Consider the following 57,671-nt stretch of genomic DNA (forward strand, 5'->3'; position numbering starts at 1 on the left):
CGGGCGGGGCTGCCGGATTATATGGTGCCTTCGGCCTTTGTGGTGTTGGAGTCTTTTCCGTTGACGGCCAACGGCACAGTTGACCGTAAGGCGCTGCCGGCGCCGGAGAATATATTATTAAGAGATGAGCATGTCGCACCAAGTACAGAGACAGAAAAAACCTTATGCCGGATCTGGCAAGAAGTGTTGGGGCTTGAAGAGCTTGGTATCACGGATAACTTCTTTAGCTTAGGGGGGGATTCCATGAGGGTCGTGCAATTAGTGCATGCCGCGGCCAAAGTGGATATGCATTTTAGTGCCCAAGATGTTTTCCGCCATCAAACCGTTGGCGGACTTGCGCAACACCTGCAAACGTATGTGACTGATCGGGGGAAAAAGGGCGATGCGGCGCCACTTGCTCTGTTAGGAAAAATATCGGACTATCTGGCAGATTGCCCATCAGAGATAGAAGATGTTTATCCAGCTACGCAAATGCAGTCTTTGATGATAGAGAAGCATATTGAAGGGGTAAAATATGGTGGCGTATATGCCCCCCAGCAGCTTTTTTCTTTTAGTGATCCTGAGTTTAACCCTGAGGCGCTTGCAATCTCATTGACGTTTCTGATGCAGAAGCATCCAATATTAAGAACTACTTTTAGCTATTGTGAAGATAGTAGGCAATACCTACAATTTGTTCATCGTGATGTCGAACTTCCCCTCGAAAAATTCGATTTAACATCAAAAAATCAAGATGAGCATAAAGCGTTTTTGAATGACTTTATTGCCGAAGATGCTAAACGTCCTTACACCTTTGACGGTAAAGGTTTGATGGTACGCTATCGACTCTTTAAAGTGAGTAACAGTGACTGGAAGTTCTTAATTTCAACACATCATGCGATTGATGATGGCTGGGGCTTTGTCAGTTTTATCAATGAGATGTTTGAGTGTTATGAAAGGGTAAAAACCGGTGACAAGCTGCAACTACAGCATGCTGCTGTCAACGTTTTCAAAGAGCGTGTGGCTCTGGAGGTCGAAGCGTCACAATCAAAAGCGAAACAAGAGTTTTGGCGAGGTCAACATGAACAAGCCGAAACTATGCCTAGAGTAACATTTGGGAGAGAGCCTCTGGTCTATTGCTCGAAACGCTTAGTTATCGATAGTCCATTATTCAGTAAACTAAAATCTTTCGCGCAAGCTAATAACAAACAGCTCAAAACTCTGTTCTTATTCTCTTATTACAAAGCCTTAAGCGCTTTGTTAAAGCAAAATCTCATCACCATAGATGTCGTTACCTCAGGCCGCTCGGAAAGACTATCTGATCCTGTACATGCATTAGGGTTGTTTTGGAATTTTGTACCTATGCACTGCGCTATGGGGAAAGAAGAACTTTTGCCTGCCTTGGAGTTATTGCAAACGAAGTTAATTGATGTTGAGAGCAATGGCAATGCCTTGTTTCCTTTAAACAGTATCAGAGATAGAAGTGCATACGCATGTTTTAACTATGTACAATTTCACCATTCCAAAATGGGTGATAAGAATCATAAAAGGAATCATGTAAATGTCGAGTACGCAAGTGACAAATTTCATCATGCTATAGATTTTTTTACTTCTGTAAATGTTGATGGTTCAAAAGCTATTTCTGAAGTGAATTACTGGGATGGATTAATCGATGTCCGGAAGATTGATTTGCTGATGGAGTTGTATATCGAAGCTTTAGAAAACCTGGTTGATTTAGCCGATGTATTTGTAGCTGACAAACTTGGAATAATGGATTAATAATATGTACAAAGAAGAAATGGTTAAAGTTGTGACTTTAACAAATAGTGAAATAGATACTATTGAGACCTTGCTTTATCAAATTGAAAATTTATATGAGAATGAAAGCGACCCGAGATTTCTTGAGCAATCACAGCAGTTGGCGACAAAATTGCCGGGAAGGGTGCTGGAAGCATTAATCCCTTTTAAGCAAAGGACAGGTGAGGAGATTTTTGTAATTTCCGGCTTTCCCATTGATCAGGAAAAGGTAGGACTCACCCCCCTAGATCTTGAAACCAACCCTAACGTCTCGACTAAAAAAGAGTGCTTTCTTTTTTGTTTATTAAGCGCTGCGATTGGGGATGTTTTTGGTTGGGCAACTCAGCAAGATGGCAGGTTTGTTCATGATATTTTTCCGATAAAGGGACATGAGCAGGAACAGATCAGCTCAGGATCTGACGAAGTCATTACTTTGCATATAGAAGATGCCTTTCATGAACATAGAGCTGATTTTATCGGATTAATGTGTATTCGTAATCCTAAAGAAATAAATACGACCTTCTCAAAACCTAAGTTGGATGCACTTTCGGCTGAGCATAGGGAGTTGTTGTTTCATCAGGAATATATCATTCGTCCTGATAACTCACATTTAGAAAAATATAACAACGGTCTTTTTGATGACGGTGAAATACAGGCAGCCCGGGAAAAAGTTAACGAAGAAATGAGCAAAGGGATCAAGTTTGCTCCTTTCTTTGGTGATAAGAGCAGACCATTCCTCAGACTTGATCGCTATTTTATGGATGAAGCTCAAGGTGAGTATGCCAGTGCTCTTAACTCCCTTTGTGACAACCTAGAGGTTAATACTTTTGGACTAGCACTTAAGGCGGGCGATATTGCCTTTGTCGATAATTACAGAATATTACATGGCCGGTGCAGCTTTAATGCCTTGTATGACGGTAATGATCGATGGTTAAAACGTGTTAATATTAAAAAAGAGTTGACTAGTTTAAAGAAAGGCAGTGTTTTTCTTAAACAAAGGATAATATAGAAGTAAGCATCACCCAAACCACACCTAGTGCTGAAGCTTCAGGCTCATAAAGTAACGCTCTAATCTCAATTTGGAGCTTACAATGCCTAAACCAAAACCGTCAAGCAGAGCAGCTGCTAATAGAGCTACAAGCAGAAAGCACACTATCCGTCACCGAATTTCTCCTGCAGCACGAGATCAACGCCAAGACATTTTATAATCAACGTACTAAGTTGCGTGCGTAGCAAGCAACAGCCACCTTTGTTGGTTGTTGGTTGTTGGTTGTTGGTTGTTGGTTGTTGGTTGTTGGTTGTTGGTTGTTGGTCACACGTGAGAAAGCAGTCGCAGATATGCAGGCTAAGGGGTAAAACCGGAAAAGCAGGTTGGACGCTTAATCATACTCAAAAGCTATACCGAGTTGAAAACGCAACAAAGGCCGTGAGCCTGCAAGAAAAGCCGGTGGCGAGAGAGCAACAAAATGCACCGCTACTGGCACAGTTTAAAGCTTGGTTAGAAAAATCATCGTATGGAGATTTTATAAACTAGCATAATCACGGATGAATAAATGGCGTAAAGAGGAGAAGTATTTTCTATTTTCATTAGACTAAGGTCGTAGTGAGTTGCGTTGTACGAAATTTGTCCATGCTGGTAGGCTAAGAATCGCAAGTTAACATTTATTTAAACTCGGCACGACTTGCTTTAGCCGACATACAACATGGAAAAAGGTAATGAAATATACAAATTTATTAATTGCACTTCCGCTCTTGGGCGCGATGGAAGTTGCACTGGCGGTTGACTGTAGCAACTTAACACAATGGCAATCACAGCAGGTATATACAGGTGGCGACGCGGTCACTTATCAATCAACTAAATACACCGCGAAATGGTGGACGCAAAACCAAAATCCTGCGCAAAATTCCAATAGTTATGATGTCTGGCAAGCCAATGGCAGTTGTGATCCGGTAACGCCATTGCCTTTAGTTTCGGTCACTTCCCCAAGCAGTAACGCACGAGTGTTAGTGGGCTCATCAGTTAGCCTAGCGGCGGCAGTAAGCCATCCGCAAGACACGGCAATCGACAGTGTTGAATTCTATCTCGATGGCACGCTTGTCGCCTCTGACAACAGTGCACCTTATGAGGTGATGTGGCAAGCGCAGGGACTAGGTAATCGCGCATTAACTGTCTATGCAACTGATGTGTCTGGGGCACGAGGTGAATCGAGTGCGGTGAACTTCAGTGTCGTGTCTGACGAGGTTCCTCCTGGCGATCCTAATTTTAAAATTGTCGGCTACTTCCCAAGTTGGCAAGGTGCAGTGAGTGATATTCAGTTTGATAAACTCACTCATATCAATTACTCATTTTTACTACCCAATGCAGATGGCACACTGAGACCGCTTGAAAATTTAAGCAAAATGACAGCGCTAGTAAATTCGGCTCATGCCAACAATGTGAAAGTGGGGATCGCGATTGGTGGCTGGAACGGGGGCGACGATAGTGCATTTGAGACATTCGCTAGTTCACAGCAAGGCAGAGCCCGTTTCGTGCAAGAGGTCATTGCGTTTGTAGAGCAGCATAATCTAGATGGCGTTGATATGGATTGGGAATATCCAGATCCCGGTGCTTCGGCAAATAACTATGCATTACTGATGAAGGAACTAAGCGTTGAGTTACGCGCCAGAGGTAAATTCTTGACGGCAGCTGTGGTGGCGCTTGGCTATACCGGTGGTGGCGTGTTGGAATCTGTATTCCAAGATATCGACTTTTTAAATTTGATGGCGTACGACGCGAACAATACTGATCATGCTTCTATGCAATACGCCAAAGACTCAATAGCTTACTGGCAAGGTCGTGGGCTCAGTAAAGAAAAAACCGTATTAGGCGTACCATTTTATGCAAGACCTACTTGGAAAGCGTATCGCACCTTACTACAAGAGAACCCTGCCAATGCCTGTCGCGATAGTGATGGTAGCAGCTACTACAATGGTATCCCGACGATCCGCGCAAAAACGCAGTACGCTAAGCTCAATGCCGGAGGCATTATGAATTGGGAGCTATCCCATGACAGTAATGGCCCTGCGTCGCTATTAACGGCGAAATGGGAAGTTGCTAATGGTGTAACACCAAGCTATCAATGTCAGTAAATTATTACGTATAACTCAGCTCGGCGGCGAGTGAAAGCTGGCTGTTGAGCATATAGAGAGTTTGACTGAGAAATAGGCTAACTACATATTTTTATAATATCTAGCCTATATATGGTGGGAAATGCTTATAAACAGCGCTCCATTACGCTGCAGGTAACAGCCGGTGAACTTGGACGTTGACACCAGTAATCGTTATTAGTCGTTTCGCACATAACGCCGGTTTCTGGTCCTCTACCACCGGCTGCTTGCGGTGTGAGTTTTACGGCAAGTTGACTTTGTTGATAGTCTAATTGTTTTAGTTTTTTCTTTGCTAGGGTAAGTTTCATATTATTTTCCTTTGAAATAAGAATGTCTTAATAGACTATTTTACCCTACTGTATAGTTTACTAAATGTACAGCCTAAAGCGGTGACTACCCAGCTGCTGGGTAGTCACTTTATGTTTAAAGCGCTTTAAAACGAATCGCAACGCCGCCGCCGGCAGCCAGTTTTAACGTGAGCTTGTCATTACTTGTGACCTTTTTGCGGTAAATATTCATTTCATACGGGTTTTGTTTCCATTCGGCTTTATTACTGTCCGCGTAGATTTGCGCTTCAAAGGTTTTACCTGACTCAAGGAAATCTAAAGTAATAGGAATTTCTCTCGCTTCCTCATCAGTTACAGCGCCCAAGAACCAATCGTTACCACTATATTGTTTATGCTTGCGCTCCTTTCTGGCAAAGACAACATAATCACCCACTTCTCCTGCAAGTGCGATACTGTGCTCCCAGTCGGTGGGTACGTCTTTGATAAATTGGAAGGCGTCTGGCTTAGCGAGGTAATTTTCTGGCAAATCGGCCGCCATTTGAATTGGACTATAAAGCACAACATAAAGCGCTAATTGTTTGGCGAGAGTGGTTTGTGGGCGGTTGGTTTTATCGCCAAGGCCGTTAAAGCCCATGTCAAAAATACCCGGAGTAAAGTCCATAGGGCCTGCTAACATGCGGGTAAAGGCGAGCATTGGCACATGCTCTGGTGGGTTTGGTGGCGTGCCCCATGCGTTGAACTCTTGCCCTCTTGCCCCTTCTCTCGCAATCCAGTTTGGATAGGTACGACGCAGGCCGGTATCTTTGATTGGTTCATGCGTGTTAATACTGATCTTGTGTTTAGCCGCGAGTTTGACGTTGTCTAAGTACTCATTTGCCATAAATTGACCGTCGTGCCATTCGAATCTGGCATTGCCCTTGGCATCAATGCGTTTAATGTTGCCGCCATCGGCTACGTAACCGGTTTTAACTTGGCGAACGCCTGCTTTTTCGTAGAGTGCGAAAGCCGCCTCCATTTGATTGCGATAGTTGCTGACGTTACCAGACGTCTCGTGATGACCTATTAAGCGTGCACCTACTTTTTCTCCGTGCTTGGCTATTTCATCAATATTAAAGTCAGCATAGGCCTCGGTAAAGCTAAAGACATCACCGTTGAAGAACCAGTCGCCATCCCAGCCTATGTTCCAACCTTCAACTAACACGCCATCAAAGCCATTGTCAGCGGCAAAGCTCAAATATTCTTTAGTACGCGCCGTAGTCGCTCCATGCTTCTCGCCGCTGCCCCAGGTATTTTTGTTGATGTGCATGCCCCACCAAATGCCGATGTATTTACCCGGCTCAACCCAAGATACATCACCGAGCTTATTTGGTTCGTTGAGGTTTAAAATAAGGTGAGAGTTCAACAAGTCGGTGGCTTCATCGCCTATTTGCAGGGTGCGCCAAGGTGTATTGAACTTACCATTGGTTTTGACAGCAACGCCGTCTGACCAAGGTGTTAGATCGGCAACAAATGTTCCCGGGCGACGCTGGTTTAAGGTCATGCCCGCATAGTCAATTAGGGCCGCTTCATGCACACTGATATGAACCCCGTCTTGATTCTTTAAAGTAAATGGGGTGTGCACATGTGGGGCATCGTGCAGTGGTGTGGTGTTGTATACATATTCATAGCGATTCCAGCCACGAGCAGGGATCCACCACGCGGTACTTTTATCACTTTGTGCAAAGGCGAATTCGGTTAATTCTCTGGTGATATAAAGCGCTTGATTTTGAGCAACCTCATAGCGAAAGCCGACACCGTCATCAAATACTTTTACACGCACAGTATATTGCGGCGACTTGTCTGTCTGCTTAGCAAAGGTGACAGCAAGCTCATTGTGCTTATCTTGGATCACTCGGGCTTCGCCCCAAGGCTGTTGCCAACTGCTATCGACGCTATTACGCTGATGTGTGGTGATACTTAAGCCATCGCGCATCGATGCAGCTGTTGCGAAATCAAAACCAAGTTTAGACGGGTGAATAATGGTTTTGTCGTTAAAGCTGACATGGTAGGTCGGCTGGCTATTATCATCACTCAAGGTAAAAGTGATTTTGCCATCTGGTGAACTCACAGCTAAAGATGCGGCAAAGCTCGTAGTCGTAAACAAGCTTAATCCGATCAGGGAAAGTGACATGGGGCGCATAGTTTTTCCTTTTTGTTGTCGGCACGAAAATTCGTGTTCTTTTGCACATAAGCTAAGCTTACTGTTGTATGCTAACGTTCACGTAAAAGTTGCATACGTATTCATGCTGTAAATGCGATGAATGTAATAATTATTCCGCTCGGTCTAGTGTAGACAAGCTAAGAAAAATAATAAGGATAGGTTGAACTGCTTATGCTAAACCTAACAATTTTTGGGCGTATTGCTGTTGTGATAGCAATGCTACAAGCCGGTCTAGTCAATGCCCTTGAAGTGCAAATTGTCGATGCTGATAAACAGCCACTCGCGAATGCCGCGGTGTGGTTGCAAGGAGAAGGCTTTGATAACAAAAGAACGACGCTAGATTATAAAATGGAGCAAAAGGATAAGGCGTTTGTGCCCCATATTTTGATGGTGCAAGCAGGCACACAAGTCTCGTTTCCAAATTTAGATCCCATTCTGCACCACGTCTATTCGTTCTCTGCTGCAAAGCCGTTCGAGCTTAAGTTGTATCGCGATGACCCGAAACAAGTATTATTTGATCAAACCGGTGTGGTTGAGCTTGGCTGCAATATTCACGATTGGATGCTGGGTTATATCGTGGTTGTAGATAGCCCATTATTTGCGGTAACGGATAGCAGCGGCCAAGTATCAATCGACCTAGGTGCTCAGCAAGCCAGCGCACTAAAGCTGAATGTATGGCATGAAAGATTTGAAAATATAGACAAAATAGAACAGCATCCGCTCTCCATCGTGAATAACACTCAAGCAATTACCTATCAAATTAAGCAAACACTGGTTGCTCCACTTCAGGATTTCTCCGATGGCTTCGATGATTACTAAGCTAAGCGCCGCTCTGGCATTATTCGCCATAGGGCAAGCAGGTGCCGTTGAGATTTCTGGACAAGGGCAACTGCAAACGACCTGGCAGCATGATGATAATCGTAAAGCTTGGTATCAGCCTGGATGGGGCGTTACGCGTTTTGGGAAAGGGGAGTCAGATATTACGCTTAGCCGTGGCGCTATTGATTGGCGTGTAGATTTTGCTAGCGCTTGGTCTTTGCACGGGGTAACACAGTATGTGCCAGACCCAGATGACAAGCTCGGCTTTACAGAACTGTATTTGCAATATCGAACACTACCTAAAAATGGTCGCCGCTTGATTGTTCGAGCTGGCGGCTTTTATCCGAAGTTCTCTATTGAGAACCCAGATATTGGCTGGTCATCACCCTATACATACCAGTATTCGGCCATCAATGCTTGGATAGGGGAGGAAGTGCGGGTATTTGGCGCTGAAGTCGCGATTGAGCAGCCGCAGACTCGTCGTAGCCGAGGTCAGGGATTCAAAGGTGTGTTTGGTGTTTTTAAGGGTAATGATCCGGCTGGCACTTTACTCGCATGGCGAGGCTTTACTGTGCATGATAGGCAGTCGGTGTTTAACGAAAGTCTCCCCTTTGCTGCGGTAGAGTCGTTGAACACACCGCAGCTACAACATCAAGCACAGCATGTTGAACCGTTTTCGGAAGTAGATGGCCGATTTGGTTATTATGTTGGGTATCATCACGACTTTTCAAACCGTAGTGAGATCAATGTCTATTGGTACGATAATAATGGCGATCCAAGTAAGATCAATTACCGAACTGGGCAGTATGCGTGGGACACTAAATTTATTAGTGCAGCTTGGCGTTACAAGTTAACCCCGCAGACGCACATACTCGCACAAGGCATGCTGGGTAATACCGCTATGGGGGTCAAGCGAGGCGTTGATAATGACTTTAATAGTTGGTTTTTGCTACTCACACATCAGCGCGATGAGTGGCGCTTTTCCATGCGGGGGGAGCAGTTCAAAGTCATCGACAAAGATGATTGGCAGTTCGACCCAAACCAAAGTGATGGCCATGCACTGACCGCTACAGTGAAGTATCGAATTAATAGCAATTGGCTGGTGGGCGGTGAGTTTTTGAGTCTGACAACCACAGTTGCAAGCCGCGAGGCCTTTAACGGCAAGCCTAAGCAAAGCGATAATGTGTGGCGACTCAGTGCGGAGTATCGTTTTAATTTATAACAATAAACGTGACGCCCAAGGTGTCACGCTTATTCATGCCATACGATACGTTAGTCCAGTAGACGATTAATGCCGTTTAAGGCTGCAACGCGATAGGCTTCGGCCATTGTTGGGTAGTTAAAGGTAGTATTGATAAAGTACTCGATATTATTACCCGTTCCTTTTTGTTCCATAATGGCTTGGCCGATATGGATGATCTCGGATGCACGTTCACCAAAGCAGTGAATACCTAATATCTCTTTGGTTTCTGCATGGAACAAAATTTTCAAGCTGCCGACTTCAGTGCCTGTGATCTGTGCACGAGCCAAATGTTTAAACTGGGCACGGCCCACTTCATAGGGAATGCGTGCAGCGGTGAGTTCTTGCTCAGTTTTACCAACAGAGCTCATTTCTGGAATGGTATAAATGCCGGTAGGGATGTCAGTGATCAAACGATCATCACAGGCACCATGCACAATTGCATTGGCCGCAATACGCCCTTGATCGAACGCTGCACTGGCTAGGCTTGGATAGCCAATCACATCTCCTACTGCGAAAATATTATCCACTTCAGTTTGGTAGTGTTCGTTGACTTTAAGCTGGCCGCGGCTATCAGCTTTTAGACCTACGCTTGCAAGGTTGAGTGTTTCGGTATTACCGGAGCGGCCATTGGCCCATAAAATGCAGTCAGCACGTACTTTTTTGCCAGACTGTAGATGCACAATAACCCCTTTGTCATGGGTCTCTACTTTCGCAAACTCTTCGTTATGGCGAATAACAATACCATTATTCCAAAAATGGTAACTGAGTGCGTCAGAGATCTCGGCATCCATAAAGGCCAATAAGCGGTCGCGGGTGTTGATGAGGTCTACCTTTGCGCCCAGTCCTTTAAAGATTGAGGCATATTCACAGCCTATGACCCCCGCGCCGTATATCAATACGCGCTGAGGATTATGCTCAAGGCTTAAAATAGTGTCGCTGTCGTAGACGCGAGGGTGGTTAAAATCAACGCCTGGTGGGCGGTATGGGCGCGAGCCTGTGGCTATTACAATGGTTTTAGCGGTGAGTAACTCTTGCGAACCATCTTGGTGAATGACTTGTACTGTATGCGCGTCAACAAAGCTGGCATCGCCTTGAAATAAGTGAATGCGGTTACGACCATAAAAGCTAGAACGCAATGTTGACTGTTTTGAGATCACATCACTGGCATGGTGCAAAATATCTTGAAAGGTATGGCGCTGCGGGCGCTCAGTAAAACGATAAAGTGGATTCGCTTTATACTCAATTAAACGACTGACAGAATGGCGAAGCGCTTTTGAGGGAATGGTGCCCCAGTGAACGCAGCCACCGCCAACCGCATGTTGGCGTTCGATAACCGCGACTTTTTTACCACTTTTAGAGAGGTTCATGGCGGCGCCTTCGCCGCCAGGTCCGGTGCCTATAATAATGGCATCGTATTGATAGGATTGTGGAACAGTTCCGGTTTTTTCTGCAGCTTTTTTGCTCACGGCCTCACCCCTTTAGTTATTGAGGCCGCTGAACATTATGCCGTTTTCAGTAGCCTCGAATTTAGTGCAATCCAAGCTTGTTTTTGGCTTTCCCAAGCTTGTTCTAGCTCTTTATATTGTTGCATCAGTGCGGAATGTTCGCACTGTGCAAGTACTGCTTCTTTCTTCGCTTCGAGTACCTGTTTTTGCACAGTACAGTAGTTTTGAAGCTTTTTAAGAAGTAAATCATACTCTTGTTGTAACAATGTAAGCTTATCTTGCGCCAAAGGCAATTTTGCGAGACTGACTTTAGTCTTATTCAACAAGGTCTCCGCCTTGGCTTTTTCAATGCGTTCAACCGGAGTGCGTTTTAGCTTACTGGCAAGGCCTAGTGCTGCAAAAGTACGGATCAGCCATTTAGTTGGGTCATAGTGATACCAGCGAATGCCATTACGGTAGTCGCTGGCAAAAATATGATGAAAGTTATGGTAGCCTTCACCATAAGTGAATAAAGCTAGCAAACCATTGTCTCGCGCGGTATTTTTTTCGGTATAAGGACGACTACCCCAAATGTGCGCCAGTGAATTGATAAAGAAAGTAAAATGTTGACTGAGTACGAGTCTGAGTACACCCGCAAGTAACAACATGCCAAACACATTACCGAGTAATAAACCTAGCACTAACGGGATGCCGATATTCGTAAGTAACACCAATTTCATATAGTGCTTGTGTTGCCACATCACGATAGGGTTACGTTGTAAGTCTCTGGCGTTATTATAATCACCGTAAGTCTCGCCTTGATAATCTCTCAGCATCCAACCGATATGGCTATACCAGAAGCCTCGTGTTGCGGCGTACGGATCTTTTACTGGGTCGTCGACTTGGCCGTGGTGCACACGGTGATCGCTACTCCAATGTAATATACTGTTTTGTAACGCGAATGCGCCACCCAACGCAAAAATAACTTGAATCACAGGATGGGCGTCATAGGCTTTATGTGCCCATAAGCGGTGATACCCAGCGGTGATCGACAGACCGGCGTAAAACATACAGGCAACAAAAGCTACCCAATGGCTGGTGGTATAGCCGTATTCAAAGCCATACCAAGGCACCAAAGTGATCGCAGCTAAAAACGATAAGCTAAAGAACAGCACATTGGTCCATAAAATGGGTGGTTTTTTCATCAATTAATCTCAAAATCTAATTTCAGCGTACAACTGTACGCTAAAATAGTATTTCATTCTTGCTGCGTCAAGGTTTAGACTGCGGTTTATTGTTCTTATTTTTCGAAGCGAATTGGGGAAAGTCCATGGCTGGTGTACGCGCCCAACAAAAACAGAAGACCCGTCAAGCGCTTATCGAAGCGGCATTTAATCAACTAAGTGCTGAGCATAGTTTCTCGAATTTAAGCCTGCGTGAAGTCGCACGAGAGGCGGGTATCGCACCTACTTCGTTTTATCGTCATTTTAAGGATATGAACGAGCTCGGGCTGACTATGGTAGATGAAGCGGGTTTAACCTTGCGACAATTAATGCGCCAAGCAAGGCGTCGCATCGCTAAAGGTGGTAGCGTGATCAATACTTCTGTGCACACCTTTATGGAATTTATTGAGCAGTCGAGCAACCAATTTCGTTTATTACTGCGTGAACGTTCGGGTACTTCGCCTGCGTTTCGTGCCGCCGTGGCTAGAGAAATCAAACATTTTATCTTAGAGCTTGCTCATTACCTTGAAACAGAAACGGGAGTAGATACTCATCACGCCCACATGCAAGCTGAAGCAATGGTCACCTTAGTATTTAGCTCTGGTGCTGAGGCTTTGGATCAAGACCCTCCTCAGCGCGCTGAACTGACCGAGCGTTTGAAGTGGCAGTTGCGGTATATCGCAAAAGGTGCCTCTGGTTATGCAAAACATCCAGAACCAATAAAAAAATAGCCTAAATTGGCTATTTTTTTATTGGTAATTAAAATTCAAAAATACCCTGCTCACTTCATATCCTATCTGTGTTCACTTCTGATCTTGAAATGTATTTTCTAAATTTGGCGTTATTGTGATTTTATTTGCCAATAAATCGAGGTTTAAACTCTATTTTTGGGATGATTTATGCTTGATTGTCGCTTTTGAAGCATGTTAAAACATAACTAATTCATCAACAGGAACACTTAGCTCAATGAAAATGACTGCGCGTATTTCACTCCTTCTTAACCTCCTACTGGTAAACCAGAGGGGTGGGGTGTAATTGCGCGAATTGAGCGACATTTACTGTAGACACCCCGCACTTGCGGGGTTTTTTTTGGCTGAGGATAAGGGTATGCAAGATAAAGTCTGGATTTTCGATACAACATTAAGGGACGGTGAGCAGGCGTTAAAAGCCAGCTTAACAGAAGAAGATAAAATACAGCTGGCGCATACCATTAGTCGTCTCAATGTGGATGTCATGGAAGTGGGTTTTCCAGTATCAAGTCCGGCTGATTTTCGTGCGGTACAACGCATTGCTGCCGAGGTAAAAGGTCCGGCGATTTGTGGCCTTGCGCGTGCGGTTAGTAAAGATATCGACGCGTGTGGTGAAGCCCTTAAAGGCGCTGAACAGCGCCGCATTCACACCTTTATCGCAACCAGCCCTCTGCACCTAGAACATAAGTTAAGAATGAGTCTAGATGATGCGACTAACATGGCGATTAAGGCCATTACTCAAGCCAGAAAGTACACTGATGATGTTGAGTTTTCATGTGAAGACGCCGGCCGTACGCCACACGCTGATCTGTGTCGTATTGTTGAAGCGGCGATTGATGCCGGTGCATCTACGATTAATTTGCCTGATACCGTAGGTTATGTCACACCAGACGAGTATGCAGCGATGATTTACCATATTCGAAATAATGTGCCTAACATCGACAAAGCGAGACTAAGCGTCCATTGTCACAATGATTTAGGACTTGCGGTGGCAAACTCAATCGCGGCGGTACAAGCCGGTGCAAGACAAATCGAATGTACCATCAATGGTATAGGTGAGCGTGCAGGTAACTGCTCACTAGAAGAAGTAGCGATGATCATGAAGATGCGCCAAGACCACCTAAAAGTGCACACCGATATTCGTAGCGAAGAGATTTATCGCGCGTCGCGCCAAGTTGCTAAAATCTGCAATATGCCGGTGCAGCCAAACAAGGCAATTGTAGGTGAAAATGCCTTTGCACATAGCTCGGGTATTCACCAAGACGGGGTCTTAAAAGCACAAAACACCTATGAAATCATGGCACCAGAAACCGTTGGTGTGCCGAGTAATCAGTTAAATATGACTTCACGCTCTGGCCGACATGTTATCGAGCATCGTCTTACCGAGCTTGGCTATCAGAAATCGGATTACGATATGGATAGCCTGTATGAAAGCTTCTTAGCATTAGCCGATCAAAAGGGCACGGTTTACGACTATGACCTTGAAGCGATGATTTATTTCAACCAAATCAAAGATAAAGACGAGCGCTACCAATTACAGTTCGTCAATGCATCTTCTAACTCTCAATCTATCGCGAGCGCGACTGTGGGGATTGCCTTGAATGGTGAGCTTAAGCAAGAAGCGGCAACCGGTAACGGTCCTGTGGAAGCGGCGTTTGTAGCTATCGAGCGTATCACTGGCATGGCGGTGGAAGTGGTGGAATATAACCTTGATGCGACGGGTAAAGGGGCAAGCTCACTGGGCCAAGTCGATATTATTGCCAAGTTTGATGGTAAGCAATATCACGGTGTGGGACTGGCAGCCGATATTGTCGAAGCGTCAGTGAGAGCTATGATCCGAGTATATAACCTAATTGATAGAGCACAAAAAGTGTCTAGCCTAAAACAACAAAGGAAAGCAGGATGAGTCAAACAAACTACAAAATCGCAGTACTAGCTGGAGATGGAATTGGTCCAGAAGTGATGCAAGCCGCTGAGCTGGTATTAGATAAAGTGGCGACTAAGTTCAACTTTGCTTTAGAAAAATCACCACAAGCGATTGGTGGTGCGGCCATAGACCAATTTGGCGAAGCCTTACCCGCGGCGACATTGGCCGCATGTGAAGCCGCTGATGCGATTCTGTTTGGCTCTGTGGGTGGGCCTAAGTGGGAGCACTTACCGCCAAATGAGCAACCTGAACGGGCATCCTTATTACCGCTTAGAAAGCACTTTCAGCTATTTTGTAATCTGCGTCCTGCGCAGCTGTTACCCGCATTGAGCGCTGCCTCTCCGCTACGCAGTGACATTAGCCAGCAAGGTTTTGATATTTTATGCGTCCGTGAGCTTACAGGCGGGATTTATTTTGGCGAAAAAGGTCGCCAAGGTGAGGGCGAAAGCGAGTCGGCGTTTGATACGCAAACCTATTCGCGCAAAGAAATTGAACGTATCGCCCGTTTTGCTTTTGATGCAGCGAGACTTAGAAGCAATCATGTGACGTCTGTAGATAAAGCCAACGTGCTGGCAACCAGTGTACTGTGGCGTGAAGTGGTCAATGAAGTCGCAAAAGAATACCCAGATGTGACGCTTGATCACATCTATATCGACAACGCTGCGATGCAGTTGGTAAAGCAACCAAGCCAGTTTGATGTGCTACTGTGCGATAACCTGTTCGGTGACATCCTTTCTGATGAATGTGCAATGATCACGGGTTCCATGGGGTTATTACCATCGGCAAGTCTAAACCAATCGGGCTTTGGCTTATATGAGCCTGCGGGCGGCTCAGCACCAGATATCGCCGGTAAAGGGGTGGCAAATCCAATCGCACAAATCTTAAGTGCCGCGCTGATGCTACGTTATTCATTGGGGCAGGATGAAGCGGCACGCGCAATTGAAAAGGCGGTAGCAGAGGCGGTGAAAGATGGTGTAGGTACACCGGATATCTATCCTCAAGCAGGGTTTACTACAATGGATGTCGCGCAAGCGATCGTCGACAGGGTTTAATAAAGGTAAGAGCAAGTGGCAAAAACATTATACGATAAAATTTGGCAATCCCATGTGGTTGCTAAATTAAACGAGCAAACCGATCTCTTGTACATTGACCGTCATCTAGTACACGAAGTCACTTCACCGCAGGCATTTGCGGGCTTAAGAGAGCAGAATCGTCCGGTAAGATGTCCAGAAAAAACCTTTGCGACAATGGATCATAATGTCTCGACCAAGAGCCGTTCGATTGATGCTGCCAGTGAGGTGAGCAAAAACCAGCTACAAGCGTTGGCACAAAACTGTGAAGAGTTCGGCATTGTACTTTACGATTTAAATTCGATTAACCAAGGCATAGTGCACGTAATGGGACCTGAGCAAGGGATCACTTTGCCAGGTACAACGATTGTATGTGGCGATAGCCATACCTCAACGCATGGTGCATTTGGTGCGCTGGCTCACGGTATTGGTACATCAGAGGTTGAACATGTGCTGGCCACGCAAACATTACAGCAGAAAAAAGCCAAATCGTTAAAAATTCAGGTGAATGGCGTCTTGCGTCCGACCGTGACTGCAAAAGACTTGATCCTCGCTGTGATTGGGCAATTAGGCACAGCTGGTGGCACTGGCTATGTGGCTGAGTTTTGTGGGACGGGGATCGAAGCGCTGTCGATGGAAGCGCGGATGACGCTCTGTAATATGAGTATTGAAATGGGGGCGAAAGCTGGCTTGATCGCACCTGACGAGAAAACCTTTGCGTATTTACGTGGTCGCCCATTTGCACCTCAAGGCGAAGACTTTGATGCTGCGGTGCGCTATTGGCAAACCTTGCATAGCGATCCGGATGCTGAATTTGATCGTATCGTGGAGCTGGATGCTGACAGTGTACAACCTCAAGTAACCTGGGGGACCAGTCCAGAGCAAGTCATTGGTATTAATGACTTAGTACCTAACCCTGACGATGAACCTAATTTAGTCAAAGCGGATGCGATGCGCAGCGCGCTGAAATATATGGGCCTCACAGCAGGGCAAAGGCTAAGTGATGCCAAAGTTGACACCGTATTTATTGGCTCTTGCACCAATAGCCGCATTGAAGATTTGCGTGCCGCGGCACAAGTGGTGGTGGGCAAGCACGTAGCGGCAGGCGTTGAAGCGCTAATCGTCCCGGGATCTGGATTAGTAAAACAACAAGCCGAACAAGAAGGCTTAGCCGATATTTTCAAAGCTGCGGGATTTGAGTGGCGTGAACCGGGCTGCTCTATGTGCTTGGCGATGAACGATGATCGTCTTGGCGCAGAAAAACGCTGTGCATCGACCTCAAACCGGAACTTTGAAGGGCGCCAAGGGCGAGGTGGTCGTACGCATTTGGTGAGTCCAGCAATGGCTGCCGCAGCGGCAATTGCAGGTCACTTTACTGATATTCGAGGAGAGGCGTCATGAGCGTGTTTCATCAGGGCCTAGTTGCGCCACTAGACAAAAACAATGTTGATACAGACCAAATTATTCCCAAGCAGTTTTTAACTTCAACCAGCCGCGATGGATTTGATAAAGCGCTGTTTTATGATTGGCGCTATCTTGAAGATGGCCAGCCAGATCCGAACTTTGTGCTTAACTATCGACAATATCAGGGCGCGTCAATCTTGTTAACGCGTGACAACTTTGGTTGTGGCTCGTCTCGTGAGCATGCTCCTTGGGCACTAAAACAATATGGTTTTACCGTGATCTTAGCCGAGAGCTTTGCCGATATCTTTTTTAACAATTGTGGTAATAACCAAATGCTTTGCATTGCGTTACCAGCCAGCACGTTAGATACGCTCTTCGACGCATGTGAGCAACAACCACAAGTGCATTTGAGTATTGACCTAGAAGCGCAGCAGATAAGCGGAGCGGGTACTGCACCAATTGACTTTGAGGTGCGAGAAGACATCAAAGCACGCCTCTTGAGTGGTCTTGACTTTATCGGTGAGACCGAATTATTGAATGCCCAAATTGATGCCTTTGAGCAGCAGCTTGCTACGATAAGACCTTGGCAATAATAGCGGTTTACTCAATTTGGTCGAATAATTTTGCCACCAAGCCAGAAGCTGATTAAGCTCTGGCTTTATTTGTTTTAGGTGTCTCCAATGAAAAAATTAACTTTAGCGCTACTCGCAACCTTGAGCTGCGCAGCCTTCGCGCGTCCTGCCCCGCTGGTTTCCATCCCAAGCCATGATGCATTTTTTGACGCTATTAAAGCGCACTGTGGCAAAGCCTACGAAGGTAAAGTAACGGTGGATAATCAAGGTCCAAGCAGTTTTAGCGATGCGCGTCTTGTGATGCACGTTCGTAAATGTGGTGACGCTGAGCTTCAAGTCCCATTTCATGTAGGAAAAGATGCTTCAAGAACTTGGATCATCACCAAAACAGGGAGTGGTTTGAGCTTAAAGCACGATCACCGTCATGAAGATGGCAGCGACGATGTTTCTACTATGTATGGTGGTCATACCCTAGATGCGGGATTTAATACCGTGCAGTCGTTCCCGGCTGATGAATACTCAAAACAGTTATTTGTCCAGCAAGGGATCCCACAGTCAGTCGGAAATACATGGCAGATGTATATCTATCCAGAGCAGTTTACCTATCGTTTAGTGCGTGAAGGGCGAGAGTTCCGAGTGGACTTTGATTTAACAAAACCGGTAACCGCACCAGCAGCACCTTGGGGATACGATACCAATTGAATTAATTCTCTAATCAATTTGAAGGGTGAAATAGCATATTAGCTTCGTTAAAAATTTCTCATTTAGAATAACTAAATAGCAAAATTTTTGCCTAGCTACTAAAACTATTTCCCCGCTTCAAAATAGATCATTTACTTAATACAACTGGTATAAAGACTAAACCTAGAGCGGGTTACTGAAAAATATTTATAGCGCTAACAAAAATGTGTGGCTATTTGGCCACACATTTTACGTCTACTGTTAAGTCATTCTGGTAAGGTCTTGGCTCTAATGGCATTTTATCAAAGCCTTGGACGCCACCAAGTAATGTCAATTGTGGGTTACTGCCTTGGCATAAGCGTTTGGCATGGCGCAGCAAAAATACGCTTTGTTGCCTAAAATGCGCATAACTATCTGGCTTAATTGCCAGTCGAAAGTGGTCATCGTTATACGTGGTTTGCTCATAATGTACTTTATGGTCAAAGTCATAGAGCTTTTCAGGTTCTCCTCGTGGAACCGGTGTATATTGGCACGCCGAGAGCAGTGTTGCACCTACGACTAGGGAACTTAGCTTTAATGAATTTAGTCTCAATGATAACTTACGCATAACTGTCCTTTTAGTCTGCTACATTTACAGTATATCACATGGGAGATTAGCCACTTGCTTAACCAACTTAAAAAACTATTTCAAAGCTTGCAGGAGTCGTCACCGAAACAAGAAATCGACTTTAATACCGCGCTTGCTGCATTACTGGTTGAAGTGATGCGAGCGGACGGCAAACTACAGCAGTCGGAGTTCGATAAAATTGCGGAGCTACTTAAAACACGTTGTGAATTGCCTGAACCACAAGTGAGTGCACTGATAACGCAAGCACAGCAATTGGTGGAACAGGCGGTAGATATGTATTCTTTTGCCAAGCAAGTGAATAATCACACTAGCGACATTGAGCGCATCGAGATCATTGAGTTATTGTGGCACGTTGCTTATGCTGATGGCGAACTCGACAGCCATGAAGACCATATCATTAGGAAAATAGCCGGGCTGTTTTATGTTGCTCACCCTGATTTCATTGCTGCCAAATTACGCGTTCAAGCTGGTTTAGATACTTAGTGTGCTAATACGGTTTGACACGTAATAATCACTTCTTGAATTATAAAATTCACTAACGTCGGTGAAATTGCACATATTTTGGCAATATCCTTCTGCTTGTAATCACCACGTTTATACAGGCTTAGAATGTTCTGGTGGCGTTTTGATAGAGAGCTTACCGCTTGCATCATACGACCATCTAGATTTTGCTCAATTAAGGTTTCTTCAGCACTGACTTGCTTATCAGTGTATTGTCCTGGCAGTGCGCTGTCTAAGCTAACCCAGCTTTCCTTTGATTTTTTCCTTACCATATCAATTGCGATATTTCTTGCTGTTTGATAGCAGTAAGCCACATGATTGCTAATGGCTTGCTCTTGTTCATCAGGCATTTTTGACAGACGAATATACGTTTCCTGTAAAGCGTCTTCTGCGAGGTATTGGCAGTGAAGAATTGAGGTTAAATATGCAGTCAATTTCTCCCTTTGTACTTCAATTATATCGGCCCAACGACGAACATCTACCGTATTATCTGAGCGCAACACTGCTGCCATTTTATCCCTCTACGATTAATAATGAAAATAATTCTCAATTAGATCCTAAGTTTTTTATCGGGTTTTTGTCAATAGCTAAATCGAATTTTAATTTACTTATTTGTAACGTTTGTGTCATCAAAAGGTGCGCAGGTAAAAATATGAACAGTTATGAGAATTATTTTAAATTTTTCTAAATTAATCTTAGGGGCAATCGTCATTAGGGGGCTAGTGGCAAATTGGCTCTCGGTGTTTGGTTTTAATATCTTGATAATTAAATAGTATTTTTAATTTCATTATTTTTTCTAAACGCCGAATGGATTTTGCATAACGAAATAACCCACATAGGAAATTTCATAAGGTCGTATTTATGTTAAAAAGTTGTGTTAGTTGGCCTGTTGAGGATGCAGAGCGATATCGCAATCTTGGATATTGGATAGATGAAGAGTTAAGTCAGATCTTAGAGCGTCAAGTACAAGAAAATCCGACTCAAATTGCCGTTATCGATAACGATATCGAGAAGTCCTATGCATGCTTGGAAAAAGAGGCGACGAGACTGGCGAGTTATTTGGCTGCGCAAGGACTTTGTGCCGGTGACACCGCGATTGTGCAATTGCCTAATTGTTACGAATTCTATGTGGTATTTTTTGCTTTACAAAAGCTGGCGGTGTTACCTGTTAATGCTTTGATGAATCATAACCAAGTCGAGTTAACACATTACGCAGCTGCTCTGCAGCCAAAGTTGATTATTGCGGACACAAAGCATTCTCTGTTTGGTGATAGTCAATTCTTTGAACAGTTAAAAGCGTGTACACCGCAGCTACAGTATGTGCTGCTGCGTGGTCAAAGTACTTGGGCGAAAGAGCTTGGTGAAAAGCTGCATGCTTCTGCATGCTTTGAGCATTTTGATTCTCTGCCTTTTCGTAAGCATCAAGCGGACAATGTGGCATTCTTTCAATTGTCGGGGGGAAGCACAGGTACACCTAAGTTGATCCCTCGTACCCACAATGATTATTACTATAGTGTTCGCCAAAGTGTCGAAGTGTGTCAATGGAATAAACAAACGCGATACCTTTGCGCTCTACCTGCCGCACACAATTTTCCGCTTAGTTCACCCGGCGCATTGGGAGTGTTTTACGCTGGTGGTACAGTGATCTGTGCTCCAGATCCCTCACCAAGCAGCTGTTTTAGGCTGATCGAGGCCCATAAACCAAATTGGGCTGCTTTGGTTCCCCCTGCGGTTTCGTTGTGGCTCGATTCTCGAGAGCGACAACACTATGACCTAAGCTCGTTGACTGTGCTCCAAGTCGGTGGAGCTAAGCTCAGTGCCACCCTCGCTGCCAGAATGGAAAAAGAGCTTGTTGTGACGTTGCAGCAGGTATTTGGCATGGCGGAAGGGCTTGTCAACTATACCCGTCTCGATGATGACGAATGGACGCGACATCATACACAAGGTCGACCAATGAGTGCAGCTGACGAAATCCGTATCGTCGACGAGAATAATCAACCAGTACCTCAAGGAGAGGCTGGGTTATTAACGACTAAAGGACCTTATACATTTCGTGGTTATTTAAACGCTGAACTTCATAACTTAGCTGCATTTACTGAAGATGGTTTTTACTGTAGTGGTGATGTGGTTAAACAAACTGCATCGGGCGACATAATTGTTGAGGGCCGCGATAAGGATCAAATCAATAAAGGTGGCGAAAAGGTCGCAGCAGAAGAAGTCGAGAACCAAGTATTGGCACATCCTGCGGTTCATGATTGTGCAGTTGTTGCAATGCCAGATCCTCTGCTGGGTGAGCGTATATGCGCATTTGTCGTGCCGCGAGAAGATCTTGGCCAACCACTCACAAGGGCAATGCTCAATCGCTTTGTTCGAGGTCGTGGGCTCGCTGATTACAAGTATCCTGACCGCTTTGAATTTATTGCGTCACTACCAAAAACGAAAGTTGGAAAGATCGATAAACGCGCGTTGCGTGAGCATATCGCTAATCTACTTACCTCATCACAAACTGCATAATACTCAATAGGATAAACTCATGGCAATCCCACGTATTTCTTCATATCCATTACCATCAAGCCGCCCAGAAAATCGCACTGAGTGGCAAATTAACCCGAGTAAAGCGGTGCTATTGGTTCACGATATGCAATCTTATTTTGTGAATTTCTATGATACAACGCAAGCACCGATGCGGTCTTTGATCCAACAAATTAATAGTTTAATCGTGGCAGCCAAAGCTGCTGGTGTCCCAGTTGTGTATACTGCACAGCCTGCAAATCAAGATCCGAAAGATAGAGCGCTGCTAACCGATTTTTGGGGAACTGGCCTGACTGAGCAAGACACAAGCATTTTACCTGCACTTGCTCCAACTGCCGATGATAAGGTTTATACCAAGTGGCGTTACAGCGCATTTAAACGTAGTACCCTACTTGAGGATATGCAGGCACAAGGTCGAGACCAGCTTATTATCTGTGGGATTTATGCCCATATCGGTATCTTATCTACGGCATTAGACGCCTTTATGTATGACATAAAAGCATTCGTTGTTGCGGATGCTGTCGCAGATTTTAGTGAAGCAGAACATCTCCATGCGATGGAGTATGTTTCGTCTCGTTGTGGGCAGGTGCAGTTGTTGGACGAGGTTATCGCTGCGTGCACACCACAAAATACACAACAGAAGTTATCTTTGGGCTCGATGCAGGAGGCGATTGCAGCATTGCTTTGCATTGATGTTGAAGAGGTTGATCCCGAAGAAAATTTACTCTATCTCGGATTAGATTCCATTCGCGTAATGACATTGATTGATCAGTGGCGGGCGCAAGGCATCGATATTACGCTAGCTGAACTTGCAGAAAGCACCACACTTAATGAGTGGTATGAAATTCTAGTGGGCAAAGCACCGCTGGCGATGGAACCTGCATGAGTAATTGGCCTTTAACCGCTGCGCAACTTGGGATTTGGCTTGGGCAGGCAAAACAGCCTACTAGTACGCGCTATAACACTGCTGAGTATGTTGAGTTAAACGTGCCAATAAATGCTGAAGATTGGCTGTTAACTGCTTCAAGAGTGCTACAAAGTACAACGGCAATCAATGTACGCTTTATAGAACATCAAGGCGTGCCGACAACTCAATTACTCAGTGAAGCTGAGCGAGTGGCAAAGTTGGGCGACTATATCGACTTGTCAGAAAGCGATGATGCAGCGTTTGCAGCACAGCAGCTTTTGATAAAGTGGCAAACTCAGCCTTATGACTTAGCCAATGGCGACTTATATCGTCATGTGTTAATCCGACTTGCCACTAACCACTACTATTGGGCACTTGGTGCGCATCATATTGCGATGGATGGCTTTAGTTTTGCGCTGGTTTCTAATCGAGTGATTCAGGCCTATGAGGGGGCTCAAGTTACGGCTGATGAAACTCAATATCAAGCTGTCATCACTGAAGATAGTCAGTACCGTCAAAGCAAGTGGTATCAGCAGGATAGGCTGTATTGGCAACAGCAGCTGCAAGGTCTGGATAATGCCGCAGCCCTGACAACACAAGTGTTAAATACAGAGGCGGACAAGGAAAAGGTTACGACGCAATTATCAGCAACCTTGCTCAATCAATTAGAGGCTCGAGCCAATTCGGTCGACGCCAACTGGTCTGAACTATTACTAACCGCGGTTAGCGCTATTGTTTATCAACGCACTGGGGTGGCGAAAACGATCATGGGCATGCCTGTTGCCAATCGTATGGCATCAAAAGCCGCGAATACGCCCTGCATGCATATGAATATTGTACCGGTTCCAGTGGACTTTGTGCTTGTTGATAGTTTTGAAGGTTTAATCCGTCAGGTCAGTGAGCAATTGCGTCAAGCTAGAAGGCATTTTCGATATCGTTATGAAGATTTAAAAGCTGAAGCTGCGATCTTGCAATTGCCAACAAGATTGTTTGGTGCAGTTGTTAATATTTTACCTTTTGAACGTCATGAAATCTGCCAAGGTGAAGCGGTGATAAGTCATACTGTGTCTGCTGGGCCTGTTGAGGACATTGCATTTATTTTTATCAAGCAAATGGACGGCAGTATTCGTTTCGAGATTGAAGGTAACCAAAGTGGCTATAGTAAAGCTGAGTTGTTGAGTATACAAAGTGAAACGTTGCAGTTTCTCCATGCTGTTGCTGTGGACTTGCAAATGCCATTACGCGTTACCAATCGGGACTTTGCGATAAGCGAGACTCCAGCACCTGTGGAGCAGAGTGACGTACTTAGTTGTTTGTTGGAGTTATCAAGGAAGTCGCCTAAATCAATAGCGGTTCAGGCGATAGATGGACATGCTATTAGCTATGAGCGGTTAGTACAGAAAGTGCTATGGTTAGCAAACCGCCTTAGAGTCAATGCTTCCGTCGCTGATGGTACCGTATTACTCGCACTGCCTCGTAGCCAATATACAGTGATTGCAATGTGGGCCGTATTTGCTGCGCAGCACCGCTTCGTCTTTATTGATAGCGATGCTCCTTCTGCGCGTAATCGTAGTATTATCGCTGATGCTAAGCCATGCCTAGCATTGGTGGATGATAGTAGTGAAGGGTTAGCTGAGATCCGCGATGCTGGCGTTACACAGCTTAATATTGCAAGCGAACTTGCAAATGCCCAGCTTGAAGCGTTGGCTGCCACCCCATCAATACTTCCTTTACTAGAACAAGCCTATTTAATCTATACCTCAGGTTCCACGGGTAAGCCTAAAGGGGTGCAGATAAGCCACGACGCATTGGCAGGTTTTGTTAGTGGCGCACGTCTGGCCTACCAAGTAGGCACTCAAGATAGAGTATTACAGTTTGCGCCCTTTCATTTTGATACCTGTATTGAAGAAGTCTTTGTTACTTTGACGGCCGGTGCGACGTTGATACTGCGTAATGACGCCATGTTGGAGTCTTTTGAGGATTTTCTTGCCGAACTAGAAAACCAACATATTACTATACTCGATTTACCTACCGCTTACTGGCATGAGCTTTGTCGACACCTGTGCGCGACTCGCCGTATGCTTCCTGTGTCAATTCATACCATCATTATAGGTGGAGAGGCGGTTAATCGTCAGCGTGTAGAAGCGTGGCGTGAGCAGTTTAAACAGTCTGTACGTTTACTTAACACTTACGGCCCAACGGAAGCTACAGTCGTTGCGACTGCCATTGATCTCAGTAAAGCAACAAATCCAAGCTTAATTGGTTTGCCCTTACCCGGACGCGGTGCTGTGGTAATGCGTGAAAAAGGCCAGATAGCAAAATTTGGCGAGCGCGGAGAGCTCTGGCTTACGGGCGTGGGTTTATCGAGCGGTTATTTGGGTCTGACCGAGCAAACTGCTGCTGCGTTTGTTTCATTTTGGGATCCGCAAGCTATGCGGAGCATAGCGGCTTACCGTACCGGAGACATTGTGCGGATGCATAAAAGTGGGCAACTTGAATATCTTGGCCGCGTCGATGCCCAGTTAAAAATCAGTGGCTACCGGATTGAAATTGGTGAGATTGAAGCTGTGCTATTGAGTGTTCCTGCCATTCTTGAAGCCGCGGTGACTGTGGTTAAGAATGCGCAAGGTAGTGCAACTGCTTTGGCGGCGCATATAGTGAGTACCACCGCATGGGCGTTAAATGATTTACGCACAGTGCTGAGTGAGCAGTTACCTGCTCCAATGTTACCTGCACAGCTTTATCAATATGAAGCTTTACCTAAAACACCGGCCAATAAAATCGATCGCAAGCGATTATCTGAGCAGCAAAATACCGCCTGTGACGCTGAGGTTATGAGTGACTTTGAAACACAGATAGCTGCCGTTTGGCGGGAAGTTCTGGGCGTGAGTAATGTCCGGTTAGCTGATAACTTTTTCAGCATTGGGGGGCAGTCACTCCAATGTATTCAAGTTGCAGGGCGGCTAACACAACTACTTAATAAAACGGTGAATGTCGCATTTTTATTTGCGCATCCTAAACTCGTCGACTTGTGTAATGCACTTCAGCTTGGTGATGAATTAGCACACAAGACGAACACGGATATCGCGACAACGATAAAAGCAGACCTTGCTCAATTTAGAGATAAGCTGTTGCAGGTTCAACCGCATACACTAACTGAAACTAGTGAGGAAACGGTGTTGCTGACCGGTGCAACGGGATTTGTTGGTGCGCAGTTACTGGCGCATTTACTTGCGAAGCCGGATCTAAGTGTAATTTGTAGTGTAAGAGCTAATAACATAGAGCATGGGTTCGAACGGTTACAGCAAGCCTTCGACGTGCAAAACCTTGGTGAAATAGATAGTTCTCGGGTAACGCTGTTACTTGGAGATATTGCCGCGTCACAACTTGGGTTGAGTGACGCTGACTATCAACAGCTGGGCATGCGCGTGACTCGAATATTACACAATGCAGCGCATACCTCTGTGTTACGTGATTACAGTAGCTTAAAAGTGGCAAATACAGATGCGACAGCGGAATTATTGATGTTCGCGAAATATTTTAGTTTGCCATTTAATCACGTCTCGACTATTGCGGTTGCACCACAGTCCGGAGAGCCTCTTGATGAGGCGTTTATTCCTTATCATAGTGGCCTTCACGATGGTTATCAGCAATCAAAATGGGTTGCGGAAGCGATGGTTGAAATTGCGATCCAGCAGGGGGTAGCAGCACAAGTATATCGCTTAGCACGAGTTACGGGGGCCAAACAAAGTGGCTATATTAACCACAATGACTTGGTATGGCGCATCTTGCGCTCTGGACTTAAGTTTCATCGTTTGCCTGAGCTTGCTGTGTCTGAACCGTGGACGCCTGTAGATAGAGTTGCCAAATTTGTCAGCGCACAAACTTTAACGCCTACTACTGCGGCTGTCTTTAACGTGACACCGCAAACTTTAGTGTCGTTACCGGAATTGTATCAATGGCTTATCGATTTTGGTTTTGTTTTCAAAGTGGAATCTTTGTTGAGCTGGTTGGCTGTTCTTGAACAGTCACAAGATGAAGAAGACCTAGCGATTGCAAGTTTCTTTACAAGTCAGCCGCAGCAATCACAAAAAGCGACGACATTGGTTGCGAGCAATCAGAGTTTTATCTCAGCAAGTCTCCAACACGATGCGAGTTTGCAGTCTTTTGTAAAGGCCGACTTAGCGCGCTACCTCATTTATGCCTTTACCAGCAACTTGCTAAAAATTGAACACCATCCTGAAGCGTATAAACGACTGCAGACATTACAGGCTAAATTTTCTGAATCGAAAGAGGAGTTGTCATGAAGCAGCGACAACCAGTTCCACCTAGCGGTCCTCGCCGTGTATTTTGTGTAGCTAAGCGCTATATCACGCCACACTTGTTGAGGATCACCGTTTCTGGGGAAGCGTTACATGGCTTCCCAAGCGGTTATGATGGTGCGCATATCAAGCTATTCTTCGCAAATAGAACAACCGGCACATTATCACTCCCAACACGTGATGATAGCGGTAAAATTGTTTGGCCGACGGATCGCCCGGTGACAAGGGCTTACACGGTGCGAGCTTATCGACCAGACAGCAATGAATTGGATATTGATTTTGTAGTGCACGGTTCCCACAGTCCAGCATCTGGCTGGGCGGTCAATGCCGACGTTGGCGCTGAACTTGGGGTTGCAGGGCCCGGTGGGCCAGATCCATTGCTAGCGGATGCGGATTGGCACGTGCTTGCAGGCGACCTTACAGCTGTTCCGGCGATTAGCGCGCTGCTCGAGGGGTTTGAGGCAGAGCGACGAGCTGAAGTCTTTATTGAAATAGATTCATTAGATGATAAGCATACTATTACTGCACCATCAGGTGTCAATATTCATTGGTTGCTGCGTCAAAGTGGTGACTGTGAACAACTTGCAAGAGCAATTGCAAATGTTGCAATACCCTCAGGTGTGACTTCTATCAGTGCTTTTATTGCTGGCGAAAATGGTGCAGTACTGGCGTGTCGTAAGCGGCTTATTCAAGATTTTGGGTTATCAAAAAAACAACTGTATGCCATTCCATATTGGCGTCGCGGTCAGGATGAAGAAACCTATCATGAACGCCGACATGAAATCATGGATGAGGTGTACTAGATGTCCAATGAATGTGAATTTACAGGGCGTATCGCGTTGGTGACGGGAGCTTATCAGGGCATAGGTAAAGCACTGGTCGAGCAACTATTAGCACGCGGAGCGATTGTAGTTGCGGCAGATATTGCTACTGCCGCGAGTCAACTCCAAGAAGTAACGGCTAATCACTTCCAAATCCATCTTGATGTTACGAACAAAAACCTTGTGCAAACCGTAGTTGAGGAAATTGAAATCCAGCTCGGTGCAATAGAGTATGTTGCCAGTGTCGCTGGTATTTTGCACATGGGAACGCTGCTAGAACAAAGCGATGCCCAGTGGCTTGATACGTTTGCCGTAAATTGCCATGGGCCATTTTATTTATGTCAGGCGGTGGCGAATAAGATGCGGATAAGAAAGCGTGGTGCCATCGTTGCTGTGAGCAGTAATGCAGCTAGCACACCTAGAGTGAATATGGGCAGTTATTGCGCTTCAAAGGCGGCCTTGAGTGCGATGATTAAAACGCTAGCCCTAGAAGTCGCACCGTTTAACATTCGGTGTAACCTAGTTGCGCCGGGGTCTACCGACACTCAAATGCAGCAGCAGCTATGGCGCGATGAAAATGGTGCTGAGCAAACCATTCAAGGCGATTTAACGCAATTCAAATTAGGTATTCCACTAGGTCGTATCGCCTCAGCGACGGATATCGCAAACAGTATTTTGTTTTTACTCAGTGACCAAGCTCGACACATCACCATGGCTAATCTGTTGGTTGATGGTGGGGCGACACTAGGACATTAATTTTCGAGGAATATATGAATAATCAAACACTTTCTTTGACACAATCTCAGCAACTTCAAACCGAAGGTGAACAAGTGATCGCGGGTTTTACTCAATCAATGATGAAAAAGCCAGAGCAATTTGCACCAGGGGCTTTCCCGGTTTATCTGAGCAAGGGAGAGGGAGCCATTGTCACCGATGTTGATGGTAATCAATATATCGACTTTATTTGTGGTTTAGCGGCCAATACTTTAGGTCACAATCACCCTGTTGTTGTCAATACAATTACAGAGCACTTGCACAACGGCATTATTCATTCGTTGCCTACACCTATCGAAGTGCAGACGGCGAAAACCTTAATTGAAGTGATCCCAAATGCCGAACAAGTTCGCTTTTTTAAAACGGGTGCAGATGCTAACTCTGCAGCGGTAAGACTCGCCCGTCACGTGACAGGTCGAGATGAAATTATGACGGTAGGTTATAACGGTTGGCATGATCAGTACATGTTTGACACACCCGGGGTACCGGCTGTTATTGCTGGGTTAACTCATCGCATGCCATTATTTACTCCTGCAGATGAACCAAAAATCATTGAAAAGATCATTGCAAGAAAAGATGAACTTGCGGTGGTGTTGCTATCGGTTCCATATAATCGCGTCTTAGAAAGACCATTCCTAGAACAGTTACGAAATACTTGCAGTGAACACGGTGTGATCTTGGTGTTTGATGAAGTGGTAACTGGCTTTAGATTAGCACCCGGCGGTGCGCAAGAATACTTCGGTATTCAGGCTGATTTAGTGACCTTGTCTAAGGGTATTGCGGCGGGGATGCCTTTATCTGCTGTGGCAGGCAAGCGTGAGTTGATGTCGCGGATCAATGAGCTGCAAGTATCGACTACTTTTGGTGGCGAAATGCTCTCGCTAGCAGTGTGTGATGCTGTATTAAAGGAATATCAACGCACTGAATTCACTCAGCATATAGCAAGACTTGGCGCAATTTTAAAAGCAGAGGTTAATCAGGTTTCACTGCAGTTAGGTGTGCCACTCAAAGTAGTTGGTTATGACCCTATTCCGATGTTCTTATTTGCCAAAGATCCGCAAGAGCACGTAAAGTTTGCAGTACCTTTTCTAGCTGAAATGGCAAAACGTGGTGTGCTTATGCGCCGTGAAGTGAATTTTATTTGTGGCGCACATACTGAAGCGCATATCAACGAAACAATAGCCGCAGTTAAGGCATCACTAATAGCGATGAAAGAAGCAGGCCTTTTTGATCCTCAGGATGCCAGCTAATGGTTTGTTCTTGCTTGTCGACACAGCGCTTTGCAGCACTTGCTGGCGCTTCAGGAAGTGCTGCATTTGGTAGTGCTCAGGTTGGTGAACTTGAAAACTTAAAAGCGGTTTGTAACAAGCCGCAGAACAATGCACTGCGCACGCTAATTGATAATGTTTTTATCTACACTGCAGACACAAGAGATACTGTTTACCCAAAAGGTTGGTTACTTGTTCACGGCAAACATATTGAAGCGCTGGGTGAGGATGGAGAACAACCTAGTAACTTCGATCAACGGATTGATGGTCAAGGTAAGTTAATGCTGCCAGGGCTTATAAATCCTCATTGGCATGAAAGTTTTGTCGCGCCAAATGCTGAGTCACCTGATGACACCCACTTAGAGGCCACTGCGTATTCAAATGGTGGCAATATTCAAGCACTAGGTTCCATGTTTGGCTTTATCTCCACTGTGGGAGATAAGTTGACGCTAGAGGAAGGTCTAGCCATCGCCCGTTGGAGTATGTGGACGCAACTGCGTTCGGGTACAACTGCGCTGGGGGATGTTGGTTCGGCAAATAAAGCTGACGCAATGGCGCTTGCTGCGATTGATTTAGGTATGCGGTTAAGGGTGAGTCGTTGGGGATCGGATATAATGCTGGAAGCGCATAAGTCGACACCCACTATCATCGCTGATACCGAGCTACAAACAGCGGATTGGCTATCACTTATCGAAACTTGGGATAATCATAGCTCAGGGCTTGTGGGGGCGATGCCTTCCGTGATGGGGGCTTTTGGTAGTTCTGACAAACAGCTAGAAGCACTGGCTAGTATCGCCCAGCAATACCAAGTACCCTATGCCACACACCTAGCGCCGCTAAAAAATGAACGTGCTGAAGTTGAACGCGTATTTGGTCGCTCGCCTATCGCGCGCTTTGATGCCATGGGATTACTTACTGACAAGCTATTAGCTGTGCACACAGCTTATGCAAGCGAGGATGAGTATCAACGCCTTATTGAAACGGGTGTTAATATCTGCCATTCACCAGCGCACTACGGCATGCTTGGTGAGGCAACAATCAGTGAAACTGGGCAGATAGGGCGTTTTTTAAAAGATGGTGTATGGGTTTCTAGCAGTACCGATGGCGATATCTCGTTTATTGGTGGTATGTGTGAAGCCATGCGGGGGGCACACCTTGGGCACAACGAAGCACAAAATTGTAATACCGCCTGCCCACCTACCTTAGCCTTAAAAACAGCGTCTTTATATGCAGCAAAAGCGTTGGGGTGGGAGCAACAAATTGGCTCGATTGAAGTGGGTAAGCAGGCAGATTTAGTGTTAGTGAACAATGATGACTATCGATACAAGCTTTCTGGTCATCCACTGAGAACTTTTATTGTTACAGGGTCAAGTCTTGATGTAGATTCGGTAATGGTGGCTGGTGATTTAGTGGTGAAAGCAGGGCGTAGCACTCGGTTTGATGAGCATGAGCTTTTTGAGGATTATCTTAAAGCGGTGGCGAGCGCTCGCAAGCGTATTGGAGGTCCAGCATGAATCAAACGCGATTAGCGACTTGGTTTTTGCTGTTAGCAAGTACCATGACGGTGCTTGCTAGTGCGACTCTAGCGCCAGCATTACCAGCGATGACAGTGGCTTTCTCAGGTATTGAACATGCCGCATTTTGGACCAAAATGACCTTAGCATTACCTGGTCTCGTAATAGCACTTTGTGCGCCAATTGCAGGGAGTTTAGTCGACAAATGGAATAGTCAAAAATTACTAGTGAACGCACTAATATTGTTCGTACTTAGTGGTGGACTAGGCTATTACTGGCAGGATTCGTTGTGGCTGATCCTTGGTAGTCGAGCGATGATGGGAGTCGCTGTTGCCTTTATTATGGTGAGTGGCACAACGATCGCAGGACGATACTTCGAAGGGCCCAAGTTTTCTCAGTTTATGGGATTGCAAGCTGCCTTTGGTGGCTTTGGTGGCGTACTATTCTTGGCGCTTGCAGGCTTTTTAGCAGAGCAGCATTGGACTTGGGTTTTTGCTATTTACTCACTCGCACTTTTGGTACTACCAGGGGTATGGCTTTGGGTAAAGGTGCCGCCAGTTAGCCTGCCACCACAAACTCAATCACTACCAAGTAGTTGGATGAACCGAACCTTTTTGCTGTGCTGTACACTAGCACTGGTAGAAATTATTGTACTGTATGGATTAACGATTCATTTGCCTTTTTATTTGTCTGCTCAGCAAGCATCAGCCAGCACTATAGGCTTAGTAATAGCGGGCTTTTTATTCGCGATGTCATGCGTCTCTATGGGTTATGGTCGTGTTAGACAGTACTTGAATATTAAGCAAGCACATTTAGTTGGCTGGCTTATTGTTGCAACTGGATTTTCGTTACTTGGTTTTGTAAATACTTTTAGTAGCATTGTTTGCGCTAGCTTTGTAATCGGCGCGGGTCTTGGCCTTATTCGACCAAACCTTGTAGTTTGGCTATTCGAATTTGTTCCGCCACCGATGCGAGGAAAAGCGATGGGGATTATGACAACCTGTTACTTTACCGGGCAATTTATTAGCCCTGTGTTGTTTGAACCGATGATAGCCAGTCTAGGGTTTCAGTTATTCTTTATTTATCTAGCAATGACTATCGCTTCAGTTGCAGTCTTGGTGGCAGGGATTTATCTATTAAATCAAAAAACATGGTTAAAGCAACTCGACTAGTTACTTTAACCTGAAGTTGCTCCCAGAGTGTCGCTGCGATGCGCTTTTACAAACTGCATCGGAGTGACACCGAATTGCTTTTTGAATGCAGCAATAAAGTTGGCAACATGGTCATAATGTGCCAAGTATGCAGCTTCTCCAATCGACAAGCCTTCAACTAACAACGCATGTCGTGCCTTATTGAGCTTGCTTTGTTTAACGTACTGTTTTGGTGTTGTGTTAAAGCTGCGTTTAAAGAAACGCTGTAAGCTGCTTAAGCTCATAGCAAGCTCTAATGCGACCTGCTCAACACTTTTTCCTTCCGACAATAAATCGATGATCTTATTTTTTTTGACCTCAATATCTGAGTGAAAGGGCTGTTTATACATCACGTGGCTCTGGTTACTACTGTCTATCAAGTGAGGAAGAAAGCAGCTCAACCATTGCATCACAACACCTTCACACTCCAAACGTTCAGCTAAGCTTGGTTGTTTTGGGGTTTGAAGCAGTTGTTGTGACAGCGAAATTGCTTTTGTTTGTAGCGGTAACTCAATCACTTTCGTGGTGGTAAATAGAGATTGATATTGCTGCGACAGTCTCGCAACGAGCCATCGAGGACTGACGCTCAGTGTGACCTTTTCTACTTCTTGGTGTTTTTGCAGATAGCGAGTGAAAGGCTCGGGCTGAGTGATGAGGTTGACAAATGCCTGAGGTGCGTTTTCAGCGCTGAAACGGTAATATTTATTCGCAACTCTAAATTCCACAACACCTTTAAGCAATACGGTAATGTTCACACTTGGTTGCAATTCTGCACAGCTGCTAGTTTGCTGCTGCTCGATACATTGACAGGTATGAAGTTGAAGATCATCGCTCAATGGCAAAAAAGAGAGTCGACCAATCGCAATAAGTTGCTCAATATCAAAGCCGTTGATACGGCAGTTTAATCCACTCGCCAATAACAACTTGTTGTTGAGCTCAGCGTTGGAAATATTCCCTTCCATAGTAAGTGCCACAATTTTCTAAAACGCATAATAGATTGACGATTTTGCATAACTAATATTCAAAATGCAACAAAAGTAAAAGTGTACAATATTACGAGTGATTCGTATTAACATCAAAATTTAAAGGATACTTATGTTGGTTTCTCGCACTAAGCAGTTAGGCTTTCGCCCTTCAACCCTCGCTTTAGCACTCGCGGGGGTACTATCAGCACCAGCTTTGGCTGACTCAGGTGATGCAGGTAAAATAGAAAGAATAGAAGTTTGGTCAACTGCGGTAAAAACTTCTGCACTGTATTTAAAAGAACAAGAAATTGCGGATAAACAAGCAGACCATATTTCTGATTTACTGCGCTCTATTCCTGGCATTGATGTCGGTGGTGCACACTCGCTGAACCAGCGAATCACTATCCGTAGTATGGATGACAAAGATCTTAAAATTTCAATAGATGGTGCAGCACAAAATACTTACATGTACCACCACATGGGTAACCTTCAAATTCATGCTGATATTCTAAAGTCAGTAGATATTGAAACGGGCACTAACTCAGTAATTAACGGCGGTCTTGGTGGTTCAGTGCGGTTCGAAACAAAAGAAGCACGTGAATTGCTTTCTGGTGACGATCGCTTTGCCGCTCGTGTTTCAGCAGGGGCTGCAGACAATGCCGGGCATAATTACTCGGTAACGGGTTTTGGTTTGTTGACCGATGATGTCGACTTTCTTGCATATTACAACCATGTTGAGCGTGATAATTACGAAGTGGGTGGTGGCAAGATCTTAGACCAAAACGATGAAGTCGTTGCAGGTACTGATGGTGAGGTAAAAGGTCTTGAAGGTGAAGTTTCTGATGCGCTAATTAAATTTGGTTGGAATATTAATAACAACCAACGTCTTGCACTGAGTTTCGAGACTTATAAAGATGAAGGTGACTACAGTTATCGCCCTGATATGGGCTTAGCGACAGATGTTGCTATTACTAATAGCTTGCAGATCCCTTTGTTATGGCCGACAGAGTTTACAAGAGACACAATTACGCTGAGCTATGATCTTAACTGGGGCGAAAACTCTTCATTAAAGGCGAGCTTATATTCCAATACCAGTGAACTTTATCGCGACGAATCAGGTTGGTCTATGTCTCCTTCTCCTAGGTTCCAAGCGTACGCTGGAGAAGTGATGGGTGAAGCTGAAAATACGGGGCTAAATTTGCTTGGTGAAACACTGGCAACTGGGCTTTTTGCTGAAGAAGAGCATACCTTCACTTATGGCGCAGATTATGTGAAGCACGATACTCAGTACGATCTAGCTATTGCGTCAGGTGGTTCAAAGCACTCTGAAGAAAGTGCGAAAAATCTAGCCTTTTTCATTCAGGACAAAATTGATTTTGGTAATGGTTTGGCGGTTATTCCTGGTGTTAGGCACGATAGCTACGATATAGATTCAGGCACAGTGAACAATGATTATTCGGAATTTTCTTTATCATTGGCTGCTGAGTATCAATTTAATGAAAATTTAATGGTGAAGTTAAGTTCGACTGAGCTATTTAAAGGCCCAGAAATAAGTGAGGTATTTGTTGGTGCTGGTTTAGGTGATAACCGCAATCAAGACATTGAAGCGGAAACGGGCATTAATACCGAGTTTTCGATTGCCTATGATGGTGAAGTTGGGACCAACAAGACACTCCGTTTAGGCGCAACGATATTCAGAACGCAAATTGACGACTATATTTTTGATAATGCAGCATTACCTGGCGGTGCACCTCGTGAAACGTGGAAAGACAACGTCGGTGATATGACTGTAGATGGGTTTGAAGCTTATGCTGGTTTTGCGCTTGATGCGTTTTCTTTTCAGTTAACTTACTCTAACTCTGAGAGTGAACTTGATGCATTTACACAGTATGCCTCGTTAGATGGCGCGCGTTTAGAGCGAGAGCAGGGTGATACTATTTCAGCTGACTTTACTTACCAAATTACGGCGTATAACTTGACGCTGAATTGGGATTTTATGGTTGTTGATGATGTGGCACAAGGTACCGATCTCTATGGCGCCGATTTAGACAACAGTAAAGATGGCTTCACCGTGCATAATATCAGCGCACACTGGCAGCCTGAATCAGTACCTAGTTTGCATGTTCGTCTAGGTGTAGATAATTTGTTTGATGAGTTTTATTCTTCACAATCTTCTAAAAACGGGGTTTCTTTTCACCCAGTATTTGGTGAATTATTCTTAATGGACTATGAACCAGGAAGAAACATTAAAGCAAGTGTATCTTACCAGTTTTAACTGGGTTAGCACCTGCTGTTATAAACGTGTAATACCGCAGGTAAGTTAATTCCGAAAATTAAAATGCCCAGTAAAATGCTGGGCATTTTTATCGTTTTGCAGTTAAGCAGTTGCGCGCATCTTGATTTGGCTAAGTTGATGGTAAGCCTGATTGGATTCAAGCGCATTTAGCATAGTTGAAAGTTTTGCTTCGGTTTCTAGCCATTCAGCAGTCGGATCAGAAGCTGCGACAATACCAGCTCCCGCAAATAGTCTGGCATGATTCGCACTTATCTCACCACTGCGGATAACCACCACCCATTCACCATTTCCATGTTTGTCACACCAACCAACGATCCCTGAGAAAAAGTCACGACTTTCTCCCTCTAGTGAGTGGATCCAAGGATAGGCATCGGCAGTCGGTTTACCGCATAGTGCAGGCGTAGGGTGTAGACGATTGGCTAGTGCTAATACATGAGTGTTAGCGTCGGCGAGTTGACCTTCAACCTCTGTGGACAAGTGCCACATCGTTGCTGTGCTCAGCAATGAGGGCGAGCTGGGTATGGTAAGCTTTTGACACCAAGGTTGTAAAACCTGTGACATTTCTACCAATACAACAGCATGTTCATACCGATCTTTCTTTGATGCCATTAATGCTTGTTTGAGTTTAAACTCCATAGCCTTATCATTTGAACGTTTAGCTGAGCCTGCAAGGGGATTACTGAGCACCGCTTGCCCATGTTTGCGTAAGAGTAATTCTGGACTCACGCCCATCAAGGTGGAATTTTGTTCCGTTGGGAAAGAGAAGTGAAAACCGCTAGGGCTTTGGGTTAATAAATTTGTCAGAATGGTTTCCGGTGAAAGTGGTGCATCAAAATAGAGGTCTACTTGTTTGCCAAGAACAATTTTTTCTAATTGTTCATTGGCAAATAGCTTTTTGGCTTCACGTATCGCACTCTCATAGTGATGCTGTGATTGTCTATGCGAGATACGTTCAAGCGATGGCATAGTGTCCTGCTTAAGCGTGCCTTTGGCGGTTATCCATTGCTTGAAAGTTTCTTTATCATATTGGTGCGCTTGCTCAGTTACAATAAATTGAGCTTGTTGAGTTTTGCAAAATGGTAGCACACCGAATGCTATCGCATCATTGCTGCTGCACTTTGCTAGCTCTCGTTTTAACTGGCTCACTAATACATCGTGATCTTTTATCTGAGTGGTGAACCTATGATGTGGCCGTTGAGTTAAGAAGCACCGTGTGCCCGAAACAAAAAAAGCTTGTTGTGATAAGTCAATGGACTCAAGCGTTGTATTGGTGGATTGCAAAGCAGATATTTCACTCAACATGGTTTGTCCTCATTTCCCAGCGCTGCGGCGCAATTTTAGATACCTAGTTGACGAAGCTTGGCTGTAAATATTTAGTAAAAATGCAATAAGATGGTGCGTATTTTTAGCCTACGATTCAAAGGTAATTTGCGCTAAAAACCTCACATCCAACCCCGAGATCAGTTACTCTGTAGGGAATGCAAATCGGACGTATATACGAGCATGAAAGTATTCGAAAAAATTTATCATAGGGCTGCCGAGCGTAAAGGCTCTGAGGCGGCGCTAAAAGCTAAGCTTAGTCAACCATTGAGTACCGAATCGCTATTGGCATTAAGTGATGATCAATGGTTAGAAGAATTTACGCGCAAGATATTTCAAAGTGGGTTTTATTGGGCGGTGGTTGATAATAAATGGGACGGCTTTAGAGAAGTGTTTTGGCAATTCTCAATCGAGAAGTTGTTAATGATGTCTCCTGAAATGTACGAGCAACGTAGTCAGGATGAACGAATCATTCGTAATGCTAAAAAGGTAAAAAGTATCGCTGATAATTGCCATATGATTTTTGAAGTGCAACAACAGCATGGCCGCTTTAGTGAATTCGTCGCAAACTGGCCGGAAGACAATATTGTTGGTTTGTGGCTGTACTTGAAAAAGCATGGCTCGAGACTTGGGGGGAATACTGGCCCTTACGCGCTTCGTGTGTTAGGTAAAGATACGTTTTTACTGAGTAAAGATGTCGAAACGGTACTACGTGCCGAGGAGATCATTGATGGTGGCTTGCAAAGTCAGAAGTCACTGCAAGCGGCGCAGCAATTTTTCAATGAAATGCGTCAATATAGCGGGCTTAGCTTACAAGAGTTAAGCCAAATTGTGTCAATGAGTGTTGGTGACAATATTCGCTAAAAATGGAGATGACCGCATGGTATTTTTTCAGCCTTATCAAGGCTCTGCTCTGCTCTTTAAGGAGCAACCAGCAAGATTTAATCAGCCCACATTACTATTATCCAATACGCAGTTGCTAGTTAAGCTTGAGCTAGAGAAATACGACACCACTGCGCTTGCTGAACTGTTAAGTGGTCAGCGCCCTTTAGACAATATTGAGCCTACGAGCTTAGCCTACAGTGGTCATCAGTTTGGGCAATTTAACCCGTTACTTGGTGATGGCCGAGCGCATTTAATTGGTGGAGTGAAACTTGATGACGGACGTCAATACGACCTGCACTTGAAAGGCTCTGGAGCGACGCGATTTTCTCGAGGCGGTGATGGTTTTTGTGCGCTAGGACCTGCGGTACGTGAGTTCATCATGAGCCAAGCTATGGTTGGCTTGGGTGTTCCAACTACGGAATGCCTGGCTGTTGTAACCACTGGACACCATGTTTATCGTCAAGGTGAAGTACCTGGCGCGGTTGTATGTCGTGTGGCAAAAAGCCATATCCGCATCGGCACCTTACAATATCTGGCTACTCAGCAAAATAAAGATGAGCTATGGAGCCTACTTAACTTGCTGGGCGAGCAATTATTTGAGGGATTTAAAGTTAAGTCCGAACAGGATGTACTCGAATTGTTTCGTGAAGTGTGTGAACAGTTGGTTGACTTAGTCGTCGAGTGGATGCGGGTAGGCTTTATTCATGGCGTGATGAATACCGACAATATTTTGCTCAGTGGCGAAACGATAGACTTTGGCCCTTGTGCAATGATGGAAAAGTTTGATTTTAACGCCGTGTTTAGCTCTATCGACCGCCAAGGCCGTTATGCGTTTGGTAACCAGCCAAACATCATGAATTGGAACTGTGCTCGACTTGCCGAGGCCTTATTGGTGTTGTGGCAAGATGAGCAAGCGGGAATTGAAGCATTTAGTCAAACTTTAGCGGAGTTTTCTGAATCGTTTAATCGCAAGTATAAAGATATGTGGGCGGCTAAGCTTGGTATTGATGAATGGAGCGACGCAGACGACATTCTACTTAGTGACTTACTCAAGTTGATGACGGAGCACGAACTAGACTTTACCAATACCTTTGCGGCACTAACTAATAGCTTGCTTGGTCATCCAAACAAAGCTTTATCCGTGCCAACGGAGTTGGAGAGCTGGCAGCGACAATGGGCGCAAAGGCGTGCTGCCGATGAGGTTGCGGCTAACTTGATGAGTCAAGCTAATCCGATACTTATCCCCCGTAATGCGTTGGTGGAGGCTGAGATTGCACTATTTAATCGTCAAGGCATGAGTCAAACGCTAGAGGATTGGCTAACTGCGTTGACGTCGCCCTATGATTACAAAGACTATCCTGAATCGTGGACCAGCGCGTCTACACCGGCCCACTATCAAACTTTTTGTGGAACCTAAATGGCAGAACAGCAGCTTTCTTGGCAAGAAATTAAACGTAAAGTCCTTGAACACAAACGGCCACTTATTAAGGCGCATATCATCGCCCTGTTTGCCGCGTTGGTGAGTGTCCCTATCCCTTTGATGATGCCGTTGCTGGTCGATGAAGTCTTACTAGACAAACCAGGCAGAGCAGTGGCTTGGATGAACTCAGTATTGCCCGAGCAATGGCATGGCCCCAGTGGCTATATCGTGGTTATTTTGTTGGCTGTAATAACCATGCGCTTGGCCAGTTTGGTGTTAGGGGTGATGCAGTCACGCCAGTTTACTATTATTGGCAAGGACATTAGTTATCAAATCCGTGAGCGCTTACTTACGCATTTACCTAAAGTTCAACTGAAGGAGTACGAAAGCCAAGGCGGTGCAGCAATTAGTTCTCGCTGTATTACCGATGTAGAAACCTTGGATAAATTTATCAGCCAAACCTTGTCACGCTTTTTAATCGGTTTACTCACAATCATTGGCACTGCGGCGATTTTGCTTTGGATTGATTGGATGTTGGGGCTGGTGATCTTGTTGCTCAATCCGGCGGTCATTTATTTTTCTCGGCAGTTTGGCAAACATGTTAAAGAGCTGAAAAAGGAAGAGAATGCTGCATTTGAGGCACTGCAAACTTCACTAGTCGAGACGCTAGATGCTATTTCTCAACTAAAAGCCGTTCGTCGAGAGGGTAACTACTTTGCACAAGTTAAAGTAGCCGCCAAAGATCTCAAACATTACGCGGTGCAGTCACAATGGAAAACGGATGCCGTTAACCGCTTAAGCTTTACCGTGTTTTTGGTCGGGTTCGAGTTTTTTCGTGCTGTCGCTATGTTTATGGTGGTGTTTTCTGATTTAACGGTCGGCCAGATATTTGCGGTATTTGGTTACCTTTGGTTCATGATGGGGCCTGTACAGGAAATTCTTGGTATTCAATATGCGTACTATGGTGCCTCGGCGGCGCTTAGTAGGTTAAATCAGGTTTTTAATTTTGCGACAGAAGCACAATATCCCGCTACGAAAACCGTCTTTGATTCATCTCAGGTTGATATCAAATTTGCCAATATAGACTTCGCTTACGTTGCAGAGCAACCCGTGCTCAAGCAGGTATCTTTGCATATTCCAGCAGGGAAAAAAGTAGCGTTAGTAGCGGTGTCTGGAGGTGGTAAATCTACTTTGGTGCAATTGCTTTTGGGATTGTATGAAAAGCAAAGTGGCGAGATTCATATAAATGACACGCCAGTAGAGCAAATTGGTTACGAAGCAGTGCGAGATAATATAGTGACCGTATTGCAGCAGCCGATACTCTTTAATACCAGCATCCGTGAAAATCTAGCAATGGGACGAGAGGTATCTGACCAAGTGCTGTGGCAGGCACTCCGAGTTGCAGAGCTAGCTGATACCGTACTTGCTCTGGCTGACAAATTAGATGCGCAAGTTGGTCGCAACGGGATTAAATTGTCCGGAGGACAGAAGCAAAGGTTAGCCATTGCTAGAATGGTTGTTGCCGATCCTAAAGTGGTGGTGTTGGATGAAGCAACCTCGGCACTTGATATTGAGACTGAGGCAAAAATTCATCGCAATTTGCAAGCGTTTTTGGCTGATAGAACGACTTTGATTATTGCGCATCGACTGAGCGCAATAAAACAAGCCGACTTAATTTATGTTTTAGATGATGGTGAAGTGTCCCAGTATGGAGAACATAAGGATTTGTTAAAGGAACAAGGCCTGTATCAAATCCTATTTGGTCATCAAAATTAATTCATAAATAGCAAAAATTCCTTATGTAACGTTAAGTAAACATTAATAGACGAGCTAATATTATCTATGCAACGTAATCGGTAGACGCATTTTCTGATAGACTATCCGAGTCGATACTCAATGCGTAAACTAACAGAGATGGGAAGGAATGATGAAAATTAAAACTTTGAGCTTACTAGTTGCGATGGCAGTGACAGCCAATGCAAATGCAAACACTACTGAGCCTACAGAAGGTGTATATCTTGGTGTGTTTGGTGATTACTATGATGCTGATTGGCAGAATCACCGTGATATGGCTGGTCTAGACGTAGAAGACTCTACAGGCTGGGGTGCTGAAATTGGCTACCGCTTTGACAAGTTTTGGAGTGGTCGTATCGAATATGCAGATATGGATTTCGACCTTGGTGGTATCAGCAATGGTTCAATGGACGCCGAGCGTTACGGTATCGACGGCTTGTATCACTTTGATGGTGGTCCATTCTACGGTCTAGTGGGTATCAAAAAGATGAACCTAGATGTGATCTCAGATAACACCTTTGCTAACGTAGGTGCTGGTGTTCGTCATTACTTTACCGATCACTTGTTCGTAAATGCAGAAGCGGCGGTTTACCAAGGCTTGGAAGCTGGTTTTACTGATGTTGGTGGTAAAATCGGTATCAACTACTCGTTTGGTAGCGCAGGTAAATCGGAAGAGGTTGCGCCAGCCCCAGCTCCTGTAGTTGCAGAAGCACCGCAAGACAGTGACAAAGATGGTGTTGTGGATAGCGAAGACAAATGTGCTAACACACCAATGACGGATGCCGTTGATGCGTCTGGCTGTACTTTGTACGAGACTAAAGAAGACAAAGTAAGCCTGCTAGTCCGCTTCCCGCATGACGATGCAACTTTCTCACAGCAATATGTTGATGATATCAACGCGGTTGCTAAGTTCTTGAAAGAGCATAAAAATGCAGATGTTGTGATTGAAGGTCACGCGTCAGCTGTGGGTGATGCTGATTACAACCAAAAGCTTTCTGAGCGCCGCGCGAAAAACGTTGCTGAGAAACTCGTTGATATGGGTGTAGATTCAATGCGTATTACTACGGTTGGTTACGGTGAAGAGCGTTTGAAAAACCCAGCAAACACGCTAAAAGCACATGCGGAAAACCGTCGTGTAGAAGCGCACGTTTCTTCTAAAGAGAAAGTAAAAGTTAAGCGTTAATTTTCAACTTAGCTTATGCAAAAAGGCTCCTTCAGGAGCCTTTTTTGATCCCACCAAGCATACCTTTTCGCAAAATTAAAATGATTCTCGTTTGACTAATATTCATCAAAATATACTTGTTTCGGTATGCTTATTCATTGTATTTATAGTGACTATAAGGCGAGGTATCGCATGCAAGATTTTCATCTATACTCAAAGACCTTATAATTGTTCATTATATTTTATGGTCAAGGGAATGGTTCAGCCGATTGCATCAATAATCGCAGCCAGATCATTTACTTGTCTGTCCACGTCACCAAGAGGGCAATATTGTGCTTCAAGAATATCGTAAACACGTAGAAGAGCGTGCCGCGCAAGGTATCGTGCCTAAGCCGTTAGACGCGCAGCAAACTGCTGACCTTATCGAATTACTAAAAACTCCACCAGCAGGTGAAGAAGAGTTCATCGTTGATCTATTTATCAACCGTGTACCGCCTGGTGTAGATGATGCCGCATACGTAAAAGCAGGCTTTTTGGCTGCAGTAGCGAAAGGCGAAGCGGAATCACCGCTCATTTCAAGAGAGTATGCAGCTGAACTACTTGGCACTATGCTTGGTGGTTACAACATCGCGCCGATGATCGACCTACTAGACGATGCCGCTATCGCGCCAATCGTTGCTAAAGGTTTGTCTCACACGCTACTGATGTTTGACGCATTCTACGATGTAGAAGAAAAAGCAAAAGCGGGCAATGAGTTTGCTAAGCAAGTGATCGAGTCATGGGCAAATGCAGAATGGTTCCTTGAGAAACCAGCCGTCGCAGACAAGATTTCAGTGACTGTATTTAAAGTAACTGGCGAAACAAATACAGACGACTTGTCTCCAGCACCAGATGCTTGGTCTCGTCCTGATATCCCATTACACGCGCTGGCTATGCTTAAAAACGAGCGTGATGGTATCAACCCTGATAAGCCAGGTGAAGTAGGTCCAATTGCACAACTTGAAGCGCTTAATGGTAAAGGTTTACCGCTAGCGTACGTAGGTGACGTTGTTGGTACAGGCTCATCTCGTAAATCTGCGACTAACTCTGTACTTTGGTTCATGGGTGATGACATTCCATTCGTACCAAACAAGCGCGTTGGTGGTGTGTGTCTGGGTGGCAAGATTGCGCCTATCTTCTTCAACACCATGGAAGATTCTGGTGCACTACCGATTGAGCTTCCAGTTGACGAACTAAACATGGGCGACCAAATCGACATCTTCCCTTACGAAGGTGTGGTTAAGCGTCACGGCACTGACGAAGTTATCTCAACGTTCTCACTGAAATCAGACGTAATTCTAGATGAAGTGCGTGCAGGCGGCCGTATTCCACTGATCATTGGTCGTGGCCTTACGGACAAAGCTCGTACGTCTCTTGGTCTTGAAGCTGAAGACATCTTCCGTAAGCCTAAGTTAGTGGCTGATTCTGGTAAAGGCTTTACGCTTGCACAGAAGATGGTTGGTAAAGCATGTAATATGACAGGTGTACGCCCAGGTCAATACTGTGAGCCAACAATGACAACGGTAGGTTCTCAGGATACTACGGGTCCAATGACGCGTGATGAGCTTAAAGACCTTGCTTGTCTTGGCTTCTCTGCTGATCTTACGATGCAGTCATTCTGTCATACCTCAGCTTATCCTAAGCCAATCGATGTAAACACACACCACACACTTCCTGATTTCATCATGAACCGTGGCGGTGTATCGCTACGCCCTGGTGATGGTGTTATCCACTCATGGCTAAACCGTATGCTACTGCCTGATACGGTAGGTACAGGTGGTGACTCGCATACTCGTTTCCCACTAGGTATTTCATTCCCAGCAGGTTCAGGAGCGGTAGCATTCGCAGCTGCAACGGGTGTAATGCCGTTGGATATGCCTGAGTCAATCCTTGTTCGTTTTAAAGGTGAAATGCAGCCGGGTATCACATTACGTGACCTAGTACACGCTATCCCTTACTATGCAATCCAGCAAGGCCTATTGACGGTTGAGAAAAAAGGTAAGATCAACGAATTCTCTGGCCGTATCCTTGAAATCGAAGGTGTTGAGCACCTAACGGTTGAGCAAGCGTTCGAACTATCTGACGCATCTGCAGAGCGTAGTGCGGCAGGTTGTACCGTTAAGCTTTCACAAGCGTCTATCGAAGAGTACCTAAACTCTAACATCGTGATGCTTAAGTGGATGATCTCTGAAGGCTATGGTGATGTACGTACTATTGAGCGTCGTATCACTAAGATGGAAGAGTGGTTAGCAAACCCTGAGCTAATGACTGCTGACGCGGATGCAGAATACGCGCATACCATTGAGATTGATCTTGCTGATATCAAAGAGCCAATCCTTTGTGCACCGAATGACCCTGATGACGCACGTCTACTTTCAGCGGTAACAGGTGAGAAGATCGATGAAGTATTCATTGGTTCTTGTATGACTAACATCGGTCACTTCCGTGCAGCGGGTAAACTACTGGATAACTTCGGTGGTCGTCTACCAACGCAACTATGGGTTGCTCCACCAACGAAGATGGACCGCGATCAGTTAACCGACGAAGGTTACTACGGTATTTACGGTCGTGTAGGTGCACGTATCGAAACTCCAGGATGTTCACTATGTATGGGTAACCAGGCACGTGTTGCTGATAAAGCAACGGTTGTTTCTACCTCGACTCGTAACTTCCCTAACCGTTTAGGTACAGGTGCAAACGTATTCCTTGCATCAGCAGAGCTTGCAGCGGTAGCTGCTATTCTTGGTAAACTACCAACACCTGCTGAATATCAAGAGTATGCAGAGAAGATCAATGCAACGGCTGCGGACACTTACCGTTACTTGAACTTCCACAAGATGCCTCAGTACACTAAAAAAGCAGACTCAGTGATCATTCAACAAGCGGTCTAATTACTCGCTCTAGAATTCATTGAAAGAAAAAAGCCAGCGCATGTTGGCTTTTTTTATGCACATAAAACGCTCATCTTAAATGGTGTTATCAAGCATTATTTTAAATCTAGATAAGTAATCCATTAAAGTGGTTTTAAGTGGGTTTTTATTGCGTTTTAGTTGTTAAAATCCCGTTTTTTTAAACAGTAATTTTCTCTGGTTTTATTAGAATTGTCGGCAAATTCTCATCAATGGGCGAGAGGATCATGACAACAGTAAACAACCAGAATTTATTACAACTACGCTTTTTACCGCAGTCACATATCGACGCAGTTAAGCCTTTTTTCAATCAACTTCCAGATAACCCTTATGCCGATGGTGCATTCAGAAAGCGCCGTTATTCTGTGGTTAAATTCACTGGCGGTGAAGTGACATTGCAGCCGACTAAGGCTTTCGTTCAAGACGATTCAATTAATACTTTCCAAGGTAATATTGAGCGTGTTTACGAAAACCTTGAGCTGGACATGTTAAACACCGATGGCTTTAAGCATATGCTTGCTGAATTCAAAGCCATGACAGGAATTGCAGACGATACCAGCATAGAAGTGCATCAGTTTCGCATGTTAGCGATTGAAAGCGATACCCCTCCCGCGCCAGAAGGTGTGCACCAAGATGGCTTTGACCATGTGTGTGTTTGTGGTGTTTCTCACGAAAATATCGCTGGTGGCGAGCTATTGGTATATGAGCACAAAGAAGCCGAACCTTGCTTCAAAATGGAAATCAAAGATGGTTTATTTGCGCTCGTAAATGACCGTGAAGTGTGGCATAACGCAACACCAATGAACAAGCTAGATGCCGAGCAAGTTGGTTATCTAGACTGCTTCGTATTTACAGCCTAAGAGGGTAGTATGGATTTAAATCAAGTGCGTCGTCAGTTCCCTGCGCTTATGCAAAATATTGGTGGAACCGCGCCAATCTTCCTTGATGGTCCGGGTGGCTCTCAAGTCCCGCAATCCGTGTTGAGCGCGATGTCTGCTTACCTAGGTTATTTTAACTCTAACTTAGGCGGTGCATTTTTTTCGAGCGATAAAACCGTCAGTTTGATGAGTGAAGCACGTCAAGCCGTTGCTGATCTGCTTAATTCGCCAAGTGCGGATCAAATTGTATTTGGTGCTAACATGACCAGCCTTACGTTTAGCTTCAGCCGTGCGTTATCTCGCGAATGGCAAGCGGGCGATGAAGTAATTGTGACCAATGCAGATCACTACTCAAACGTTTCTTCTTGGCGTCAAGCCGCCGAAGATAAAGGTGCGACGGTGCATGCAGTGCGTATTAATGAAACCGACTGCACGCTTGATCTTGCGCATTTTAAATCACTACTAAACGCCAAAACTAAGTTGGTTGCAGTGACATATGCATCGAATACAACAGGCTCTATCAACGATATTAACCGTATTGTGGAGCTTGCGCACCAAGTTGGTGCATTGGTGTATGTTGATGCTGTGCATTATGCACCTCATGAACTGATCGATGTACAAGCATTGGATTGCGACTTTTTAGCGTGCTCTGCCTATAAGTTCTTTGGTCCGCATGTTGGCATTGTTTATGGTAAGCGTGAGCATTTAGAAGGTTTTACGCCGTACAAGGTTGAACCGGCAAAAGACATTATTCCAGGCCGCTGGGAAACTGGTACGCAGAGTTTCGAAGGACTAGCGGGTGTTGTTGCGGCGATTGACTACATCGCTTCACTTAGCGAGATGAGTGCAGATACCCCACGCCGTGAGAAACTGGTTGAGGCGTTTGCACGCACAAAAGCGCATGAGATGCAGCTTAGCCAACACTTTTTAACGCGTTTAGCCGAATTTAAAAAGATTAAACTTTTTGGTATCGAGTCACGTGAGCGACTTGCTGAGCGTACACCAACGTTTGCTTTGACATTTGATGGCATCGAGCCACGTACCGTGTCGGAATTCTTAGGTAAAAAGCACATGTGCGTATGGGATGGCAACTTCTACGCCCAAGGGCTTTGCGAGCAGCTAGGGGTGATGGATAAAGGTGGGGTTGTTCGCATCGGTTGTATGCATTACAACACCATAGAAGAGCTAGATAGCTTGTTTGATGCATTCAGTGAGCTATTAGCATAATAAAAAGTGGGAGCTATGGCTCCCATTGCTCATTTAGGTTCCTTGCCCTTCAATAAATGCATTGAGCTTTGCAATGCGATGGCTCATACCTTCAATGAGCTTATCTTTGATTTTTTCCCGGATCACATTGGGCAAGCGCGTTAATGCATCTGGGGTTATCGCCAATATGATGCTGTCTTTTAACGCTTGTGCGCTAGTGCTGCGTTCTCGGTTAGTGATAAACGCACCTTCACCTAAAAACTCTCCAGGACCAACTTTACCTAAATCATGGGCCGCATCTTGTTTAAAAATCAAAAACTCACCGCTTAATACAATATACAGGCGATTGTCTTTTTCAAAGCGTTTGAAGGCATGACGCTCTTGTTGCACCAGATATAAGTGACCAAAAGACTCGAGTAACACTTGGCGTTCGGCAAGCGTAAACTCTTTAAAAAACGCTAAGCGATTGATGATCTCTAGTTGTTTAAACAGTGGCACATTTTCAAGCAGTTTCACAGGCTTACATAAGTTAGTACATTGTCTTTATTAAATAGTGGCGACTTTTTTTGATTAGAGCAATGATTTTTTATTGTCGCTTACACCAATCTACTTGATTATGTCGCCAACTATTTATGTGGATTGGTATATAACGATAAGCGACATGAGTTAAATCATTCTAGCAAGCGGGATCGTACGGTGAAGTAGGGCATGTCATCCCCTGATAGCTGATACAGCCTTTATTGTGTGGTGAGGTAACATCATAACCACCAGCTGCTTGCGGTGTAAGCTCATTTGCTAGCTTCTTGCTGTTAGATAGGTGTTTTAGTGATTTTTTATTCAATGTAATTTTCATAGCGATTCCTTTACAAAATGTAAGTTATGCCGAGTAACAAGATACGGCATAGTCCAAGCTACTGGTTATTTGTGTGATTTTCAATCAGATATTATTCATTTTGGGAACTGGAGTAGTGGGGGAAAAGCTGAGTCATAATACTCAGCTTGTCGTCTAATCTTGAATATTTCTCTCTTTTAGCTTTCTGGTCAACGTATTGCGTCCCCAACCTATCTTTAACGCCGCATCTTGTTTATGGCCATGGCAGGCATTGAGTGCGGATTTGATCAGCCGTGTTTCTAATTGTGCCTGTACATCGGGCCAAATATGGTCTTTTCCTTTACGTAACTCTGAGTCTAACCAAGTTTGGAATGCGTCCAGCCAATTGCCATGCTCTAAGGCGTCAATCTGTTGTGGTTTTTCTAGCTCTTCGGGAAGATCCGCAGGGGTGACAAGTTCGCCCGGCGCCATTACCGTTAACCAACGGCAGGTGTTTTCCAGTTGCCTAACGTTGCCAGGCCAATGATACGCCTGCATTTTTTGCAGAGCATGTTTGGAGATGATTTTTGGCTCGGCTTTTAGCTCCTTTGCGCTTTTTGCAAGAAAGTGATCGCACAGGGCGGCGATATCTTCAGGGCGTTCACGTAAGGCTGGTAGTTTTAACCTGACGACATTGAGGCGGTGAAACAAGTCTTCACGGAATTTACCTTGCTTGACCAGTGTCTCTAAGTCTTGATGGGTAGCCGCGACAATACGGACGTCGACTTTCACGCTGTTGTGGCCACCGACCCGATAAAACTCACCATCGGCGAGTACGCGCAATAGGCGAGTTTGTACGTCCAGTGGCATATCACCGATTTCATCTAAAAATAAGGTGCCACCGTCGGCTTGCTCAAAGCGGCCACGGCGCATGCTGTCAGCACCGGTAAAAGCGCCTTTTTCATGGCCGAACAACTCAGACTCGACGAGATCTTTGGGGATGGCGGCCATATTGAGCGCGATAAAAGAAGCGTCTTTGCGCGGGCTGTGATTGTGCAGCGCGCCTGCCACAAGCTCTTTACCCGTACCAGATTCGCCGTTAATCAATACACTCATGCTTGAAGCGGAAAGTTTACCGATGGCGCGGAACACTTCCTGCATCGCTGGGGCTTCACCAATAATGTCGGGGCTATTGGCTTTTTCACTGTGGCGCTTTTGCTTTTTAGTTTGCTGGCCTGCGCGAAATGCACGTTGCACAAGGGAAACGGCCTCGTTTAAGTCGAAAGGTTTGGCGAGGTATTCAAATGCCCCTTTTTTAAATGCGTTGACCGCAGAGTCTAAGTCCGAGTGCGCGGTCATAATGATCACCGGCAGGTTTGGGTAGAGCCCTGCAATTTTATCTAACAAGGCCATGCCATCGATACCTGGCATACGTACATCTGAGATCAGCACTGCGGGTTGCTCATATTCAAGCGCCGTCAATACATCTTGACCACTGGCGAAGCTCTCGGTTTCAAACTCAGCTCGCTTTAATGCCTTTTCTAAAACAAATCGGATTGAAGCGTCATCATCGACTAACCAAACTGATTTCATTGCACGTTTCCTGTTTCGGTGTTGTCAAAGGGAAGGTAGATACTGAACTCAGTGTGTCCTGGCCAACTATCGCATTCGATAAATCCTTGGTGTTGCTCTACCAAAGTTTGCGCGATAGAGAGCCCAAGTCCAGAGCCTCCTTCTTTATTCGTGATCATCGGAAAGAACAATGTCTCTTTTACCTCATCGGCGATCCCCGGACCGTTGTCGCTGATACGGATGAGCAATGCTTTTTTCAATAGTCGCTCACCATGATGAAGACGGTGTTTAATGCGCGTTGTGATGGTGATCGTACCGTCATGCTGTAGTGCTTGTTGAGCATTGCGCAGCATATTCAGCAGAACTTGCTGAATTTTGGCTTGATCTATCACGATAGCCGGAATACTGGGATCATAATCTTTTACCAAGGTGATATCGGCATCGCGCTCCAAGGTGGTTAACTTAATCACCGATTCTAACGCCTGATGGATATTACACGGCTCTTTTTGTGGTAACTGATTGGGTCCAAGCAACCTATCTACCAACTCGCGCAATCTATCTGCTTGCTCAATAATGAGTGTGGCACATTCTTCCCGTTCTTGTTGATCAGTTTCGTACTGCAATAATTGCGCCGCACCGCGGATCCCACCAAGTGGATTTTTTATTTCATGGGCAAGACCGCGAATGAGGTTTCGAGCTGCCTGAAATTGGTGCATTTGATTGGATGCTTGGTCATAACGCAGGGCATCATCAACACGGCGACATTCCACTAAAATATACGCCTTGTCTGCAAGGTAAACTCGTCTGGCATGCAGACTTAGTGTCGCAACACGATTATCTACAAATACCACGTCTACCCTGTGTTGCTGGCAGTCTACGCCATCTTGTAGCACGTATTTAGAGAGCCGTGGCAGGTCTATATGATGATGATTAAACACACTATCAATCGCCAGTCCAATAAGCCGTTTTGTGCTGAGTCCCAGCAGTTCACTACTGCTGTAATTGGCATAGTGGATCATTAAATTTTGATCGAGCACTAAAATCGCGGTTGAGAGAGATTGCCAAACTTTATCCAAGTCAATCGAGTTATGTTGATCCATATATGTTCACCGTGCACCAATGTGGTGCAATGAGAATAGCATAGCTTTGCATCCATTGAAGTAAATTATTACCTAAGCTCAGAAACTAGGGGTTTTCGAACTCGTATCCTAAACTTGTTATTAATAAAGCATGCCAACTTTAAGGTGCCGAGATTATTAATGCTTTGTGTCAAAAAATACATCTAGCTCGTGTTTGTGGGGGGAGCCTTTTTGTCACGTTCTGCATGAGCGGGTGTGACTTTCAAAGCGCTAACTATGTTACCGAACAGATTAACTGCTTTACTCCTCAAACCGCTAATTTACATCGGGTTACGAATGGCGAGAAAACTACCTTTACAGGTGTGATGCGGGTTGTTCAACCTAACTGGCGAGATAAATATTTATTGCGAACAAAGGCTGAAGTCTACTATCAAGTCCAGGTTGGTGAGCAAAGGTTGTGGATTGAACACAATGAAATGTCGAATTTGGCTTTCTCGATACCAGAGGAAATGAACATGGTATGTTTGCAACTACTGGTTGCAAGCCAGTGTAGGTAAGCAATATCGCTTTAATTATTTACGGTATTGCGGTGCAAAAAGAACTTATGAACATCACTTTGGGCGACTAACATACCTTTTTGATTAAACACTTTCATAACCACAGAATGCTCGCCGCGATCAATGCCACGCAAAGCAAACTGAGTATTGGTTTGCTTTGGCCCTGTGGCTGTTCCGTTGAGAAAGAGTTGCACGCTTAGTCCTTGGGTAAATCTAGGCTCAATGGTGCCTGTCACATATACGCTACCACTATTATCACGGATTGTTTGCTCATGCTCAGGAGAAGTGATTTTAGCTGTATATTGAATCGTTGGTGTCGTATCCGTTTGCTCGAGAATTTTAGTATCAACACTTGGCATGGTTAAGGCGCTGGCGTTGAGTTTGACTTCTTTCGAACCAGGCTGCGGGACATCCGAATAGACCCAATGACCGTTTTTGTCTTTCCAGCGATAGATTTTTGGATTGGACTCTGCTGCAGCATCAATGCTTGTTAGGGCTAGCGTCATGCTAACCGACATTATAAGAAACCACTGACGCACCACAAATCTCCAGAGCAAACTACTGTTCATACTGTAGTATAGAGCAGTTGGAATTGCGAGTTACAAATGAATAATTCCCATAATGACAACATAAAGACGAATTTCTTTAAGCTTTTGAATTGCATTAAAAAAGCCCGTAACAACGGGCTTGAGAACACATATGATTAAGAGTGCCAGAAACGCATAATGAGTTTTGGCTCTACAAGCTCAATACGGCAGTATTGAGCGTAGTAGTCGGTTAGCGATTAAACGCTGTAGTACATTTCGAACTCAACTGGGTGAGTTGTCATGTTTAATTTTTCAACTTCTTTCGACTTAAGTGTGATGTACGCATCGATTAGGTCGTCAGTGAATACGCCACCTTGAGTTAAGAACTCACGGTCAGCATCTAGAGAAGCAAGCGCTTCATCAAGTGATGCTGCAACAGTTGGGATTTCTGCTGCTTCTTCCGCTGGTAGGTCGTATAAATCTTTATCCATTGCATCACCAGGGTGGATCTTATTGCGGATACCGTCAAGACCAGCCATCAACTGAGCTGCGAAAGCTAGGTATGGGTTAGCTGCAGGATCTGGGAAGCGTACTTCGATACGACGACCTTTCTCTGATGGGATCACCGGGATACGGATTGATGCTGAGCGGTTACGTGCTGAATATGCAAGCATAACTGGCGCTTCAAACCCTGGTACTAGACGCTTATAAGAGTTTGTTGCTGGGTTAGTGAATGCATTGATTGCTTTAGCATGCTTAATGATACCACCAATGTAGTAAAGCGCTTCTTCAGATAGACCGCCGTACTTGTCGCCTGCGAAGATGTTTTTGCCGTCTTTAGCAAGTGATTGGTGGCAGTGCATGCCTGAACCGTTATCACCAACGATTGGCTTAGGCATAAAGGTTGCTGTCTTACCGTATAGGTGAGCCATGTTGTGGATAACGTACTTCATCTCTTGGATTTCGTCAGCTTTAGTCACCATAGTATTAAAGCGAGTCGCAATCTCATTTTGACCAGCAGTTGCTACTTCGTGATGGTGCGCTTCAACAACGTGGCCCATTTCTTCAAGTACTAAACAAGTAGCTGCACGCCAGTCATTAGACGAATCTACCGGTGCTACTGGGAAGTAACCACCTTTTACGCCAGGACGGTGACCTGTGTTGCCGCCTTCGTAGTGTTTGTCTGAGTTCCAAGATGCTTCTTCAGCGTCGATTTTGTACATAGAGCCAGACATGTCAGTTTTAAATTTAACATCGTCAAACAAGAAGAACTCTGGCTCTGGACCGAATAATACGGTGTCTGCAATACCCGTTGAACGCATGAACTCTTCAGCGCGTTTAGCTACTGAACGTGGGTCACGCTCGTAACCTTGGTGTGTGTTTGGCTCTACCACGTCACAACGAACGATAAGCGTTGTTTCTTCTGCGAATGGGTCTAGCTTTACACTTTCTGCATCAGGCATAAGTACCATGTCAGATTCGTTGATGCCTTTCCAACCAGCGATAGATGAGCCGTCAAACATTTTGCCGTCTTCAAAGAAGTCTTCATCGGCTTGATGATGTGGGATCGATACGTGTTGTTCTTTACCTTTTGTATCTGTGAAACGTAAATCAACAAACTTTACGTCGTGCTCTTTAATAAAATCTAAAACCGATTGTGACATGTGTCCTCCGACTCGTTGGGTTATTTTTTGCTGCAATGTACTGCAATTGCACACAGATAAGCTTGATCTGTGCCATATTTTTAAGTTTTTGATAAATAATGATTTTTAACTTTCAGGAAATTTAGGGATTAGCTTGTTGCACTAACTTGGTGCGTAAATGTTTCATTATGGTGCGCAATGTTGGTGCAAGCGATTCCCTGTGATAGCCGTTTTCGCTTAACTTAATGAGCATTGGTATAGTTTAAGAGTACAGATAAAGCAAAAACTACTTTTGGATCTGTGAAGTAAAAAGCCCAAAGTTACAGGGATCAAATTTGTCGACAGATGAAAATCCTCTTTTGGCGTTGAAACTCTTACATATATGGCGGGAATAACAAACCCTCTGCAAAAGCTTAAAAAGTAGTGCTAAAGCCACACTAGGTTGTTGATTTATGCGCGCACCAATAAGGATTATTGAAAAAAATGTTGGATAAACTTTCATCTGTCACATTAATAGTAGATAATACGCGACCTTTAATTCTCAATCGGGCAATCTCAACGCGCATTTTTGCGTAGATCGACTAGGATCACTGAGGGCCAACTTCACTGAGTAATAATATGAGCATCGAAAAGTTAAGAAATATCGCGATTATCGCGCACGTAGACCACGGTAAAACAACGCTTGTAGACAAGCTACTTGAGCAATCAGGTACACTACAGCAGCGCGGTGGTAATGAAGAGCGAGTGATGGACTCAAACGATCTTGAAAGAGAGCGTGGTATCACCATCCTTGCAAAAAATACCGCAATCAAGTGGAACGACTACCGTATCAATATCGTAGATACTCCGGGACACGCCGATTTCGGTGGTGAAGTAGAACGTGTTCTTTCGATGGCTGACTCAGTATTACTACTAGTTGATGCACAAGAAGGTCCGATGCCACAAACGCGTTTCGTAACGCAAAAGGCGTTTGCTCAGGGTCTTAAACCAATTGTTGTAATCAACAAAATTGACAAGCCGGGCGCTCGTCCTGATTGGGTAATGGATCAAGTTTTCGATCTATTTGATAACTTAGGTGCAACTGACGAACAGCTAGACTTTAAAGTGATCTACGCATCAGCAATCAACGGCTGGGCAACACTTGACCTAGATGAGCCGTCTGACAACATGGAACCAATGTTCCAAGCTATCGTAGACGAAGTTGAAGCGCCTAACGCGGATCCTGAAGGTCCGTTCCAGATGCAAATTTCTCAGCTTGATTACAACTCATATGTTGGTGTTATCGGTGTTGGCCGTGTCACACGTGGTTCAGTTAAACCTAACCAACAAGTGACTATCGTGGGTGCTGATGGTAAGACGCGTAACGGTAAAGTTGGCCAAGTACTGGGTTACTTAGGTCTTGACCGTCACGAAGTTGAGCTAGCAACGGCGGGTGATATCATTGCAATCACAGGTCTTGGTGAGCTGAAGATCTCTGACACTATCTGTTGTCAGAATAATGTTGAGGCATTACCGCCACTGTCAGTTGATGAACCAACAGTAACAATGACTTTCTCTGTAAACACGTCGCCATTCTCAGGCCAAGAAGGTAAATACGTAACTTCTCGTAATATCCTTGAGCGTCTAGAAGCTGAGCTTGTGCACAACGTTGCATTACGTGTTGAAGAAACGGATAACCCTGATAGCTTCCGTGTATCTGGTCGTGGTGAACTTCACTTAGGTATTCTTATCGAGAACATGCGTCGTGAAGGCTACGAGATTGCTGTATCTCGTCCAGAAGTAATCTTGCGCCATGTTGATGGTCAGCTAGAAGAACCGTACGAAACAGTAACAATTGACTGTCAAGACGAGCACCAAGGTTCTATCATGGAACAGCTTGGTTTGCGTAAAGCAGAAATGACTGACATGTCTCCAGACGGCAAAGGCCGTGTGCGTATGGACTTCATGATGCCTGCACGTGGTTTAATTGGTTTCCAAACTGAATTTATGACGTTAACGTCTGGTTCTGGTTTGATGTACCACACGTTCTCACATTACGGTCCACACAAAGGCGGTAACATCGGCCAGCGTAAGAACGGTGTACTAATCGCTAACGCAGCAGGTAAAGCGCTAACAAACGCACTATTTAACCTACAAGAGCGTGGTCGCCTATTTATCGGTCACGGTGTTGAAGTGTACGAAGGTATGGTTATTGGTATTCACAGCCGTGATAACGACCTAACGGTAAACGCGCTTAAAGGTAAGCAGTTAACCAACGTACGTGCATCTGGTACTGATGAAGCACAAAACCTTGTGCCACCTGTTGTTATGTCTTTAGAGCAAGCGCTTGAGTTCATCGATGACGACGAGCTTGTAGAAGTAACGCCTGAAAGCATCCGTATTCGTAAGAAATTATTGACTGAAAGCGAGCGTAAACGCGCTAGCCGCCAAGCTAAATAATAGTTGACCTGGACTTGAGATAACAACTTATCTTGAAGACAGGTTACTTAGAATACAAAAAACGCCGCAATTTTTGCGGCGTTTTTTTGTGCTCCATTTGCTAACTCTAAAATAAGCCGTACTCTTCCGTTTCTTCTGGCTCATAATTTTGTAAATGTTCAGGGCGGAAAATGGCGCTAGGGTCAATCAATACGCTGTGGCGTTTTCCCATCTTGACCAAGCCTTTCATCAATTTTTTGGTTTGCGCATCTATTTCAAAACCAATACTGGTCATTTCCTGCAGTGATTTAATATCGCTTTCATCACAGTGAACGTTATCTTCTACTTTATCGACAAGCAAACCGATATGCGGACTTTGGCCATCTTGAGTGGTAAAGACGATAATAGGTTTATGGTCGAGCATGATCTGATCACGAGCGGATTCAAATAATCGCATGAGTTTATTAAAAGTGGTGCTCTTTTCGCGAGCGAGAGTATCTATAGCCTCTTGTTTGTGTCCCTGTGCACACATCACTAATAGTTTATCTGCTAATGAATGTAGTTTTGCATGCGGTTCTTCGAAGCGTTTTAGAAGCGCTTTGAGGTCGTCATTTTCAGTTTTGAAGCCGTAATACCACTGCCCGAAAGCACATTGTTTTGGATCTTTGGCTTTAGTGAAGGGGACATCGTTAAAAATGCTTGCTTCGAGTGCGACAAGCCATTCTTTATGATCTTGCTCTCGCTGCTTTAGCATGCTGACCAATTCTTGATTGGTTTCGTAGGACGAGCGCTTGTTCAATATGATCCCTAAATCAAAAATAGGGGTCGGTACGCCCATGTAATCTTTGACACCCAAAAAGCTGGGGTTGTCATTGGGTAAATCCGTTAAATTTTCTTCGTAGCGTTCAGTTAATAGAATATCGAGGATTTGCAGTGATATTGTTTTTTTCCCGACGCGAAAGTTAATTAAATCCATGTCAGCCTCGCATATGGTCAGTATCAACTAAGCATAGAACATTATTGGAAAAAGGAGCGGTAAACTGGCAATTTCTTTTGCGCTGGCTGGAGCATAAATACCTCTCGAATAACGGAGTTATGCTCCAACTCCTGTTGTAATGCGTTTAGCAGACAATCGCTATCAATGGGCAGCTCACATTGCTGGATAGCAGTCGTCAATAAGTAGGCATTGAGATAGCCCTCAAAAACCTGTTCGT

Annotated in this window: 46 protein-coding genes (1 of these 46 running past the window's edge); 30 read left to right on the plus strand and 16 right to left on the minus strand. The window is 44.9% G+C overall.

What is annotated here, in order from left to right; translation table 11 throughout:
* The 4 genes from EXT47_RS00415 to EXT47_RS00430 form a co-directional block, all read left to right on the plus strand.
* Positions 1-1,755 (plus strand): condensation domain-containing protein (locus EXT47_RS00415; protein WP_130125701.1); only part of this gene is annotated, 1,755 nt, incomplete at its 5' end.
* Positions 1,756-1,759: 4 nt separating this feature from the next.
* Positions 1,760-2,782 carry a guanitoxin biosynthesis L-enduracididine beta-hydroxylase GntD gene (gene gntD / locus EXT47_RS00420; RefSeq protein ID WP_130125702.1) on the plus strand — a complete coding sequence of 341 codons (1,023 nt, stop codon included), beginning with the start codon at positions 1,760-1,762 and terminating at the stop codon, positions 2,780-2,782.
* A 216-nt stretch (positions 2,783-2,998) separates the two neighbouring features.
* Complete coding sequence (locus EXT47_RS00425; RefSeq protein ID WP_205991244.1) at positions 2,999-3,307, plus strand: transposase; 309 nt, start codon at positions 2,999-3,001, stop codon at positions 3,305-3,307.
* 182 nt (positions 3,308-3,489) lie between these two features.
* On the plus strand, positions 3,490-4,902 hold the full coding sequence (locus EXT47_RS00430) for a glycosyl hydrolase family 18 protein (RefSeq protein ID WP_130125703.1): 1,413 nt from the start codon (positions 3,490-3,492) through the stop codon (positions 4,900-4,902).
* Between the two features lie 125 nt (positions 4,903-5,027).
* On the opposite strand, the gene EXT47_RS00435 is transcribed toward EXT47_RS00430, so the two are convergent.
* Together EXT47_RS00435 and EXT47_RS00440 are read right to left on the minus strand one after the other, a co-directional pair.
* Positions 5,028-5,228 carry a hypothetical protein gene (locus tag EXT47_RS00435; protein WP_010374359.1) on the minus strand — a complete coding sequence of 67 codons (201 nt, stop codon included), beginning with the start codon at positions 5,226-5,228 and terminating at the stop codon, positions 5,028-5,030.
* A 115-nt stretch (positions 5,229-5,343) separates the two neighbouring features.
* Positions 5,344-7,377 carry a glycoside hydrolase family 97 protein gene (locus EXT47_RS00440; RefSeq protein ID WP_205991245.1) on the minus strand — a complete coding sequence of 678 codons (2,034 nt, stop codon included), beginning with the start codon at positions 7,375-7,377 and terminating at the stop codon, positions 5,344-5,346.
* Between the two features lie 201 nt (positions 7,378-7,578).
* Here EXT47_RS00440 and EXT47_RS00445 point away from each other — a divergent pair, with 201 nt between their 5' ends.
* Both EXT47_RS00445 and EXT47_RS00450 read left to right on the plus strand, forming a co-directional pair.
* Positions 7,579-8,226 carry a methylamine utilization protein gene (locus tag EXT47_RS00445; protein WP_130125705.1) on the plus strand — a complete coding sequence of 216 codons (648 nt, stop codon included), beginning with the start codon at positions 7,579-7,581 and terminating at the stop codon, positions 8,224-8,226.
* Positions 8,207-9,448 carry a hypothetical protein gene (locus EXT47_RS00450; RefSeq protein WP_130125706.1) on the plus strand — a complete coding sequence of 414 codons (1,242 nt, stop codon included), beginning with the start codon at positions 8,207-8,209 and terminating at the stop codon, positions 9,446-9,448. Before EXT47_RS00445 ends, EXT47_RS00450 begins: the two co-directional genes overlap by 20 nt.
* Positions 9,449-9,498: 50 nt before the next feature.
* Here the strand turns inward: EXT47_RS00450 and sthA are convergent, their stop codons facing one another.
* Complete coding sequence (sthA, locus tag EXT47_RS00455) at positions 9,499-10,935, minus strand: Si-specific NAD(P)(+) transhydrogenase (protein WP_039494790.1); 1,437 nt, start codon at positions 10,933-10,935, stop codon at positions 9,499-9,501.
* A gap of 35 nt (positions 10,936-10,970) precedes the next feature.
* On the minus strand, positions 10,971-12,098 hold the full coding sequence (locus EXT47_RS00460) for a fatty acid desaturase (protein ID WP_010374369.1): 1,128 nt from the start codon (positions 12,096-12,098) through the stop codon (positions 10,971-10,973).
* Between the two features lie 125 nt (positions 12,099-12,223).
* On the opposite strand from EXT47_RS00460, the gene fabR reads away from it, so the two are divergent.
* The 6 genes from fabR (at position 12,224) to EXT47_RS00490 (ending at position 18,540) form a co-directional block, all read left to right on the plus strand.
* Positions 12,224-12,847, plus strand: a complete 624-nt coding sequence (fabR, locus tag EXT47_RS00465; protein ID WP_010374371.1) for an HTH-type transcriptional repressor FabR — start codon at positions 12,224-12,226, stop codon at positions 12,845-12,847.
* A gap of 376 nt (positions 12,848-13,223) precedes the next feature.
* Positions 13,224-14,771, plus strand: a complete 1,548-nt coding sequence (gene leuA, locus EXT47_RS00470) for a 2-isopropylmalate synthase (RefSeq protein ID WP_130125707.1) — start codon at positions 13,224-13,226, stop codon at positions 14,769-14,771.
* The gene (gene leuB / locus EXT47_RS00475; RefSeq protein ID WP_130125708.1) at positions 14,768-15,844 is read left to right on the plus strand and encodes a 3-isopropylmalate dehydrogenase; all 1,077 of its coding nucleotides are present in this window, start codon (positions 14,768-14,770) and stop codon (positions 15,842-15,844) included. The genes leuA and leuB overlap by 4 nt, the downstream gene beginning before the upstream one ends.
* 15 nt (positions 15,845-15,859) lie before the next feature.
* Positions 15,860-17,263, plus strand: coding sequence for a 3-isopropylmalate dehydratase large subunit (leuC, locus tag EXT47_RS00480; protein WP_039494784.1), 1,404 nt, complete (start codon positions 15,860-15,862; stop codon positions 17,261-17,263).
* On the plus strand, positions 17,260-17,859 hold the full coding sequence (leuD, locus tag EXT47_RS00485) for a 3-isopropylmalate dehydratase small subunit (RefSeq protein ID WP_039494782.1): 600 nt from the start codon (positions 17,260-17,262) through the stop codon (positions 17,857-17,859). The genes leuC and leuD overlap by 4 nt, the downstream gene beginning before the upstream one ends.
* A gap of 87 nt (positions 17,860-17,946) precedes the next feature.
* Positions 17,947-18,540: a hypothetical protein gene (locus EXT47_RS00490; protein ID WP_039494779.1), complete on the plus strand. Its 594-nt coding sequence runs from the start codon at positions 17,947-17,949 to the stop codon at positions 18,538-18,540.
* 211 nt (positions 18,541-18,751) lie between these two features.
* Here the strand turns inward: EXT47_RS00490 and EXT47_RS00495 are convergent, their stop codons facing one another.
* Complete coding sequence (locus EXT47_RS00495) at positions 18,752-19,126, minus strand: hypothetical protein (RefSeq protein WP_039494777.1); 375 nt, start codon at positions 19,124-19,126, stop codon at positions 18,752-18,754.
* 54 nt (positions 19,127-19,180) lie between these two features.
* Here EXT47_RS00495 and EXT47_RS00500 point away from each other — a divergent pair, with 54 nt between their 5' ends.
* Positions 19,181-19,630, plus strand: coding sequence for a TerB family tellurite resistance protein (locus EXT47_RS00500; RefSeq protein WP_017219307.1), 450 nt, complete (start codon positions 19,181-19,183; stop codon positions 19,628-19,630).
* Here the strand turns inward: EXT47_RS00500 and EXT47_RS00505 are convergent.
* Positions 19,627-20,160: an RNA polymerase sigma factor gene (locus tag EXT47_RS00505; RefSeq protein ID WP_052258274.1), complete on the minus strand. Its 534-nt coding sequence runs from the start codon at positions 20,158-20,160 to the stop codon at positions 19,627-19,629. The genes EXT47_RS00500 and EXT47_RS00505 overlap by 4 nt on opposite strands.
* Before the next feature lie 349 nt (positions 20,161-20,509).
* Between EXT47_RS00505 and EXT47_RS00510 the strand changes: the two genes are divergently transcribed.
* The 8 genes from EXT47_RS00510 to EXT47_RS00545 are packed head-to-tail and all read left to right on the plus strand — an operon-like array spanning position 20,510 to position 32,958.
* Positions 20,510-22,162 (plus strand): (2,3-dihydroxybenzoyl)adenylate synthase, encoded by a 1,653-nt coding sequence (locus tag EXT47_RS00510; protein ID WP_039494773.1) that lies wholly within the window; start codon positions 20,510-20,512, stop codon positions 22,160-22,162.
* 19 nt (positions 22,163-22,181) lie between these two features.
* Complete coding sequence (locus EXT47_RS00515) at positions 22,182-23,066, plus strand: isochorismatase family protein (RefSeq protein ID WP_039494771.1); 885 nt, start codon at positions 22,182-22,184, stop codon at positions 23,064-23,066.
* Positions 23,063-27,394, plus strand: coding sequence for a non-ribosomal peptide synthetase (locus tag EXT47_RS00520; RefSeq protein WP_130125709.1), 4,332 nt, complete (start codon positions 23,063-23,065; stop codon positions 27,392-27,394). The genes EXT47_RS00515 and EXT47_RS00520 overlap by 4 nt, the downstream gene beginning before the upstream one ends.
* Positions 27,391-28,212, plus strand: coding sequence for a siderophore-interacting protein (locus tag EXT47_RS00525; RefSeq protein ID WP_039494766.1), 822 nt, complete (start codon positions 27,391-27,393; stop codon positions 28,210-28,212). The genes EXT47_RS00520 and EXT47_RS00525 overlap by 4 nt, the downstream gene beginning before the upstream one ends.
* Positions 28,213-28,986 carry a 2,3-dihydro-2,3-dihydroxybenzoate dehydrogenase gene (dhbA, locus tag EXT47_RS00530; protein WP_039494764.1) on the plus strand — a complete coding sequence of 258 codons (774 nt, stop codon included), beginning with the start codon at positions 28,213-28,215 and terminating at the stop codon, positions 28,984-28,986. It abuts the gene before it with no gap.
* Between the two features lie 14 nt (positions 28,987-29,000).
* Positions 29,001-30,254: an aspartate aminotransferase family protein gene (locus EXT47_RS00535; RefSeq protein ID WP_052258272.1), complete on the plus strand. Its 1,254-nt coding sequence runs from the start codon at positions 29,001-29,003 to the stop codon at positions 30,252-30,254.
* A complete protein-coding gene (locus EXT47_RS00540; protein ID WP_052258270.1) occupies positions 30,254-31,786 on the plus strand; it encodes an amidohydrolase family protein in 1,533 nt (510 codons plus the stop codon). The genes EXT47_RS00535 and EXT47_RS00540 overlap by 1 nt, the downstream gene beginning before the upstream one ends.
* Positions 31,783-32,958, plus strand: coding sequence for an MFS transporter (locus EXT47_RS00545; protein WP_017219316.1), 1,176 nt, complete (start codon positions 31,783-31,785; stop codon positions 32,956-32,958). The genes EXT47_RS00540 and EXT47_RS00545 overlap by 4 nt, the downstream gene beginning before the upstream one ends.
* Positions 32,959-32,963: 5 nt before the next feature.
* Here EXT47_RS00545 and EXT47_RS00550 read toward each other — a convergent pair whose 3' ends face one another.
* The gene (locus EXT47_RS00550) at positions 32,964-33,938 is read right to left on the minus strand and encodes an AraC family transcriptional regulator (RefSeq protein WP_039494761.1); all 975 of its coding nucleotides are present in this window, start codon (positions 33,936-33,938) and stop codon (positions 32,964-32,966) included.
* 133 nt (positions 33,939-34,071) lie between these two features.
* Between EXT47_RS00550 and EXT47_RS00555 the strand changes: the two genes are divergently transcribed.
* Positions 34,072-36,216, plus strand: a complete 2,145-nt coding sequence (locus tag EXT47_RS00555; RefSeq protein ID WP_130125710.1) for a TonB-dependent receptor — start codon at positions 34,072-34,074, stop codon at positions 36,214-36,216.
* A 102-nt stretch (positions 36,217-36,318) separates the two neighbouring features.
* Here EXT47_RS00555 and EXT47_RS00560 read toward each other — a convergent pair whose 3' ends face one another.
* On the minus strand, positions 36,319-37,539 hold the full coding sequence (locus EXT47_RS00560) for an isochorismate synthase MenF (RefSeq protein WP_039494759.1): 1,221 nt from the start codon (positions 37,537-37,539) through the stop codon (positions 36,319-36,321).
* Between the two features lie 201 nt (positions 37,540-37,740).
* Between EXT47_RS00560 and EXT47_RS00565 the strand changes: the two genes are divergently transcribed.
* From EXT47_RS00565 to EXT47_RS00595, 7 genes are all read left to right on the plus strand, one after another.
* Positions 37,741-38,421 carry a DNA-3-methyladenine glycosylase I gene (locus tag EXT47_RS00565; protein WP_039494758.1) on the plus strand — a complete coding sequence of 227 codons (681 nt, stop codon included), beginning with the start codon at positions 37,741-37,743 and terminating at the stop codon, positions 38,419-38,421.
* Complete coding sequence (locus tag EXT47_RS00570; RefSeq protein ID WP_240701577.1) at positions 38,405-39,859, plus strand: YdiU family protein; 1,455 nt, start codon at positions 38,405-38,407, stop codon at positions 39,857-39,859. The genes EXT47_RS00565 and EXT47_RS00570 overlap by 17 nt, the downstream gene beginning before the upstream one ends.
* Positions 39,860-41,638, plus strand: a complete 1,779-nt coding sequence (locus EXT47_RS00575; RefSeq protein WP_130125711.1) for an ABC transporter ATP-binding protein — start codon at positions 39,860-39,862, stop codon at positions 41,636-41,638.
* 151 nt (positions 41,639-41,789) lie between these two features.
* Positions 41,790-42,839, plus strand: a complete 1,050-nt coding sequence (locus EXT47_RS00580) for an OmpA family protein (protein WP_039494753.1) — start codon at positions 41,790-41,792, stop codon at positions 42,837-42,839.
* Between the two features lie 311 nt (positions 42,840-43,150).
* Positions 43,151-45,748, plus strand: coding sequence for a bifunctional aconitate hydratase 2/2-methylisocitrate dehydratase (acnB, locus tag EXT47_RS00585; protein WP_010374439.1), 2,598 nt, complete (start codon positions 43,151-43,153; stop codon positions 45,746-45,748).
* Between the two features lie 245 nt (positions 45,749-45,993).
* Positions 45,994-46,626: a 2OG-Fe dioxygenase family protein gene (locus EXT47_RS00590; protein WP_010374441.1), complete on the plus strand. Its 633-nt coding sequence runs from the start codon at positions 45,994-45,996 to the stop codon at positions 46,624-46,626.
* A gap of 9 nt (positions 46,627-46,635) precedes the next feature.
* The gene (locus tag EXT47_RS00595) at positions 46,636-47,871 is read left to right on the plus strand and encodes a cysteine desulfurase-like protein (RefSeq protein ID WP_130125712.1); all 1,236 of its coding nucleotides are present in this window, start codon (positions 46,636-46,638) and stop codon (positions 47,869-47,871) included.
* A 33-nt stretch (positions 47,872-47,904) separates the two neighbouring features.
* Here the strand turns inward: EXT47_RS00595 and EXT47_RS00600 are convergent, their stop codons facing one another.
* The 6 genes from EXT47_RS00600 to glnA all read right to left on the minus strand — a co-directional run bounded on the left by EXT47_RS00600 (position 47,905) and on the right by glnA (position 54,060).
* Positions 47,905-48,366 carry a cyclic nucleotide-binding domain-containing protein gene (locus EXT47_RS00600; RefSeq protein ID WP_130125713.1) on the minus strand — a complete coding sequence of 154 codons (462 nt, stop codon included), beginning with the start codon at positions 48,364-48,366 and terminating at the stop codon, positions 47,905-47,907.
* 160 nt (positions 48,367-48,526) lie between these two features.
* Positions 48,527-48,703, minus strand: coding sequence for a hypothetical protein (locus tag EXT47_RS23780; RefSeq protein WP_165383784.1), 177 nt, complete (start codon positions 48,701-48,703; stop codon positions 48,527-48,529).
* A 153-nt stretch (positions 48,704-48,856) separates the two neighbouring features.
* On the minus strand, positions 48,857-50,254 hold the full coding sequence (ntrC, locus tag EXT47_RS00605; RefSeq protein ID WP_099031482.1) for a nitrogen regulation protein NR(I): 1,398 nt from the start codon (positions 50,252-50,254) through the stop codon (positions 48,857-48,859).
* Complete coding sequence (gene glnL / locus EXT47_RS00610; protein WP_130125714.1) at positions 50,251-51,333, minus strand: nitrogen regulation protein NR(II); 1,083 nt, start codon at positions 51,331-51,333, stop codon at positions 50,251-50,253. Before glnL ends, ntrC begins: the two co-directional genes overlap by 4 nt.
* 547 nt (positions 51,334-51,880) lie before the next feature.
* Positions 51,881-52,387: a DUF4124 domain-containing protein gene (locus EXT47_RS00620; RefSeq protein ID WP_130125716.1), complete on the minus strand. Its 507-nt coding sequence runs from the start codon at positions 52,385-52,387 to the stop codon at positions 51,881-51,883.
* Positions 52,388-52,653: 266 nt separating this feature from the next.
* The gene (glnA, locus tag EXT47_RS00625) at positions 52,654-54,060 is read right to left on the minus strand and encodes a glutamate--ammonia ligase (RefSeq protein WP_039494745.1); all 1,407 of its coding nucleotides are present in this window, start codon (positions 54,058-54,060) and stop codon (positions 52,654-52,656) included.
* Between the two features lie 597 nt (positions 54,061-54,657).
* Here glnA and typA point away from each other — a divergent pair.
* Positions 54,658-56,478 (plus strand): translational GTPase TypA, encoded by a 1,821-nt coding sequence (typA, locus tag EXT47_RS00630; RefSeq protein ID WP_010374470.1) that lies wholly within the window; start codon positions 54,658-54,660, stop codon positions 56,476-56,478.
* Positions 56,479-56,584: 106 nt separating this feature from the next.
* Here typA and EXT47_RS00635 read toward each other — a convergent pair whose 3' ends face one another.
* Entirely contained in the window at positions 56,585-57,433 is an 849-nt protein-coding gene (locus EXT47_RS00635) for a CZB domain-containing protein (protein WP_039494743.1), read from the minus strand.
* Between the two features lie 41 nt (positions 57,434-57,474).
* Positions 57,475-57,671, minus strand: partial view of an ABC transporter substrate-binding protein gene (locus EXT47_RS00640; protein ID WP_039494740.1) — the 3' end only. Its footprint extends 901 nt past the window's final position; only the last 197 of its 1,098 coding nucleotides appear in the window; the start codon falls outside the window, past its right edge — the gene reads right to left on this strand; the stop codon is at positions 57,475-57,477.

The organism is Pseudoalteromonas sp. CO342X (assembly GCF_004208915.1).
Classification (GTDB): Bacteria; Pseudomonadota; Gammaproteobacteria; order Enterobacterales; family Alteromonadaceae; genus Pseudoalteromonas; species Pseudoalteromonas maricaloris.

Coding starts and splice junctions, on each gene's coding strand:
- gntD (WP_130125702.1), top strand. CDS start 1,760: ATGTACAAAGAAGAAATGGTTAAAGTTGTGACTTTAACAAATAGTGAA.
- EXT47_RS00430 (WP_130125703.1), top strand. CDS start 3,490: ATGAAATATACAAATTTATTAATTGCACTTCCGCTCTTGGGCGCGATG.
- EXT47_RS00435 (WP_010374359.1), bottom strand. CDS start 5,228: ATGAAACTTACCCTAGCAAAGAAAAAACTAAAACAATTAGACTATCAA.
- EXT47_RS00440 (WP_205991245.1), bottom strand. CDS start 7,377: ATGTCACTTTCCCTGATCGGATTAAGCTTGTTTACGACTACGAGCTTT.
- EXT47_RS00445 (WP_130125705.1), top strand. CDS start 7,579: ATGCTAAACCTAACAATTTTTGGGCGTATTGCTGTTGTGATAGCAATG.
- EXT47_RS00450 (WP_130125706.1), top strand. CDS start 8,207: ATGGCTTCGATGATTACTAAGCTAAGCGCCGCTCTGGCATTATTCGCC.
- EXT47_RS00460 (WP_010374369.1), bottom strand. CDS start 12,098: ATGAAAAAACCACCCATTTTATGGACCAATGTGCTGTTCTTTAGCTTA.
- fabR (WP_010374371.1), top strand. CDS start 12,224: ATGGCTGGTGTACGCGCCCAACAAAAACAGAAGACCCGTCAAGCGCTT.
- leuA (WP_130125707.1), top strand. CDS start 13,224: ATGCAAGATAAAGTCTGGATTTTCGATACAACATTAAGGGACGGTGAG.
- leuB (WP_130125708.1), top strand. CDS start 14,768: ATGAGTCAAACAAACTACAAAATCGCAGTACTAGCTGGAGATGGAATT.
- leuD (WP_039494782.1), top strand. CDS start 17,260: ATGAGCGTGTTTCATCAGGGCCTAGTTGCGCCACTAGACAAAAACAAT.
- EXT47_RS00490 (WP_039494779.1), top strand. CDS start 17,947: ATGAAAAAATTAACTTTAGCGCTACTCGCAACCTTGAGCTGCGCAGCC.
- EXT47_RS00495 (WP_039494777.1), bottom strand. CDS start 19,126: ATGCGTAAGTTATCATTGAGACTAAATTCATTAAAGCTAAGTTCCCTA.
- EXT47_RS00505 (WP_052258274.1), bottom strand. CDS start 20,160: ATGGCAGCAGTGTTGCGCTCAGATAATACGGTAGATGTTCGTCGTTGG.
- EXT47_RS00510 (WP_039494773.1), top strand. CDS start 20,510: ATGTTAAAAAGTTGTGTTAGTTGGCCTGTTGAGGATGCAGAGCGATAT.
- EXT47_RS00515 (WP_039494771.1), top strand. CDS start 22,182: ATGGCAATCCCACGTATTTCTTCATATCCATTACCATCAAGCCGCCCA.
- EXT47_RS00520 (WP_130125709.1), top strand. CDS start 23,063: ATGAGTAATTGGCCTTTAACCGCTGCGCAACTTGGGATTTGGCTTGGG.
- EXT47_RS00525 (WP_039494766.1), top strand. CDS start 27,391: ATGAAGCAGCGACAACCAGTTCCACCTAGCGGTCCTCGCCGTGTATTT.
- dhbA (WP_039494764.1), top strand. CDS start 28,213: ATGTCCAATGAATGTGAATTTACAGGGCGTATCGCGTTGGTGACGGGA.
- EXT47_RS00535 (WP_052258272.1), top strand. CDS start 29,001: ATGAATAATCAAACACTTTCTTTGACACAATCTCAGCAACTTCAAACC.
- EXT47_RS00540 (WP_052258270.1), top strand. CDS start 30,254: ATGGTTTGTTCTTGCTTGTCGACACAGCGCTTTGCAGCACTTGCTGGC.
- EXT47_RS00545 (WP_017219316.1), top strand. CDS start 31,783: ATGAATCAAACGCGATTAGCGACTTGGTTTTTGCTGTTAGCAAGTACC.
- EXT47_RS00550 (WP_039494761.1), bottom strand. CDS start 33,938: ATGGAAGGGAATATTTCCAACGCTGAGCTCAACAACAAGTTGTTATTG.
- EXT47_RS00555 (WP_130125710.1), top strand. CDS start 34,072: ATGTTGGTTTCTCGCACTAAGCAGTTAGGCTTTCGCCCTTCAACCCTC.
- EXT47_RS00560 (WP_039494759.1), bottom strand. CDS start 37,539: ATGTTGAGTGAAATATCTGCTTTGCAATCCACCAATACAACGCTTGAG.
- EXT47_RS00565 (WP_039494758.1), top strand. CDS start 37,741: ATGAAAGTATTCGAAAAAATTTATCATAGGGCTGCCGAGCGTAAAGGC.
- EXT47_RS00575 (WP_130125711.1), top strand. CDS start 39,860: ATGGCAGAACAGCAGCTTTCTTGGCAAGAAATTAAACGTAAAGTCCTT.
- EXT47_RS00580 (WP_039494753.1), top strand. CDS start 41,790: ATGAAAATTAAAACTTTGAGCTTACTAGTTGCGATGGCAGTGACAGCC.
- EXT47_RS00590 (WP_010374441.1), top strand. CDS start 45,994: ATGACAACAGTAAACAACCAGAATTTATTACAACTACGCTTTTTACCG.
- EXT47_RS00595 (WP_130125712.1), top strand. CDS start 46,636: ATGGATTTAAATCAAGTGCGTCGTCAGTTCCCTGCGCTTATGCAAAAT.
- EXT47_RS23780 (WP_165383784.1), bottom strand. CDS start 48,703: ATGAAAATTACATTGAATAAAAAATCACTAAAACACCTATCTAACAGC.
- ntrC (WP_099031482.1), bottom strand. CDS start 50,254: ATGAAATCAGTTTGGTTAGTCGATGATGACGCTTCAATCCGATTTGTT.
- glnL (WP_130125714.1), bottom strand. CDS start 51,333: ATGGATCAACATAACTCGATTGACTTGGATAAAGTTTGGCAATCTCTC.
- EXT47_RS00620 (WP_130125716.1), bottom strand. CDS start 52,387: ATGTCGGTTAGCATGACGCTAGCCCTAACAAGCATTGATGCTGCAGCA.
- glnA (WP_039494745.1), bottom strand. CDS start 54,060: ATGTCACAATCGGTTTTAGATTTTATTAAAGAGCACGACGTAAAGTTT.
- typA (WP_010374470.1), top strand. CDS start 54,658: ATGAGCATCGAAAAGTTAAGAAATATCGCGATTATCGCGCACGTAGAC.
- EXT47_RS00635 (WP_039494743.1), bottom strand. CDS start 57,433: ATGGATTTAATTAACTTTCGCGTCGGGAAAAAAACAATATCACTGCAA.